Raw genomic sequence first — 57,671 nt, forward strand, 5'->3', positions numbered from 1 at the left:
TAAAGCTCCACAAACCCACAATCCGCCACTATCCTGCCCCACACCGCCCCATATACTGGCCAACGGTGGTCCGCCCCGGGGGGGGGGGGGGGCCCCGGGGGGGGGGGGGCGGGCCCCCCCCGCGACGGAGTGGTCACCTCACCCCGCCGGGAAGTAGGTGCCGTAGTCGGCGTACGCCATGGCGACGTCGGCCTGGGCCCAGAACCGGTGGTAGTTGAAGACCGGCTCGGCGCCACCGTTGAGGTACGCCTGCACCTTCGGCCAGTCCGGGTCGTTCTTGTAGAACGAGCGGATGTCCAGGAAGCTCTTGCCGGCGGCGATGGCGTCGCCGTTGGGCATCTTCCCGGTCCAGCCGGCCGGCACGTAGAGGCCCTGGCCGTCGGCCGCGTTGTAGACGTCGTCGAAACGCTTGTAGTCGCCGCGCTTCTCCGGCATCGAGACGCCCTTGCTGTCGGCGGCGGCCGACAGCGCGTCCAGCAGCCCCTTGGCGGTGGTCTTGGCCGCGGCGTTGCCGGACTTGGCGGCGTACGCGATGAGGGTCCGGGCGTAGGCGGCGGCGACGCCGACGTCCTGGCCCTTCACCGTGACCTCGACGTGCAGGTTGGTGTTCGGCTGTGGGCTCGCCGGGTTCCAGTTGGCGGGCTGGCCGGTCCACTTCATGTCCGACGGGATCGACCAGTTGGTGCCCAGCGTGGTGTTGGCGATGGCCCACGGCACCCACTTGTCGAGCAGCGCCTTGGCCTTGGCGTTGCCGGTCTGCAGGTACAGCTCGGCGATCCGCTGCATCGACCAGGCCTGCATGCCGAACCACTGGTTGGACGGCGGGTCGTTGTAGACCGGGTCGACGTCGTAGTACATGCCGTAGAAGGTGGCGGTGCCGGCCGGCGGCTGGGCGTAGCTGCCGTCCCAGCAGTTGGTGGCGCCGCCGGCGATACCGCCCTCGGCGGACTGCAGCCAGGTGTAGAACTCCAGCTGCCGGTCGAAGCTCTTCTGCCAGTCCGCGGTCGCGGTCGACGACTTGGGCTTGAGCTCCGGCACGTTGGTCAGCGCCCAGGCCGCGAGCGGGTTCTGGTAGCCGAAGTGGTTGTGGCTGGAGCCGATCCGCCACGACCAGTTCTGCGACGTGTCGTACGCGCCGCCCCAGGCGTAGTACCAGGAGAGCAGGTAGTGCGCCGAGTCGCGGCCGCTGCCGGCTGGGCAGGTGGACGCGCCGACGCAGTTGCCGATCTTCTTGAAGTACTTGTCGAACAGCGCGTAGCGCAGGTAGTCACCCATCTTGGCGGCCTTCGCCACGGTGGCCGCGACGTCGGCTTCCCGACCCTGCGCCTTGGCCCAGGTCAGCGCCCAGTACGCGGCCTGCACGGCGCGGGCGTCGGCGTCCGGGGCGTTGGTGTACTTCCACTGTTTGGCCGGGGCGGCCGACTCCTTGACGAACAAGTCGAGGTAGCCGTACTGGCCGCCGTGCTTGAAGGTGTCGCAGGACGGCTGCGGCACGGTCTCCCAGACCGACTCCTGCGTGCCGCGCTGGAAGGTGTTGATGTAGGCCGGGCGGCTGGTGCCGTCGCCGCAGTGGCCGTAGCCGTAGGTGTTGTCGACGTCCAGCAGCCAGTGCATGCCGTAGATGTCGCCGGTGCCGTAGGTGGACTGGAGTTCGGAGCGGAGCGGGTCCTGGCCGACCGGGACGTTCGGCTCGAGCGCCGACGGGTACTGGCTGGGCAGGTTGTGCTCGGCGGCGTACTGGGGGGTGCCCGGGGCGCCGGCGGTGGGCTGGTCGGCGTGTGCCGGGATGATGTACTTCTCCATCACCGTCCAGGCGTTGTTGAACGGGGCCCAGTTCTGGGTGACCCGGCCGTACTGGGCCTCCAGCCAGAGCCAGAAGCTGAACGCCTCCGAGGTGGTTTCGTGGCCGTGGTCGGGCGCCTCGACGATGAGCGTCTCGACGGAGTGGTACGGCACACCCTCGGGGCTGAAGTAGCCCGAGTTCTTGATCTTGCCGTACTGGTCGAGGAACTTCTTGAGGTACGCGTTGTCCCCGCCGGGGGTGTCGTTGTCGACCTCGGTGGCGGTCACCGCGACGGGCGCGAAGCCGATGGCCGAGGCGGTGATCGTGGCGGTGCCGCCGGCGGTGTCGGTGTCCTCCGCGGCCGCGACCGTGGCGGTGACCCCGGTGTTCCAGTTGCTCGGGGTCAGGGTCAGCGTCGAGGGGGACACGGTCACCTCGCTGTCACCGGTGACGGCGAGGGTCACCGGGACGTTGGCGGTCGGTGCGGCGCTGAGGGTGAACTTCACCGGGGAGGTGCCGCCCTCGGTGACGCTCACGGCCGACGGGGTGGCCACCAGCACCGGGCCGGTGGCGGGGTTGACCGTGAAGGACTTCTCGGCGACGGCGGTCGCGTTCGCGTTGTCGTACGCCTTGGCCTGCACGGTGTAGCTGCCGGCGGGCAGGTCCTCCAGCGTGTACCCGTACGGCCCGGTGGTGTCGGTGTTGACGAGCAGGCCGTTGCGGTAGAACTCGACCTTGGCGATCGTGCCGTCCGGGTCGGCGGCGGTGGCGGTGAGCGGCACGTCGGCTGGCGCCTCGAACGGGCCGGTCGGCAGGCCGAGCGAGACCGTCGGCGACTGGTTGGTGGGCGCGCCGTTGCAGGCGACCCCGTTGAGGGTGAAGGCGCTGGGCTTCGGGTTGCTGCCGGTGTGCGCGCCGTTGAAGCCGATGGTGGTGGAGGCGCCGGTGGGCAGGCTGCCGTTCCACGACTCGTTGGTCGCGGTCACCTCGCTGCCGGACTGGCTCCATCTGGCCGACCAGCCCTGCGTGAGCTTCTGGCCGCTGGTGGGGAAGGCGAACTTCAGGGACCAGCCGTTGAGGGCGTCGCCCAGGTTCTTGATGGTGACGTTGGCGGTGAAGCCGTTGTTCCAGTCACTGGTCACATAGGTCACGTCGCAGGCCGGGGCGGCCTGCGCGGCGCCCGCCGGCAGGGCCACCCCGCCGATGGCGAGGGCGGTGGCGGCGACCATCGCCGTCCGGCGACGTCTGGCCATGAGTCTCATGTGCGCGGTGTCTCCTCGGACCGGGCCGGGACGCGGGGCCCCGGCGGGGCGCCTCCACGCGTCGACGTGGCGTACGCGGGGGGACGGAGGCGCCGGAAAGGTGGTCGACCCGGCCGTGCCGGGGGATTTCGGGGCGCCGCACCGGTGTTACCGGGTGCCCTCGGCGGCCCGCACTCGCGCGAGCTGGCTCCGCGTGGTGGTGGAGAGTGTGCCATGGAAGCGCTCCCACCACAACGGCCAGGGCAGACACCCGCATCGATGTTTCGATCTCGTTTTGGGGCTTTCACAAAGCCGTGACGGGCGTTACAGTCGCAAGCATCGTCGATGGGAGCGCTTCCATCGACGGAGATGCAAGTAAAAGATTGCCGGGGACTCTGAGTGCCCGGCGCGCCAGCCCCAGCGGCTGACGGCGGGCCAGCCCGGACGCCGCCGTCAGCCATCACCCACCGACATGGAGGGAGGTGGAACCAGAGCCACTCGCGTGGCCCGGCTCCCGCGCGACACGCACGACCGGACGCCAATTCCACTCGTGCGTGTGTGCATCACAGGTGGGGACGGGGGTTGCCCTCCCCCGTCCCCACACTAAACCCCCGTTGTCGACGGGAAAAGAGGCCGACGGGACAGGCGCGACGCGCCGCCCGGACGGCCTTCTTCGCGATCCGCCCCGCCGTTCGCCGTTCGCCGCTCGCCGGCGCCGCCCGAGCGACACCCCGCCCACCCATGCCTCCGGCCGCCCGGCGGCCGGGCCGCGCCCCTGCCGCGGTCCGCCCTCGGGACGCGGCCGGCCGCGCCTGGCCTATGCTGGGAGCGCTCCCGGCCCCCGAGGGCGGCCAGTCACTCCGAGGAGAACGCCCATGTCGCTACTCACCAGACGGCGCCTGCTCCGCCGTGCCGCCCTCTCCGCGACCGCCGTCGGCGCGGCCCGGACCGGGCTGGCCGGCGCCGCGGCCGCGGGCACCGTCGCCTCCGCGACCGCCGTCGCCGGCTGCGACGGCACGCCCGATCCCGACGGCGACGCGGACCCCGACGGGGCGCTGCGCTTCCCGCCCGGCTTCGGCTGGGGCGCGGCCACCTCGGCGTACCAGATCGAGGGGGCGGCCAAGGAGGACGGGCGGGGCGAGTCCGTCTGGGACACCTTCAGCCACACCCCGGGCCGCACCCGCAACGGCGACACCGGCGACGTCGCGGCCGACCACTACCACCGCTACGCCCAGGACCTCGACCTGATGCGCGACCTCGGGCTGCGCAGCTACCGGTTCTCCATCTCCTGGCCCCGGATCCAGGCCGACGGGTCCGGGCGGCCCAACCAGCGCGGCCTCGACTTCTACCGGCGGCTGGTGGACGGGCTGCACGAGCGGGGCATCGCCCCGATGGCCACCCTGTTCCACTGGGACCTCCCCCAGGCCCTCCAGGACCGCGGCGGCTGGGAGAACCGGGACACCGCCGAGCGCTTCGCCGACTACGCCGACGCGGTGTTCCGCGCCCTCGGCGACCGGGTGCCGGCCTGGCTGACCGTCAACGAGCCGAAGACCGTGGTGCAGAACGGTTACCTCTGGGGGCACCACGCGCCCGGCCGGCAGGACCCTGCAGCGGCGTACCTGGTCGCCCACCACCTCCAGCTCGCCCACGGCCTCGCCGTCCGCGCGCTGCGCGCCGCCGGCGTCGGAGGGCGCATCGGCCCGGCGCTCAACCTGCACCCCTGCTACCCCGCCGACGAGACCGCCGAGGCGGCCGCCGCGACCCGGCTGTACGACGGCTACGAGAACCGGCTCTACCTGGACTCGATATTCAAGGGCGCGTACCCGGAGGACGTGCTGGCCGACCTCGGCGCGGAGAGCCGGATGGTCCGCGGCGTGCGCGACGGCGACCTGACGATCATTTCCAGCCCGGTCGACCTGCTGGCGGTCCAGTACTACACGCCGATCTACGTCACCGGGCAGGGCGACACCGTCCGCCGGTGGCCGACGTCGGAGGCGGAGTGGCAGCAGATCTACCCCGAGGGGATGTACGACATCCTGACCCGGGTCACCCGCGACTACGGCCGGGTGCCGCTCACCATCACCGAGAACGGCCTGCCCTGCCCGGACACCCTCGCCGCGGACGGCACCGTCGACGACAGCGCCCGGATCGACTTCCTCCGCGACCACTTCGCGGCCGCCCACCGGGCGATCCGGGACGGGGTGCCGCTGGAGAGCTACCACGTCTGGTCGCTGCTGGACAACTTCGAGTGGGCCGAGGGGTACGAGCAGCGCTGGGGCCTGGTCTACGTCGACTACCCGACCCAGCGCCGGGTGCTCAAGCGCAGCGCCCACTGGTACCGCGATGTGATCCGCCGCAACGGGGTCTAAGAGTTGAGCCGCAACGGCTGTTGCGGCTCACGGCCCGGCCCAGCTGCACCCGAGGGCAGGTGCGGCTGCTTGGGTTGGGTGGTCCTGCGTGGCCGTGGCACCCGGCGTACCAGACGCTCGTTCTCATCAGGGGTGTCCCGTGGTCGGGTCTTTCGTCCGGCAGAGGCCACCAGGGTGGTGGCTGCCGCACCTGCCGTGCCACGGCCGTGGGGTCGGGGCAGGGTGGTCACGGTTGACCGGGCCAGGGCCTCTTGCTGCCCTTGTACCCGTGCCGCCAGCGCGGCCCGGAAGTCTTCATCGATGTAGGCGGTTGCCGGCTGGTCGGGGTGGGTCAGGCGGACGCAGGCGGCCATCGCCGCGGCGACCAAGTCCCTGTCCCCGGCCAGCCGGCAGGCCGGGCAGGTATGGGTGCGCTGGCCGAGGGACTTCTTCTCCCGGCGGCCACACGGGCACTGCTGCGACAGCGCCGTCTGCCGGGTTCCGGCCCGTAGCAGCCGGCCACCGGCCACCGCGCACTCGGCTTTAAGCGCGGTGGTAAGCATGCCCGGGGAGAACAGGGCGATGCCGCGGCCCCACAGCCGCGCCCAGGCGCGAATGTCAGTGTGCTCGACGACTAGGTGCGGGCCGTGCACGGCGACGATGCTGCGAGCGGTGTCGCGGGCCCGGGCGTGTTTCGCCTGCGACGCGGAGCGGCTGTCGGCGGCGTGCTGGCCGCGAGTGCGCCGGTAGGTGGTGGAAAGGGTGTCGCGGCGGTACGCCTGCTTCGGCCTACCGGCCGCGTCCGCTATACGCGCGCCGCCGGGAAGGTCGACGCTCCTCGCCGGCAGGCCGGCGCCTGCGCGCCGGGCGGCGCGCCTCTGCTGCCGTACGGACGGCAGGTACTGATGGGGGTTGCTGTTGCGGCGGGACCGGTCCAAGGCCCGCTGTCGACGGCGGGCGGTGACTGTAGCCTTTTCCGCCGCGGCGCGCTGGTTCGGGGTGACGGTCACGTGGCCAGCGGCGAGGCCGCCAGGGACTCCGGGGTCGGCAGGCATGGAGACGACCGACAGGTTGGACACGTTACCGTCCACCCCACCGACCCGGTCCCGCGGTGCGGCCGCCCGCCGGGTGGCGACCGCCGGACTGATCCAGCCCTGGTCGAGGATCATCAAGTGGGCGTAGACGCGCCACCCGCCGGGCGCTTTCGGGTCCTCGATTCGCACCAGATCGATCTTGTGCCACTGGTCGCGTCGGCCGAGAAAGTGGTCCAGACGGCTCTGCTGTCCGGCACCCTGCGGCAGCCGGACCGGCAGTACCAGGTTTTGACCGCACCCGGTGAGTATCACCGCCAGTGGCCCGTCGTACGCCCACCAGCCGGCGGAGCCGGCGGGTCGTTCCGGTGCTGGCAGGACGGTCGGCTGCGACAGCGCAGATTCCGGGTCATGGGGCGGGAACGCCGTACGGTGCCCATCGAGGGAGCCGACCAGCCGGAACGTCTCCCACGTGCGCGGCTTCGTGTGCGAACGCGCCCGGCCGGGGATCCGGGTCGAATCCCACCAGGTGCCGGCCCTCGGCCGGCCGTGCCGGTGGCCGGTGGTGTCGGCGAACAGGTGCCGGTCGACCGTCTCCCAGACCTCGTCGGCCAGGTGCATCGCCAGGGCTTTGGTCAAATGGTGGCGCAGCCACACCGACTCTTCGAGGTGCTGGTACGCGGCCTGCTCGAACGCGGTCCGGGACAGCCGGAACCGGCGGCGCGCTTCGGCCGGGCCGCACTCGGCGCGCACCCGGTGCGCGGCCCAGTACGCGTCCACCCGTGCCCGGGCCTGCCGCTGCAACGCCCGCCGCAATTGGAACTCAGCGGCGAAAATGCCGAACACCCGGCGCCGGGGCGGCCGGTCTCGGTCAGGTCCACCTCGAGCCGGATCACCGCGGTCGGGGCGTCCTTGTCCCGGCGCCAGTTCGTCGCTTTCGACTTGCCGCGCGTGCGCCGGGCGCCGGGCGTCTCTGCCGTCAACGTTCCCGTCACCTCCACCCGCGTACGCAGCACCGTGCCGGTAGACGGCAGCATACGACCATGATTCACATGTGCATCAATCGCCGCACCGACCAGATCGACCATGTGATCAGCGCCGTGGCGATCTACAACCACCGCGTCGACCAGTTGCGACTCGACTCTCCGGCGGGCTGGCCCGGCCGGCGCGACGCCGGCCGGGCCTGGCTTGCCCGCCCTCAGCGGGGCAGGGCCTGCTGGAGTTCCGCCCGCAGCGCGGGGGTGAGCATCTCGCCGGCCTGCTTGGCCAGCCGCGCCATCTCGTAGCCGACCACGCCGATGTCGGCGTCGGCCCCGGCCAGCGTGGCCAGGATCGAGCCGTCCCGGATCTGCATGACCAGGAAGTAGCCCCGGCCCATCTCGACCACGGTCTGCTTCACGACGTCGCCGTCGAACATCTGGGCCGCGCCGGCGGTGATGCTCATCAGGCCCGAGGTCACCGCCGCGAGCTTGTCCGCGTGGTCGCGGGGCAGGTGCGCGGAGATCGCCACGAGCAGCCCGTCGGTGGAGACCACCACCGCGTGCGCCACCCCCGGCACCCGCTCCGCGAACGCGTTCACCAGCCAGCTCAGGTCCCGTGCCTCCTGGCTCAACGTCGTCACTGTCGTACTCCCCCTTCATCGCGCGGCAGGTACATCTCGGTGGTCTCCTCGGCCTCCGCCCGCCGCACCCCGCTGTAGTAGCGCGAGAGCATGCCGCCGACCGCCTCCGGGTCCGGCTCGTCACGCGCGGACCGGTTCGGGGCCGTGGGCTGGGTGACCGCGGTGAGCTGGGCCATCGGTACGCGTACCGGCAGGCCTCGCTCGTTGGTGCCTCCGGTGACCGGCGTCGCGGCGGGCGGTGGTGTCACACCGAGCACGGCGGCCGTCGGGCCCTGGCGGCTGAACCAGCCACCGCCCGCCGAACCGGCCGCCGGGGCGAGCACGTCCTCGGCACGTCCCGGCACCGGGCGCGGTCTCGGCACGGCCGACCCGGGCGCGCCGGGCGCCGCGGCCGGACGGCGCGGCAGCGCCGCCTCCGTGCCGGGCGACGCCGCGCCGAGCGGAAGCCCCGTCAACGGCGACACCGGAAGCTCCGCCGGTGGCGCCGGCGGGCGGCGACCGGCCACCGGCAGCTCGGCGGTCGCCGTGCCGAGCCCGGCGGGGCCGGGTGCCAGGCGGGACGCGGCGGCCACCTGGCTGGTCAGCATCCGTGGCGCGGCCGGCTGGTCCAACCCGGGCGCGGGCGCCGCGGCCAGCAGCTCGGCCGGGATCCGGACCCGGGCGACCAGGCCGTCCTGGCCGCCCCGCAGCCGCACCTGCACGCCGTGCCGGGCGCCCAGGTGGCTCACCACGAACAGGCCCATCCGCTCGGAGGCGGCCACGTCGGCCGCCGGCGGCTCGGCCAGCACCGCGTTCGCCTCGGCCAGCGCGGCGGGGCTCATCCCGAGCCCCTGGTCGACGATCTCCACGAACGCACCCCTGCCGTCCGCCCCGGCGACGACCCGCACCACGGTGTCCGGCCGGGAGAATGCGGTGGCGTTCTCCAGCAGCTCGGCGAAGAGGTGCACCAGGTCGCCCACCGCGTGCCCGACGACGTGCAGGTCGGACCGGGAGTCGTGACGCACCCGCTGGTACTGCTCGATCTCGGCGCTGGCCGCGAGCAGCACCGCGCCGAGGCCGACCGGCCGGTTCCACCGCCGGCTGGACTCGGTGCCGGCGAGCACCAGCAGGCTCTCGTCGTTACGCCGCATCCGGGCGGCTAGGTGGTCGAGCTTGAACAGGTTCTCCAGCTGGTCCGGGTCGCTCTCCTCGCGTTCCAGCTCGTCGAGGAGTTCGAGCTGCCGCTCGACCAGCACCTGGCTGCGCCGGGCCAGGTTCACGAACATGGCGTTGACGTTGCGCCGCATCATCGCCTGCTCGACCGCGACGTCGACGGCGCTGCGGTGCACCGCCACGAACGCCTCGGCCAGCTCGCCGATCTCGTCCTGCGAGTCGACCACGGCCGGCGGCACGTCGATCGCGGCCACCGGCCGGTCCACCGCCCGCAGCCGGTCCAGGGTGTGCGGCAGGTCCACCTGCGCGATCCGCAGCGCCTGACCGCGCAGCTGCCGCATGGAGCGGGCCACCGACCGGCCGACCAGCAGCGAGATCAGCACGGCCACGAGGAGCACGCCGACGATGCCGCCGACCACCAGCAGGGTGTCCCGCAGCTGCCGGGCGCTGGCGTCGTCGGCCTGGCGCACGGCGTCGTCGAGGACGCCGGCCTCCAGCTGGCGGAGCAGCTCCTGCCGCTGCTCGCTGGCCGCCCACCACTGCGTCGCCGGCAGCACCGCCGGCTCGGCGGCCCCGCTGGGCAGGGTCTGCTCCTCCAGCCGGGCGGCCGAGACGAACGCCGGGTCCACCGAGGTCTCGTCGTAGCGGCGGATCTGGTCGGCGGTCGCGGCGACCCGGAACGCCCCCAGCGCGGTGAGCTGCTGGGCGCGCAGGTCGGTCAGGGAAACCTGGTCGTCCACCTCGTAGCGGCCGGCCCGGGCGGCGGCGTAGAGCTCGGCCCGGATCCGCGAGGACAGCTCCTTCACCCGGGAAAGCTGCACGTACCGCAGCACGGCGTTGGTCAGCGCCCGCTGGTCGTCGCCGGGCGACGGCTCGGCCAGCAGGTTGAGCAGGGCGGCGATGGCCCGGTGGTAGTTGCTCAGCACCGTGTCACTGGACAGCACCGCCGGCGGCACGGCGGCGCGGATGTAGACGACCTGGTCGTACGCCTCCAGCACCTCGGAGTAGGCCACCCGCCAGGCGGCGTCGGCGTCGGCGAGGGGCTCGGCCGCGGCGCGCAGGTCGGTCATCGCCCGGTCGGAGGCGTCCTGGAGCGGCTTGAGCGCGGCGACCGCGGCGTCCCGGTCGGCGCCGCCGCCGGCCTTGCGCAGCGCGGCCAGCTCCCCGGCGGAGCGGTCCCGCTCCTGCTGGAGCCGGTCCACCGCGGTGCTGATCTGCCGGCCGATGCCGACCTGCTGGGCGAAGTCGCTCAGCGCGGTGGTCTGCCCGACCAGCCCCCGGGTCTGCACCCCGGCGAGCACCAGGAACGCCACCGAGGGCAGCACCAGCACGGTGGCGAGCTTCGTGCCCATCCGCCAGTCCCGCAACCGGAAGCGCGAGCGCCGCCGCCGGTGCGGCGCCACCCGGTCGTCGGACGGGCTCCGGCGCGGCTGCGACGCCGCGCCGCGAGCCGGGTCGGGACCTGCGCCCACACTCTCCTCCTCGGTCCCACTCGGCTCCACCGGGACGGGGAGCGGAAGTCCATCCAACCAGGCCGGCGGGCGGTGTCAAACGCTGCGCCGGCCGCACGAGCAGGAAGGTCAGCGCGGTGGGCCGGCGGCTACGGTGTTCGGCGCGTCCCGGTCGTCCGTCCGGCCGATGCCGCCCACGTGCGCCGCCTCCGCGATCCGGCCGAGCGCCACCAGCGCGGCCCCGGTCGCCCCGATCTCCGGGTTGTGCTGGTGGCGCACCGTACGCGGGGCCAGCGCGGCGACGAACGCCGCCCGCCACCAGGCCGAGGCGGCCATCGCGCCGCCGCCGAGCACCACCTCGGCCGGTTCGCCCACCCCGGCCTCCACGAGGGCCAGGTCGTCGGCGATCAGCCGGCACAGCTCGGTCATCAGGACGGCGAGGATGTCGACCGCGGTGGTGCCGAAGCTCAGGCCAAGCAGCTCCCCGGAGCCAGCCGGGGCGACGCCGGGCGGCCGGTCCCCGCCCAACCGCGGGTTGGCCCGCAGGCTCAGGTTCCCGCCGGTCCGGGCCAGTGCGGCCTCCAGCTCGGCGCCGGACGGCAGCCGCAGCTCGCGGGCCGCCCAGGCGAACAGGTTCCCCCCGCTGGAGTACGCCGCCCCGGTCACCACGTGCTCGTGGTCGACCCGGTAGCGCCAGAGCTGCTCCGGCAGGGGCGGCAGCTGCGCCCCGGCCGGCACGGCCTGGACGAGGCGTACGGCGGCGGAGGTGCCGACGGTGACCGCGGCCCGCGACGAGTCGACGCAGCCGGAGCCCACGTTGGACGCCGCGCCGTCGCCGACCGGGGCGGCCCAGCGGGCGTCGGCGAGCTGCGGCCAGCGCTGGGCGTGCTCGACGCGGAGCCGGCCGCGCCACCGCTGCGGGGCCAGCGCGGGAAGCTCCTCGGGGCGTACGCCGGCCAGCTCGCAGGCCTCGGCGTCCCACTCCAGCCGGTGCAGGTCGAGCAACCCGGTGCCGGAGGCCATCGACACGGACATCGGGGCCTCGTCGAGCAGCACGCCGAGGACGTACTCGACCAGCCCGCCGAAGCGGGCGACCGGGGAGCCGCAGTGCTCCCGCACCCAGGGCAGCCGCACGGTCCAGTAGCAGCGGTGCCACCAGGCGCCGGTGCGCTGGTGGAAGGCGTCCGGATCGGCCGGGCCGGTGGCGCCGGCGAGGGGCTCCGGCCGGGTGTCCATCCAGGTGAGCACCGGGCCGAGCGGCGCGCCGTCGGCGCCCAGCGGCAGCACCGAGTGCCACTGCGCCGAGGTGGCGACCAGCTCCACGTCGCGCAGGTGCCCGCCGGCGGCCAACTCGTCCAGGCACTCCGCGAGGCAGGCCAGATAGCGGGGGCCGTCCAGGGTGCCGCTGCCGTCGTCCCCGGTCGCCAAGCGCACCTTCCGGCGGGCCAGCGCGCCGGGGCGCGGCACGGCGTCCGCGTCCAGCACGAGGCCGCGCACCGAGGAGGTGCCCAGGTCCAGAGCGAGAATGTCCATCGCGGGTCAACCTACCCGCCGGGAGCGGCGGCGAAGCCAAGATCGGCCGGGCCGGCGCGACGATCGGGTTCCCGGGCAGTCCCCGGTCGCGTACAGTGATCGCCATGCCCGCGCACCTGACCTGCTGGTGGCCCGCCGACCCGGCGGCCCACCCCCGCGCGTAGCTTTCCCACGCGGCCGCCCGACGAGGCGGCCGCCGGTTTCTCCCCGGCACCCCGGGTCGCCCCGCCGGCGGCCTCCGGCCACCGAGGAGACCCGATGACCCGCCCGCACGACCCGCTCGCCGCCGTCGCGGCCGGCCGTGACCCCGGCCCGTTCGCGCTCGTCCGCCGCGAGGGCGCCGACCACGTCGACCTGTTCGCCGGTCCGGTACGCACGGCCGACCGGCTCGCCGACCTTCCGCTGCCCGAGGGCGCGGCCGGGCCGCGCACGCTGGCCCTGGTCCCCTACCGGCAGATCGCCGAGCGCGGCTTCGCCTGCGTGGACGACGGCCTGCCGCTGGAGTGCCTGCTGGTCTCCGAGCACCGGCGGCTCCCGCTCGACGAGGTGCTGGCGGCCCTGCCCGACGCGCCGGTGGTGACCCGGGACGCCGCCTTCGACATCTCCGACGCCGAGTACGCGGACACGGTGGGCCGGGTGCTGAGCGACGAGATCGGCCGGGGCGAGGGCGCCAACTTCGTCATCCACCGCACCCTGCGGGCCACCGTCGAGGGCGCGCCGCTGGTGGCCGCCCTGGCGGCGCTGCGCCGGCTGCTGCTGCGCGAGCGGGGCGCGTACTGGACGTTCGTGGTGCACACCGGCACCCGGACCCTGGTCGGGGCGAGCCCGGAACGGCACGTCAGCGTGGACGACGGCCTGGTCATGATGAACCCGATCAGCGGCACCTTCCGGCACACCGGCGCGGCGGCGGACCGGGCGGCGCTGCTGCGCTTCCTCGACGACCCCAAGGAGGTCGAGGAGCTGTACATGGTGCTCGACGAGGAGCTGAAGATGATGGCCACCGTCGCCGAGCACGGCGGCCAGGTCGTCGGGCCGTACCTGAAGGAGATGGCGCACCTCGCGCACACCGAGTACCTGCTGGCCGGGCGGGGTTCACTGGACGTCCGGGAGGTGCTGCGGGAGACCATGTTCGCGCCCACGGTCACCGGCAGCCCGATGGAGAACGCCTGCCGGGTGATCGCCCGGCACGAGCGGACCGGCCGGCGTTACTACGCCGGGGTGCTCGCCCTGCTCGGCCGGGACGAGCAGGGCCGGCAGACCCTCGACGCGCCGATCCTGATCCGCACCGCCGAGCTCTCCCCCGACGGCGAGCTGCGGGTGCCGGTCGGGGCGACCCTGGTCCGGCACTCCACGGCTGAGGGCGAGGTGGCCGAGACCCACGCCAAGGCAGCCGGGGTGCTGGCCGCGCTCGGCCTCGGCCCGGACGCCCCGGCCCGCGGCGCCGAGCCCGCGCTGCGGTACGCCGGCGACCCGGAGGTGCGCGCCGCGCTGGCCGCCCGGAACACCCCGCTGGCCCGGTTCTGGCTCGACCAGCGCGTCCCGGGGGCGACCGCGTTGCCGGGCCTGGCCGGCCGCCGCGCGTTGATCGTGGACGGTGAGGACACCTTCACCGGGATGCTCGCCCACCAGCTCGGCGCGCTCGGCCTGGCGGTGACCCGGCGGGACTGGCACGACGCCGGCCCGGTCGACGGGTACGACCTCGTGGTGGTGGGTCCCGGCCCGGGCGACCCGAACGACCTCGCCGCGCCGAAGATGGCGAGCATGCGGGCGCTGCTGGCCGAGCTGCTGGCGGCGGGCCGGCCGACCCTGGCGGTCTGCCTCGGTCACCAGTTGCTCGCCGGGCTGCTGGGGCTGCCGCTGCACCGCCGGGACGCCCCCTACCAGGGGCTGCCGCGGGACGTGCCGGTGTTCGGGGCGACCCGCCGCGTCGGCTTCTATTCCAGCTTCACGGCCCGGGCCGGCGCCGACCGGGTCGCCACCGCGTACGGGCCGGTGGAGCTGTCCCGGGACCGGGCGGACGGGGCGGTGCACGCGCTGCGCGGGCCGGGCTTCGCCGGGGTGCAGTTCCACCCGGAGTCGGTGCTCAGCCGGGACGGCATGGCGGTCCTGGCGGACCTGCTCGGGCACCTGCTGGCGCATCCGGCGCTGACCGGGCATGGACCGGCCGATCGCGGGTAGGGCGGTAGGTGACCGGTGGTGGGAGGAGTCGAGAGCCCTCGTCCCACCACCGGTCGCGTCACGTCGGGCCGAGGGGTCAGCCGGCCATGCCCTTCTTGACGGCGGCACCCATCTGCACGGCCCGCCTGGCGGTCAGCGCGGTGGCGGCGAGGGCCACGTGATCCGGCGGGATCTCGCCGTTGTTGCTGGTGTGCGAGGCGCCGTACGGGTTGCCGGCGACGAACTGGCTCGGATCGGTGTAGCCGGGGGTGACCACGATGCCGCCCCAGTGGTAGAAGACCGTGAACAGCGAGAGCAGGGTGGACTCCTGGCCGCCGTGTGAGGTGGCGGTCGAGGTGAAGCCGCTGTAGACCTTGTTGGCCAGTGCGCCCTGCGCCCAGAGCGGGCCGGTGGTGTCGATGAACTGCTTGAGCTGGGCGGCGATCATGCCGTAGCGGGTGGGCGCACCCATGATCACGACGTCGGCCCAGGCGAGGTCGTCCGGCTGCGCCTCCATCACGTTTTGGGTCTCCAGGCGGTGCGCCTGCCAGCCCGAGTTGGAGCGGATCGCCTCGTCCGGCGCCAGCTCACGTACCTTGCGCAGGCGTACCTCGGCTCCGGCCTCCCCGGCGGCCTCGACCGCCGCCTGCGCCATCTGGTAGGTGATGCCGGTCGCGCTGTAGTAGATCACCGCGACCTTGACCTGGCCATCCATCAGACGATTCCTCCTCGGTGTCGGGTCAGCTCCGGCGACTACCCGTTGCTTGCGACGTCAAACGGCGGGCGCGGGCGGCCGTGGCATGCTCGGCGGGTGGAGATCCGCGAGGCGACCGCCGCCGACTGGCCCCAGATCTGGCCGTTCCTGCGCGAGATCGTGGCGGCCGGCGAGACGTACACCTGGCCGCGCGACGTCACGGAGGCGCGGGCCCGCGAGCTGTGGCTGGTGGGCCCGCCGGGGCGGACGCTGGTCGCGGTGGACGGGGACGGCACGGTGCTCGGCTCGGCCAAGCTGATGCCCAACCAGGCCGGCCCCGGGGACCACGTGGCGAACGCGAGCTTCATGGTCGCCCCGGCCGCCGCCGGTCGCGGCGTGGGCCGGGCGCTGGCCGGGCACGTGCTGGCGCTGGCCCGCGCCGAGGGCTACCGGGCCATGCAGTTCAACGCCGTGGTGGCCAGCAACACGCGGGCCGTGGAGCTGTGGCGCTCGCTGGGCTTCGCGGTCGTCGGCCGGGTGCCGGAGGGCTTCCGGCACCCCCGCCAGGGATTCGTGGACCTGCTCGTGATGTACCGCCGACTGAGCTGAGTCGATATCTTGCCGTGGCTCAAGATTTGCGCAAGTTCCGATGGAAACCGCTTCCCCGGGTCGCGGCGCGCGGGGATCCTGTTCCCACCGGTGCCGGCGTACCGCCGCCGCCCCGCACCGGGAACCTGAACGGGGGATCGCGCTCCGCCGGCGACGTGGCTGGCGTAGCGCGATCAGGGGTGCTCCCGGGCTCAGTCGTTGAGCTTGTCCCGCAGGTCGGTCACCCGCTTCTCCAGCCGGTCCACCGCCTGCTCGTTGTTGATGAACGTGCTGATGCCGGCGGCGAGCGCCAGCCCGATCAGCACCGCCAGGGCGCTGAGCACCAGACCACCGATCGCCACCCCGCGCCCGGTCACGCCGGGACGCCGGCTCATCCGCAGCCCGAAGATGCCCAGGATGAGCCCGATGATCCCCAGCAGCAGCCCGACCGAGGCCAGGATCGCGGTGAGCACGCTGAGCAGGGCCGCCACGCCGAAGACCAGCGAGAAGGTGGCCGCGGCGCTGGTCTTCGCCCCGCCGGACGGGCCCGCCGGCCGGGCGGTGGCGGCCCGCCCGGCACCCCGGGCCGGTTCACTGGACGCTGTCATCACCCACACCTCGCATTCCTCGCATTGTTTTCCTGGCGCCGCATCCCCGCTCCGGCGGCGCTCATTCCTCGCGCGCCGGGTCGTTACGGGCACCGCCGCTACCCCTCCTCCTATTCGTCCCGGTTTCGGGGAATGCCGAGCGCGCCGCCGGGGACCCGGGTGGTGACCCACGAGAGGAAGGACGAACCATGCGACTCACGGAGCAGCAGGTCCGCTCGCTGTACGGGCAGGACGTCCAGGACCGCTCGGGCGCGAAGATCGGTAGCGTGGGCCAGGTCTGGGCCGATCCCGCCGGCGAGGCGACCTGGGTCAGCGTGAAGACCGGGGTGATGGCCCATCACGAGTCGATGACGCCGCTCCAGGCGGCCCGGATGCAGCCGGACGGCCGCCTCCAGGTGCCGTACGACAAGGCGACCGTGCGCAGTGCTCCCAGCGTGGAGACCGGCACCGAACAGCCGCTCGGCACCGACCAGCTCGCCCAGCTCTACCGGCACTACCAGTTCGGGGAGCAGGCCGGGCCGCCGCCGCAGCGGATGCCGGGCGCGCCGGAGGTGGTCCGGTCCGAGGAGCGGCTGCGGGTCGGCACCGAGAGTGAGCCGGCGGGCGCCGCGCGGCTGAGCAAGCGCGTGGTCACCGAGAACGTCCAGACGAACGTGCCGGTCGAGCACGACGAGGTGACCGTCGTCCACGAGCCGATCAGCGAGGCCGACCGGGACGCCGCCCGGGCCGGCATCGGCGAGGAGCAGCGCGAGATGGAGCTGCGCGCCGAGCACCCGGTGGTCGCCAAGGACCAGGTCCCGGTCGAGCGGGTCCGGCTGGCCAAGGACGAGGTCGTCGAGGAGCAGCCGGTCAACGCGCAGGTCCGCCGGGAGCTGGTGGACGCCGACGTGCCGGAGCGGGCACGCCGCAACCGCTGACGCGACGGCATCCCGTGCGGGTGGGCGACGGCCCGCCCGTCCGGTCGTCCGTCCGCCGGGAACGTCACACCGCCGACCTATGCTGACCGTCCACGTCGACGGGAGGCCACCTCGTGACCGTACGCCTCACCGGCGCCGAGGCGCTGGCGCTGCGGATGACCAGCCTGTTGCTGCGCCCGCACCCGACCGCGCGTCCGGACAGCGTGGCCGACGTGGTCGAGTGGTTCGGCGCCATGCAGGCCCAGGACGCGGCGAGCGGTCTCTGGTCCCTCGGCGTGCGCCTGCCCGGCCGGACCCAGGTCGACGTGCGCGCGGCGCTGGAGCGGCGCGAGGCGCTGCGCACCTGGCCGATGCGGGGCACGGTGCACCTGGTGCCGCCCCGGGACGCGCGGTGGATGCTGGCGGTGGCCGGCGTCCGGGCGCTGTCCGGCGTGGCCGCCCGCTGGGCGCAGCTCGGCCTGGCCGAGACCGACGCGGACCGCGCCGCCGAGGTGCTGGGTGCGGCCCTGGTGGGCGGGGGCCGGCTCAGCCGGGCCGAGTGCCTGACCACGCTGCGCGCCGCCGGGCTGGACACCACCGGCCAGCGCGGCTACCACATGCTCTGGTACGCCAGCCAGCGCGGCGTCACCTGCATCGCCCCGCACGTCGGCACCGAGCAGACGTTCGCACTGCTGGACGAGTGGGCGCCGGACCCGCACCGCCCCGAGCGGGACGAGGCACTGGGTCTGCTGGCCCACCGCTACGTCCGCGGCCACGGCCCGGTGACCCGGCACGAGCTGGCCCGGTGGACCGGCCTCACGGTCACCGACGCCACCCGGGGCATCGCGGCGGCCGGCGACGCGCTCGCCCCGGTCGAGGTGGACGGTGTGCCGGCCGTGGTCGACGCCGCCCTGCTCGACGCGCCTCGGGCGCCGGTCGACGACGTACACACCCTGCCCGGCTTCGACGAGTACCTGCTGGGCTACAAGGACCGCTCGCTGATGCTCGATCCGGCGCACGCGAACGCCGTCGTCCCCGGCAACAACGGCATCTTCCAGGCCACGGTGGTGCGCGGCGGCCGGACGGTCGGCATCTGGAAGCGGACCGCGGGCAAGCGGGCCGTCACGGTGACCGTGCGGCAGTTGACGCCGTTCGACGCCGCGCTGCGGGCCCGCGTCGAGTCGGCCCTCGCCGGCTACGCCACCTTCCTCGGGCTGCCGCTGCGGCACTCCTGGTGACGCCACCCCGGCACCGCCACGGGGGTCGCCTCAGGCCCCGATGTACTCGCTGATCTCGAAGGGGTCCGGAAAGGGGTCATGGTTCACGGTGAGCCGCCCACCCGACCGGGTCTTGAGCGCCTCCACCATGTCCTCCGTGACACCGGGAACGCCGCCCTCCATGCTGAGATATTCCAGTTCGGGCAGGTCCGCCAGGGCGCTCACGTCGGTGAGCCGCTGGCACCCGTTGAGGTAGACGCGACGAAGGCTGGCGCAGCCGGCCAGGAAATCCACGTCCGTGATCATCGAACCGCTGAGGTCCAGGACCTCCAGCGCCCCGAAGCCGTCGAGCGCCGCCCCGGACCACACCAGGTTCCGGCAGTGCGGCAGCAGCAGGTGCGTGAGGTGGCCGAACACGGGAACCGCTCGCAGGTCGAACAGGTCCCGCACCGCGTCGGCCCGGAGCCGGCGCAGCTCGGCGGCGGGCGCCAGAGCGGCCAGGTCCGCGACCGACACCGAGCCGGTGAGTTCCACGTCCCGCAGGCTCGGGCTCATGGTGGGCAGGGCCGGCCTCCGCCCCGCGGAGAGCCCGACCATCATGCGGCGCAGCTTCCCGCACGCCGCGAGTTGACGCGCGTCGTCCAGGCCCGACTCGGAGCGGATCCGGATCGTCCGCAGCTCCTTCAACGAGGAGCAGAAGTCGAGGTCGGAGACGTAGCACCCGTCGAGGGCAAGCGTGCGCAGACCGGTCAACGACGACAGCCACCCGAAGTCGTAGAGCTGCCGGCAATCGTCGAGAGTCAGGATTCGGAGCGAGGCCACGTCGCGGAGACCGGCGATCTCCTCCGGCGCCAGCGCGACGGCACCACGCAGGTGAAGCTCCTCGAGCTGCGGCAATCGGGTCAGGTCGCCGATGTCCAGGAGATGCGCCTTGTCGTTGAGGTTGATCCGGCGCAGGTGACGCAGGTCGCCGAGGCCCCGGGTGCTCCGCAGCCGAGGCAGCCCGCTGCAGTCGAGCTCGGTCAGGTCCGGCAGCGCGCTGATGCTCGTCAGGTCGGCCACGTCGTCGGTCACCCGGATGCACAGGGCCTGCACCCCGGGGACGTGGTGGACCGCGGCCAACTGCGCGGCCGTCCGCGCCGTCACCAGGTGGTCAACCAGCCCCAGGCCGGCCAGGACCTGCCGCGCGTAGGCCTCGGCGTCCTCGAACTCGTTCCACGCGCGGAGCAGCGCGTCGACCACCACCGGGTGGGCGTCCGGGTGACTGTACTGCGAGATCGTGTTGACCGCCGCCGGGCCACCTATCCGGGCGGCCGCGGCGATGCAGGCGCTCACGACCTCCGGTGACCGCTGGGAATGGCCGTCGAGCCAGGTCAGCAGCTCCTCACCGATTCCCGACAGTGAGCGGGCCTCCTCCGGCGTCCGGGGCGGAAGAACCTCCCCGATCAGCCTCTCGGCCCGTGCGGCGACCTCCGGTTCGACGTGTCCCGCCGCAGTGATGCACTCCGCGGCCAGCAGGAGGACGTCGCGCCGCTCGGGTCCGGCGGACTCCGCCTTGTCGAGTATCCCGGAAACCAGCAGCGAAGCGGCGCTCTCCTGCACCGGGGCGCCGGCGGCGAAGACGATGATGCGGCGCCAGTCCGGCTGCGTCACCCGTTCCAGGAGGGATTCGATCTCGTCGTACGCGTACGCCCAGCCGGCGAGGAACTCCTGGATGGATCGGTGGGTGAACTGCGCCTGGTTGTGGGCGACCTTGTAGAAGACGACGCTGCGGTCGAGGAGATGGACCAGCGCGTCCCGGGGCTCGATGTGGGTGTTGACCATCCCGCGAAGTTGGGCCGCCACGATCTCCTGCGCGGTGGGGGCCAGCACGTCCCGCCGGGCGTTGCTTCCCGGCCGGGACAGGTGGTGCTTCCGCAGTTCTCGCAACGGCTCGATCCGGATGGTCGTGGTCGAGCCGGCCGTCATCTTTTTCGCGATGGCCTGGAGCAGGAGAAGCTTCTGCTTGTAGGTGAGGCCCACCGTCGAGGTCTCGGCCACCTCCTTTCCGTGATCACGGAAATAGATGAGAGCGGCCACCACCCGTTCGTACAGCTCCGCCCTGCTCTCGGGCGCGGCATCCGACAGTTTGTGCGCGTAGAAGGCGCACAGCATCGCGCACAGCAGCGGTGTCTCGCTGAGGTCGCGGACGTTCGGACGGTTCTGGAAGTCGTACACGAGCTTCGCGTGCTGCCGGCGGAACTCGACTATCTTCTCGGCGTCGGACGTGCCGCTGATCAACGCGTCGAACCAGCGGTCGATGCACTCCTCCGCCTCCTCGTCGTTCATCGGAAGGAGCTGGAGGGTGACGAAGTCACGGCGCTGGAACCAACGGTTGTCCAGGACGTCCGGCCGGGACGTGACGAAGACGTGCGCCTTCGGATGCTCGGTCATCAGTTTGTCGATCCACGCCAGCGCACGATTCCTGTCGTGTTCGGACAGCTCGTCGAATCCGTCGAAGATCGCCACGGCGTCGCCCCGGTCCAGGCAGTCCACCACCCACGAGCCCGGCACCGTCGATCCGCGGTACATCGCGGCACGGATCATGTCCTGGTACTCGGGCTCGACATTCGCCTTGAAGGCATATCTGAGCTGGGTGACCAGAGGCACGCAGTCGGTCCAGGCGGCCATGGCCTCGGGGAGTTTGCGCTGGGCCATGGCGATGGCGAGCCATTGGCTGATGGTCGTCTTGCCCGACCCGGCCGAACCCGTGAGCAGGATCCGGGTGCTCTTCCGCTGGCCCTTACGGATGTTCGCCACCTCACCGATGGCCGAGTCGACCTTCGGGTTGACCTCCAGCGGGCCGGAGGTCGCGGTGCCCGCGAGACCGGCGGCCGGGTCGTCGGGGAGGGCCCGGAGCCGAATGTATGTCACGTCGACCGGGTGGCGCCGGAGTTCGACGGGCAGATTGAGCCCGAACAGGTCGGTGTATTTGTAGGTGTTGGTGATGTCGGAACGGTATCCGGCCTCGAAGCGGCTGACCTCCCGAGGCAGCCCCGGCCGGAACTTGGGCAGGACGACACCCGTGATGCCGCGTTCGAGTATCGCTTCCAGTTTCTTGGTGTTCACATACGTTTCCCACGCCACCCGGCTCTCGAAGCCCGGGAGGTCGTGCACGAGCGCCGAGATGTATGCGGCCGCTTCGGTGAGATAGACCCGACCGTAGGCCTGGGCATCCTCTCCCAATTGATCGGATCGCCAGCGGCGCACGGCCACGGGTTCGAGCGCGGCCCTCAACTGCTCCGTGGTGATGGCGTCCTTGATGACGTCTTCGGGGGAGAGTTCCATCTCCACCAACGCCTGCTCGACGCCCGTTATCGCCAGCGACCGTTCCGCATCGGCGAGCCCGACGAATTCTATCTCCTCGATGCGGCTCAGCCGCGCCGATATCCGGTCCGAGGCATCTTCGAGACGACGCGGCAGGGCGCGCCCTTCGAGGCTGTCGGCGTCCATGCCCTGGATTTCGGCGACGATGTCGTCGAAGGCCTGAATGCGCTCGGCCGCCGACGGAAAGAGGATCTTGAAGGTCGAAATGATGATGCGCCGCGCGACGCCGTCCCTCTGCCCTGCCGATGCCATCGCAGTTTCCCATCGATCGGCCCAGGTTCCGCTTTCCACAGTGTATGGACCCCGGCGCAATCCGCATGCCGGCGAAAGGTGCGGCGAACGCGGCCGATCCGCCGATGCGCGGGGCCGGAGGCGACTTCCGCCTCCGGCCCCGCAGCACCTACGAAGCTCAGTCGGCCAGCGCGCCCGACGCCCGCCCCTCGTGCAGGGTGAGGTTCCGTCCGGTGGACGGATCGAAGAGGTGGATCTTCTCCAGGTTGAACCAGACCTGCCGCGGCTCGCCCTCGCGGACCGGGGACTCGGCCGACAGCCGGGTGACCAGGCTCGACCCGGTCCCGGTGAAGTCCGCGGCGCCCGCGTCGGCGGCCAGTTCCTCCAGCTCCGCGGCGCTGGCCCGCTCCCCCTCGACCGTGAAGTAGACGTACTTGTCCGAGCCCATCGACTCGACGATGTCGACCGGCGCCTCGAACTCCAGGCCCCGACGGCGGGTCTCGTCGTCGATCAGCGCGGCGTCCTCGAAGTGCTCGGGACGGATGCCGAGGATCAGCTCGCGCGGGGCGTCGGCGCCGTCGAGCTGCCGGCGTACCCGGTCCCCGATCGGCACGTCGCCCAGCGCCGTGCGCAGGTGACCGTCCTCGACGGCGGCGTGCAGGAAGTTCATCGACGGCGAGCCGATGAACCCGGCCACGAAGAGGTTGCGGGGGTGGTCGTAGAGCTCCTGCGGCGGGCCGACCTGCTGCACCGCGCCACCTCGCATGATGACCACGCGGTCGCCGAGGGTCATCGCCTCGGTCTGGTCGTGGGTCACGTAGACGGTGGTGGTGCCGAGCTGCTTCTGCAGCCGGGACACCACGGTGCGCATCTGCACCCGCAGCTTCGCGTCCAGGTTGGACAGCGGCTCGTCCATGAGGAACGCCTTGGGCTGGCGGACGATCGCCCGCCCCATGGCCACCCGCTGCCGCTGCCCGCCGGAGAGGTTGGCCGGCTTGCGGTCCAGCAGCGGGGTCAGCTCCAGGACCTTCGCCGCCTCGTCCACCTTCTGGTGGATGGTCTCCTTGTCCAGCTTCGCCAGCCGGAGCGGGAAGGCCATGTTCTCCCGGACGGTCATGTTCGGGTAGAGGGCGTAGGACTGGAAGACCATGGCGATGTCCCGGTCCCGGGGGGCCTTGTCGTTGACCCGCTCCCCCGCGATACGCAGTTCCCCGGAGCTGATGTCCTCCAGCCCGGCGATCATGTTCAGGGTCGTGGACTTCCCGCAGCCGGAGGGGCCGACCAGGATCACGAACTCGCCGTCGGCGATCTCCAGGTCGACGTCCTGCACCGCGGGGGTCCCGTCCGGGAACCGCTTGCTCACCTTGTCCAGCACGATGTCGGCCATGACAACACCACCTATCCCTTGACTGCGCCGGAGGTCAGACCGGAGACGATGCGGCGCTGGAAGAAGAGCACGAACAGGATGATCGGAATGGTGATCACCACGGCGGCGGCGCAGATCGCCCCGGTGGGATCCTCGAACTGCGACTCGCCGGTGAAGAACGACAGCGCCACCGGGACCGTACGGGCCCGCTCGGTCGAGGTGAGCGTGATGGCGAACAGGAAGTCGTTCCAGCAGAAGATGAAGACCAGGATGGCCGTGGTGAACAGCCCCGGCGCGGCCAGCGGGGCGATCACCCGCCGGAACGCCTGGCCCTGGGTGGCGCCGTCCATCTTCGCCGCCTTCTCCAGGTCCCACGGGATCTGCTTGAAGAACGCCGAGAGCGTGTAGATCGCCAGCGGCAGGGCGAAGGTGATGTACGGCAGGACCAGCCCCGGCCAGGTGTCGAAGATGCCGAGCTGCCGCTCGATGTCGAACAGCGGCGACACCAGCGACACCTGCGGGAACATGGCGATCAGCAGGGACACCCCGACCAGCACCTTCTTGCCGGGGAAGTCCAGCCGGGAGATCGCGTACGCGGCCATCGCCCCCAGCACCACCGCGATCAGGGTGGCGATCAGCGCGATGCCGATCGAGTTGACCAGGGCCCGGACGAACTGGTCGGTGTCGAAGATCGTCCGGTAGTTGTCCAGGGTCCACTCCCGGGGCCAGAACTTCCCGTCGGTGAGGGTGGCCGGGGTCTTGAACGACAGCGAGGCGATCCAGAGCACCGGGACCAGCGCGAAGACGACGACGATGACGTCCAGCAGGCCCCAGCGCAGCTTCGCCCGGGAGGTGGTTTCGGTGGCCATCTCAGCGCCTCTCCCCGTCGTCGCTGCCGGGGGCAGCGGTGCCGAACAGCTTCACGAACACGAACGCGATGACCGCCACGGCGAGGAAGATCAGCACCGACATGGTGGAGCCGATGCCCAGGTTCAACCCCCGGATCAGGTTGTTGTAGGCGAGCATCGACACCGACGAGGTCTCGTTGCCGCCGGCGGTGAGCACGAAGATGTTGTCGAACACCCGGAACGCGTCCAGGGTGCGGAACAGCAGCGCGACCAGGATGGCCGGCTTCATCACCGGCAGCATCACCTTCGTGAACCGCTGCCAGGCCGTCGCGCCGTCGGTGGAGGCGGCCTTGAGCAGGTCCTCCGGCACCAGCGCCAGCCCGGCCATCAGCAGCAGCGCCATGAACGGCGTGGTCTTCCAGATCTCGGCCAGCATGATGATCGCCAGCGAGCTGGCCCGCTCGGTCAGCGGGGCGCTGCCGTCGAACAGGTTGGCCAGGTAGCCGGTGCCGGGCGTCCAGGCGTACCGCCAGGAGAAGGCGGCGACCACCGTGACGATCCCGTACGGGATCAGCGCCGCGGTGCGGACGATGCCCCGGCCGACCAGCGTCCGGTGCATGATCAGCGCCAGGCCCATGCCGAGCACCAGCTCGACCGCCACGGTGACCACGGTGATCAGCGCGGTCACGCCGAACGCCGTCCACCAGAACTGGTTGGTCAGCACGGTCACGTAGTTCTCCAGCCCGATGAACTCGCGCTGGTCGGGGAAGCGCAGGTCGAAGCGCTGCAGCGACAACCAGACCGAGTAGAGGATCGGGTACGCGGTGACCAGCACCATGACCAGCGCGGCCGGCGCGCAGAGCAGCCAGCCGAGGCGCCGCTCGGCGCGCTTGTTCTCGCTCAGCGGCGGCTTCGACCGGCGGCGGGCGCGTTGGGCGGGCACGGCGGCGTGCCGGCCGGCGGAACGCTCGGCGTCCGCCGCGACGTCCGCGCCGGCGGGCGTGGCGTTGACGCTCATGGCAGGACCCCCTTCGACTCGAGCGCGTCGGCGATGGCGTCGCGCAGCTCGTTCGCGGTCTGCTCGGGCCGGATCGCCGACGGCGGCGACAGGATCGCCGACATGACCGTGGAGATGCTCTGGTACGCCGGGGTCAGCGGCCGGACCGCCGGCTCCTTCAGCTCCTCCAGGATGGTCTCCTTCATCGGGTACGCCTTGTCCATCTCCGGGTCGGCGTAGACCGCCTCGATGGTGGGCGGCACCCCGTCGTTGACCGCGGAGAACTTCTGGTGCTGGGCGTCGCGGATGCACCGGGCGGCCGCGAAGGACTCCTCCGGGTGCCTGGAGTAGGAGCTGACCGCCATGTTCACCCCGCCGATGGTGACCTTGCTCGGGGTGTTCGCGTCGATGCCCGGCACCCGCGCCCACTTCACCTTCTGGGCAAGCTCCGGGTTGGCCTCCTGCATAGCCGGGTAGACGAACGGCCAGTTGACCTGGAAGGCGCCGGAGCCGGACTGGAACTCCAGCCGCACCGGGTCCTCGGTGGCGTTGGTGAACGACGGCGAGGTCACGCCCGAGGTGGCGAACTTCTTCAGCTGGTCGAGCGCCCGCACCGTGCCCGCGTCCATCACGGCCTGCTTGCCGTCGTCGCTGAGGACCTTCCCGCCCGCGCTCTCGGCCAGGGTGTTGTAGAGGACGACCAGGCCCTCGTACTGCGCCCCCATGGTGAGCACCTGGTAGGGCTTGCCCTGCTGCTTGAGCTGCTGGGCGGCGGAGATCATCTCGTCCCAGCTCTTCGGCGGCTCCGGCACCAGGTCGGTGCGGTACCAGAGCAGCTGCACGTTGGTGTTCTTCGGCGCGGCGTAGAGCTTGCCCTCGTACCGGGCGGTGTCCAGCGGCCCGGCGAGGGTGCCCTGCTCGACCTCGGCCTTGTCCTGGCCGGTCCACTCCCGGATCCACTTGGCGCTGGCGAACTCCTGGGTCCAGGTGACGTCGAGGCCGAGCACGTCCATCCCGCGGTCCTGCGCCGCGAGCCGCCGCACCATCTGCACCCGCTGTTCGTCGGCCTGCCGCGGCAGCACCCGGTAGGCGATCCGGTAGCGCCCCTGGGCCTGCGCGTTGCAGTCGTCGACGACCTTCTGGATGTTCTGCTCGGGCGGGTAGTACAGGTTGATGGTGGGTGTGCCGCCCTCGCCGCCCGATCCGCAGGCGGCCAGCGGGGCCACCAACGCGAGTGCGGCGGCTGCCGCCGCCGCACGCCGGGCCGGCCGCCGCCGCGCGGCCGTGTCGGGGTCTGTCGTCATCGCCCTCCCCCTTTCTTCGGCGAAGACCGGGGAGTCACCCGTGCCCCGGCGCACGGCGAGACGGTCCAGGCGCCGGTGTCGGGCGGGCGCCGCGGGACGTTTCGTGGGCCAGACAGTGCCCTGGCTGCGACGCTGCGAAACCTGACGGTCACGACACGGATACGACAGCGGGCGCTGTGGTGCGGATCACGGGCCTCGGCCCGGGCCACTCCCGACCGGCCGGGGCCGGTGGCTGTCCGACCCGGCCGGCATGATGGCCGGATGATCGCGCGCTTCAAGGACCTTTGCATGGACGCGGCGGATGCCCGGCGGCTCGGCGGCTTCTGGGCCGGCATCCTCGACGGGGAGCTGGTCGACACCGGCGACGGCGACGCCCGGATCGATGCCCGCGCCGCCGCCTCGGCGGCCGAGTCGATCTGGGTCAACACCGTGCCCGAGCCGCGGACCGGGAAGACCCGCGTTCACCTTGACCTGCGACTCGCCGACCCGGAGCCGGCCGCGCTGCTCGCCGCCGGCGCGCGCCTGGTCCGCGAGCCGGACTCCGAGATCAGCTGGTGGGTGCTGGCCGACCCCGAGGGCAACCAGTTCTGCGCGTTCGCGCCGCGCGAGGGTGCCCGGCCCGGCGTGTTCGAGCTGGTGGTGGACAGCGCCGACCCGGCCGCCCAGGCCGCCTGGTGGGCGCGGGTGACCGGCGGCCGGGTGGAGACCGCCGCCGAGGGTGCCGCCTCGGTGATCGGCGCGGCGGGCTTCCCCTGGGACCACTGGGTCTTCGACCCGGTGCCGGAGCGCGAGCGGGTGAAGAACCGGGTGCACTGGGACGTCGAGCTGACCGGCTCGGAGGTGACCGCGCTGATCACGGCCGGGGCCACCCTGCTGCGCGAGCCCACCCCGGCGACGTCCTGGTGGGTGCTGGCCGACCCGGAGGGGAACGAGTTCTGCGCCTTCCCGGCCCGTCCCACGCAGTGAACGGCGAGCTACCCAGCGTGCGCCCGGTGGACTAGCGTTTCCGTAGCTCCGTAGCTCCGCAGCCAGCGCGTCGCCGTCGAAGTCGATACGCCTCCGGCCGACCCCAGCCCGTCCGATCGGTTGGTTCTCGCGCGAACTCCCTTCTGCGGTCCCATCGGTTGGGCAGGATCCCCACGAGGAGGTGCCGTCGTGCAGGACACCCGCGCTCTCGCCCTGACGTTCGAGGTGAGCGGCCTGCCCCCGGTCAAAACCGAGGCCCTGTCCATCTTCGCCGCCGGGCACCGGCAGGCGACGAGGGTCCGCGCCCTGCTCCAGGCCGCCTGCACGGCGGCCCAGCGCACGGGGTGGACCCCGCTCACCGGTCCGGTCGAGGTGGACGTGACTCTGCGCTGCCCGCCCGGGCACCGCACCTCCGACGCCAGCACGCTGGTGGGCGGGGTCTGTGCGGTGCTCCAGGACAAGAAACGGGTGGCGAACATCGGCCTGGCCCACCTCGGGGTGCTGGTCGACGTCGCCCTCTGGTCCGACGACCGGCAGATCCGCCGGTTGTCCTACGTCGAGGAGCCCGCGGAGGACTTCTCGTACCAGGTCCGCGTGGCGGCCGTACCGAGGATGGTTTGACCGACGACGGCGGTGGGGTACCGCGGTCGCCGAAGAAGGGAGCGCCGATGTCGGAGCCACATGTCACGCTCGATCCGAGCGGGCTCGACCCTGTGCAGCAGAAGCTGCGCGGCCCGCTGGAGGATCAGCTGACCTCGGCCCTGCAGGCGGCCGCCGACCGGGTCCGCGCAGGCTACGCGGGTGAGCCCGTGGAGGAGGTCTGCCGTCGGCTGCTCGACGAGACCCGCGCCGGGCTGCACCCGGACATCGCCGCGGGGTTCAACCCGGACATGGACGAGTTCTGCCGGGTGGCGGTGGCCATCGTCCGCGGCGAGGTCGGCTGACCCACGTGCCCGACCGCGCCGGCCACCGGGCCGGCGCGGCCGGTCCGCGCGCGCGTCAGCCGCGTCGCACGTCGACCGCGACGACGTGGGTGCCGTCGGGGCGGGTGGACTCGCCGAGCCGCACCGGCAGCGTCCCGCCGGCCGGGGGCCGGAGCCCGATCCCGAAGCTGAGGTGGCCCTCGAAGTCGCCGGCCGCGGCCCAGCCAAGCAGGGTCGGATAGCCGATCCGGGCCGGCGGCAGGTCGGCCGTGCCGGCGCCGCGGGCGTCGTGCGCCTGCGCCGGGTCGAACCGCACCGACAGGTAGGCCGTGCCGGGCAGTTCGACGGGCGCTCCGCGACCCTCGGTCCACACCTGCGGCACGTAGCCGACCTGGTAGGACGGTGTCGGGCCGCGGAAGGCGAAGGTGATCCGGCTGAACCCCTCGGCCGGGTGGTCCCCGACCCGCACCTCGACCAGGACCGGCAGCGGCTCCCCCGGTGCCGGGGTGACCGGCACCCGGACCTGGTGTGGCACCCGGGCGGGTGTCGCGGGGACGGCCCAGCCGTAGGTCACCCGCCAGGCGCCCTCGACGGGCGCCCGGCTGGAGGGCGCGGCCGGGGTGGCGGCGGGCGTGGTCGCGGCGGCGGTGGTGCCGGCCACCGGCGCCGGCGCGGTCGTCGGGGCCGCGCCGTCGTGGTCGGTCGTCGTGCAGGCCGCCGCGAGCAGCACGACCAGGCTGGCGAGCAGTGGTACGCGCTGAGGTGCCATGGCTCAGTGTCGCGCCGGGCGGCCCCGTCCACCAGAGCCGTTCGTCCGCCCCGCCGGCGGGCGCTCGGCGACGGTCAGCCGGTGAGGGCGAGCGACTTCGCCACGACCAGCGCGACGAGCAGCACGGCGACCGCCGCGGTGACCGCCACCTGCACGGCGGTCCGCCGCCGGGCCGGGGCGTACGCGAACCCGAGGCCGACCAGGCCGCCGACCAGCAGGCCGCCGAGGTGCCCCTCCCAGGAGGTCCAGCCGGCGGAGAGCACCATCCAGATCACGAACGGGATGAGCACCCGCTGCGGGTCGATCGGGTGGTGGTGCAGCCGCCGGGCGAGCACCACGTAGCAGCCGGCCAGGCCGTAGACCGCGCCGGAGGCGCCGACCGCCGCCTCGTGCGGGGAGACCAGGAAGCCCAGGACGCCGCCGCCCAGCGCGGAGAGCAGATAGACGGCCAGGTACCGCGCGTGCCCCAGCCGGTCCTCGATCACCCGGCCGAGCTCCCACAGCCACCACAGGTTGAACGCGATGTGCAGGAAGCCGAGGGCACCCTGGGTGGGCAGCAGGTGCAGGAAGGACGAGGTGATGAGGCGGTACCACTCGCCGTGCGCAACCCCGACGAGCTCGTACCCGGGGCGGGCGACGCCGTCGTCGACGTAGCGCTCGCCGGCGTCGTCGACCAGCCCGGTGCCCAGGCTGTCGAACTGGCCGAGCACGGCCGGGTGGACCAGCTCGACCAGGTACGCCAGCAGAATGAGGGCGACCAGCGCGTACGTCACCAGCGGGCGGGCGACGAGCCGGCCGCCGAAGACCGTGCGGGCCTGGCGGACCGTCCGGTTGTCCGCCCGGACGCACTCGGGGCAGCGGTGGCCGACCGGCGCCTCGCGCATGCAGTCGGGGCAGATGGGGCGGTCGCAGCGGGTGCAGCGCAGCAGCGTCTCCCGCTTCGGGTGCCGGTAACAGGTGCTGGCGGCGTTCTCGGCGGGCGGCTGGCCGGTGCTGATCGTGTCCATCGGAATGCGGTCCTGGCGGGCTCGTGGGGGCGGCTGGCGGGTCAGTAGCGGTCGAGCCGCTCGGCGGGGCTGAGCACGACGTGCGGCGCCGCCTCGGGGTCGAGCCAGGTGAGCACCGCGACCAGGTGCTCGCGGGACAGGCTCACGCAGCCGGCCGTGGGACTGCCCTCGGCACGGCCGAACTGGTGCAGGAAGATGCCGCTGCCGGCGTGCGGCACCGGGGCCGGCACGGTCGGCGGCATGTTGTAGGTGATCACCGCGAAGTGGGTGTACGCCGGGTCCTCCCGCCACAGCGCCTCGCTCTGGCCGCCCAACTGCTCGGCGGAGCGCTGGAAGCTGTTGTAGTGCGGGGAGTCCGGCTCGGCGTTCCACCAGTCGTCGACGGCCACCCGGTGGTAGGGGTAGCGCACGCCCGGGTCGGCGGCGATGCCGTACATGGTGGGGCCGATGGCGTAGACGCCGGTCGGGGTGGTGGGCACGCCCTCGACGTGCCGGTCGCTGAACCCGTCGGCGCCGATCCGGGCGGGCAGCGGGGGCAGGGCCGGCCGCCAGTCGTCGCCGGCGCGGTCGTACGTCTCCAGGGTGGCGTGGGTGGTGCGCCAGCCCTCGCCGGTGACGATGACGACCTGCCGCGCGTGCGGTGGCAGGGAGGTCAGCCGGGCGGCCCTCGTCGGCTTCACGCGGAGGATCCTCGCACGGCGCCGGTCCGCGCACCGCCCCGGTCCGGTCGATCGTCGCGGGGTGGCGGAGGTGGCCGGACGGGTCAGGACCGGGTCCGCAACTCCCCGGTCCTGACCCCAGCCGTCCGGCGTGGTAGCGGTCTTCGCCGTTCGCGAGCACGACGTTGCGTGGCACGCCGCCAACGCCGGGCTCAACACGGCGAGCCGGCCCGCATGCACTCAGCTCCACGGTGCCCAACTACCGGACTTCGGCGCGCCCCCGACTCACCCCGAAGAGTCGTGGGCGCGGGCTCAGGTTAGGCAGGTTCTCGCAGGTCGGACAAGCTTCCGCGGGCCCGGGGGAATGTGATTGATACCAACGTTGAAATACGGCATGTCGGCGTAACAGGGTCAGCCGGACCAACGCTGTTGGTGTTCGAGGCGAGGGCTGCGCCCGGCGCCGCGCGGGGGCCCGGTCAGGGCCCCGGCCGCGGCCGCCCCGGCGATCAGCGCGACCGCCGCGAGGTGCAGCAGGCGCACCCCGGCCGGCGCCGCGACGGTGGCCGCCGGCAGACCCGGCAGCAGCAGCGTCCCGAGTCCGGTGACCGCCAGGGCGACCCCCCAGAACATCCCCGGCCGAGCCGGCGGCGCCGGCGGCCGGGCGCCGTCGAAGATCTCACGCCGATGGGCGGCGCGCACCGCCAGGACGGCGACCAGCAGCCCGCCGCCGAGGCTGCCCACCACGTCCGCCACCTGCCACCAGTAGAGCCCGGTCAGGGCGTGGAAGTCGGCGATGCCGAGCAGGCGCGGCCACCGGTCGCTGTGGGTGACCCGGTCCCAGGCTACGTGGCTGAACGCGCCGATCAGCGCCGAGCAGACGGTGACCTGCCAGGGATGCCGGACGCCGGCCAGCGCGGCGTGGTCGGGCCAGCCGAACAGCCGCTGGCCGGGCAGGTGCACGGCGATCCCGGCGATCACCCGGCGGACGATCCAGGCGTAGCCGAGGGCGACGGGCAGGCACCACCAGAGCAGCCCGCCGAGGGTGTGCGTGCGCAGCCCGAGATCGAGCCCGGTGCCGGTGAACAGGTAGGCCGCATCCGGCGCGACCGCGCCGGTGGCCAGCGCCACCCCGTCGAACCAGTGCGGCCGCCAGAGCTTCAGCGGCAGCACCGGCGCCAGGTGCGACGGGAAGGTCAGCGGCACGCCAGGGACGTTACCCGCCGGATCAGAAGTGCCGGACCAGGTCGGGGAAGGCGGCCAGCCGGATCACCCCGCGGTCGGAGGGGTCCAGCTCGTCGTGCTCCAGCACCCAGGTGTTCTCGTTGGGGATGAAGACCGCGTTCAGGCCGGCGGCCCGGGCGGGCAGGATGTCCGAGCGCGGGGAGTTGCCGACCATCCAGGCGCTGGCCGGGTCGAAGGCGTGTTCCCGGGCCAGCCAGCGGTAGGTGTCGACGTCCTTCTCCGGCACGATGTGCGCGGCACGGAAGTGGTGCAGCAGGCCGCAGGCGTCGAGCTTGCGCTGCTGCTCCTCGCGCTCCCCCTTGGTGAGCAGCAGCAGCTCGTGCCGGGTGGCCAGATCGTCCAGGGTCTCCGCCACGCCGGGCATCAGCTCGACCTGGTGGCCGACCAGCGCCGCCGCCAGGTCGTCGATCTCGGCGCGCTCCCGGTCGGTCGCCGGCCGCGCGCGCAGCTTCTCCAGGCACTCCCCCAGGCTGCGCAGGAAGACCTTGCTGCCGTAGCCGTGCGCGACGGCGTTGGCCCGCTCGATGTCGTCGAGCACCGTCCGGATCTCCGTCCGGTCCAGCGTCGGATGGTCCAGCCAGGTGAGGAAGTCGTCGATCACCCGCTCGAAGAGGACGTTGTTCTCCCAGAGCGTGTCGTCGGCGTCGAAGACCAGCACCGCGGCCTCCCGGCGCTGTGGCATCGCGAACTCCTCCCGTGTGCCGGACCGGGACACGGTACTGCCTCCGGGTCGCCCCGGCAGCCGGGTTTCCGGCCCGCCGGGCGCGCCCGCATCGGCCGACAAGATCATCCCGCACCGGACGGACGGACCGTCCGGATTGGCCGAACGCCGTGCGACCAGCGGCGGGAACCCGACTGCGCCGACCCGGGTCCGGGCGGCATGCTTCGGCGATGACGACCTCACGCGATCAGCCCCGCGCGACCCCGGCCCGGCGCCGGCGTCGCCGGAGGGCGGCCACCGCCGTCGTGGCCGCGCTCGCCGCCGCGGGCGGCGCGCTCCCCCCGTCCCCGGCCCTCGCGGTCAACGCCACACACTCCACGGTGGTCGGCGCCAATCCGGTGGACTGGACACCGCACGCGCTCGACGGGACCGTGTACCGGATCCTCCAGATCGGCAACCGGGTGTACCTGGCCGGCTCGTTCACCAAGGTCCGCAACGCCGGGCAGACCGCCCAGCTGGCGATGCCGCGGCTCGTGGCCATCGACGCCACCACCGGCCGGATCGACACCACGTTCCGGCCCGTGGTCAACGGCACGGTGAAGGCGCTCGCCGCCGCGCCGGACGGCCGCTCGCTCTACCTCGGTGGCGCGTTCACGACGGTCAACGGCGTGGCCGCGCCACGGGTGGCCCGGGTCGACGCGGCCACCGGCGCCCGGGTCGCCGGGTTCGCCCCCGCCGCGCTCAACAACCAGGTCAACGACATGCGGCTGGTCGGCAACCGGCTGATCGTCGGCGGCGCGTTCCAGACCGTGGGCGGGGTGACGCGACGGGCCCTGGCCGCGTTGAACCCGACCACCGGGGCCGCCGACGCGTCGGTCAACCTGCGGGTCGAGGGCCCCCGAAAGACCACCTCCGGGGCCACCGCACCGGTCAAGATCGAGGCGCTGGACGTCTCCGCGGACGGCCGGCGGCTCGTCTTCGTGGGCAACTTCAGCTCGGTCGCCGGCGCGACGCGGCACCAGCTCGCGGTCGCGAACCTGACCGCCACCGGCGCCACCCTCTCGGCCTGGTCGACCGACCGCTACCAGCCGCAGTGCGCCAAGACCATGCCCACCTACCTGCGCGGGGTCGACATCTCCCCGGACGGCACCTGGTTCGTGGCGGTCACCACCGGCGCCGCGTTCCCGGGCACGCTCTGCGACACGGCGTCCCGCTTCGAGTTCGGCGCCGAGACCGGCGGCAAGCAGCCGACCTGGGCGAACTACACCGGCGGCGACACGCTGCTCTCGGTGGCGATCACCGGCGCGGCGATCTACGTGGGCGGCCACCAGCGCTGGCTGGACAACCCGCTCGGGCGCGACTCGGCCGGCCCGGGCGCGGTGTCCCGGCCGGGGATCGGGGCGATCCACCCGACCACCGGCAAGGCCCTGCCCTGGAACCCGACCAAGGACCGGGGCGTCGGCACCCAGGAGCTGTACGCCACCGATCGAGGTCTCTGGGTCGGCAGCGACACCGTCACGGTGGCCGGCGAGTACCACGCCCGGGTGGCGTTCCTCCCGCTGCCCTGAGCGCGAGGAGCGAGCCGGGTTCGCGAGCCTCGCAGTCGCGAACACGGACGGCACTCTGAGGTGGTGGGGCGCGGCGCTCGGCGTCGCGCCCCACCCTCAGCGGCGCAGGGTGAGGACCAGGTCGGCGACCAGGGCGGTCCACCCGGTCTGGTGCCACGCGCCGAGGCCGGCGCCGTTGTCGCCGTGGAAGTACTCGGGGAAGCAGATCAGGTCCCGCCAGTCCGGGTGGGTCTGGAAGAGCTGGGCCGCGCCGTAGATCGGCCGCCGGCCCCAGCCGTCGCGGGTGAACAGCGAGATCAGCCGCGCCGACAGGTCGTCGGCGATCTCGTCGAGGGTCCGCTTCACCCCGGACCGGGTCGGATATTCCACCTGCAGGTCGTCGCCGAAGAAGGCGGCGTAGTCGCGCAGCGCGCTGATCAGCAGGAAGTTGGTCGGCATCCAGATCGGGCCGCGCCAGTTGGAGTTGCCGCCGAACAGGCCGCTCGTCGACTCGGCCGGCTCGTAGCCGACACTGAACTCCTGACCGCCGAGGGTGACCGTGAACGGCTTGTCCAGGTGGGCGCGGGACAGCGTACGCAGCCCGTACTCGGAGAGGAACTCGTCGGTGTCGAGCATCCGGGCGAGCAGGCGTACCACCTGGTCGGGGCCGACCATGGAGAGCAGCCGCTGCTGCCGGCCGTCCGGGCCGAGCCGACGGGCGCCGATCACCTCGGCGTACTCGGGGCGGTTGGTGAGGAACCAGCGCAGGCGGGCGCCCAGCTCGGGCAGCCGGTGCAGGGTGCGCGCGGTGAGCCGGGTGACCGCGGCCAGCGGCAGCAGCCCGACGACCGAGCGGACCTTCAGCGGCACCTTCGTGCCGTCGGCCTGCCGCAGCACGTCGTAGAAGAACGCGTCCTCGTCGTCCCAGAGCCCCTGGTCGTACGCGGCCGCGGCGATGTACGCGAAGTGCTCGAAGAACTTCGTCGCGGTGTCCACGTACGCCCGGTCGTGCTCGGCCAGCACGACGGCCATGTCGAGCAGGTTGAGCGCGTACATGGCCATCCAGGCGGTGCCGTCGGACTGCTCCAGCACCCCGGCCACCGGCAGCGCCGCGGAGCGGTCGAACGGGCCGACGTTGTCCAGCCCGAGGAAGCCGCCCTCGAAGACGTTGTTGCCGCCGGTGTCCTTCCGGTTGACCCACCAGGTGAAGTTGAGCAGCAGCTTGTGCATCACCCGGGCGAGGAACTCGTGGTCCCGGCAGCCGTCGATCTCGAACACCTTGAGCGCCGCCCAGGCGTGCACCGGCGGGTTCACGTCGCCGAACGCCCACTCGTACGCCGGGATCTGCCCGTTGGGGTGCAGGTACCACTCGCGGAGCAGGAGCAGCAGCTGCTCCTTGGCGAAGCCGGGGTCGACCCGGGCGATCGTGACGCAGTGGAAGGCCAGGTCCCAGGCGGCGTACCAGGGATATTCCCAGGGGTCCGGCATGGAGATCACGTCGAAGCTGTTCATGTGCCACCAAGCGCTGTTGCGCCCGTGCCGGCGGCCGGCCGGCGGCGTCGAGCCCGCGTCGCCGTCCAGCCAGCGCTTGACGTCGAAGTGGTAGAACTGCTTGCCCCACATCAGCCCGGCGATGGCCTGGCGGGCGACCAGCGCCTCGTCGGCGCTCGCGGCGGCCGGGATGACGCTGTCGAAGAACCGGTTCGCCTCGGCGCGCCGCGCCCAGAGCACCGTGTCGAAGCCGTCGCCGAGGTCGGCCGGGGGCGGCGGGTCGCTCGCCGGGGGCGGGGCGGTGCGGGTCAGCCGCAGCCGGATCTGCCGCTGCCCGCCGGCCGGCACGTCCAGCACGTAGTGCAGGGCGCCCCTGGTCCCCTCCCGCTCCGGGTTGACGGTGTCCGCGCCGGCCACCACGTGGTCGTTGATCCCGTCCTTCGGGTACGCCGACCGCCCGGGCAGCCCCCACAGCCGCTCGGCGTTGGTGTCGTTGTCACAGAGCAGCGGCGTGGGCGCGCCGTCACCCTCCAGCAGGAGCTGGCCGAGCACCCAGTGCTCACCGACCAGCCGGGACCCCGCCCCGGTCAGCCTCGGCACCCGGTCGCCGCCGGGCAGTCCCCACGCCCAGGTGTTGCGGAACCAGAGGGTGGGCAGCACGTGCAGGGTCTCGTCGGTGTCCCCCCGGTTGGCCACCGTGATCAGCACGCACAGGTCGGTCGGGGACGCCTTGGCGTAGTCGACGGTGACCGCCCAGTACCGGTCGTCGTCGAAGATCCCCGTGTCGACCAGCTCGTACTCGGTGTCGTCCCGGCCGCGCAGCGCGTTCACGGCGACCAGCTCGTCGTAGGGGAAGGCGGCCTGCGGGTAGTGGTAGCGCCAGCGCATCCAGGAGTGGGTGGGCGTGGAATCCTCGTACCACCAGTATTCCTTCACGTCCTCCCCGTGGTTGCCGCCGTCGCCGCCGAGGCCGAACATCCGCTCCTTGAGGATCGGGTCCCGCCCGTTCCACAGGGCGAGCGCGAAGCAGAAGGTCTGCCGGTCGTCGCAGACGCCCGCCATGCCGTCCTCGTTCCACCGGTAGGCTCGGGACCGCGCATGGTCGTGGGGGAAGTAGTCCCACGCCGTGCCGTGTTCGCTGTAGTCCTCCCGTACCGTCCCCCACGCCCGCTCGGACAGATAGGGACCCCATGCGCGCCAGTCCTGCTCCCCGGCGTCGGCCTGGGCGAGCCGGTGCCGCTCGGGGTCGGGGGTCGCGGAGTTCGGGCGGTCGGTGATCACCTGCACATCTTCGACGCCGCCGGGGTACTTGACCACAGGGGCCATTGTCGTCGTGGCGGGTGACACCCCGCCGGTGGTGGAGGAAAGTTGATCGAGATTCGCTTCGGTCCGCAGGTCTGCGGGGAGCTGTCCGCCTCGTCGACGCGGGAGTGGCTGGTCACCGACGGGCGGGGCGGCTACGCCATGGGCACGGTCGCCGGGCTGCGCACCCGGCGCTACCACGGGCTGCTGGTCGTGGCCGGGGAGACGCCGGCCGCCCGCAAGGTGGGCCTGGTCAGCCTCGACCCGGCGGTGACCCTGCCGTCCGGGCAGCAGGTGCGGCTCGGCGCGCACGAGTGGTCCTCCGGGGTGGTCGACCCGCGCGGGTTCGAGCTGCTGGAGCGCTTCGACCTCACCGAGGGGGTGCCCCGCTGGCGCTGGCGGGTCGGCGACGTGGTGATCGAGCGGGAGATCGCCATGGCGTACGGCCGCTCCTGCGTGGCGGTGGTGCACCGGCTGGTCTCCGGCGGCCCGGTCCGGCTGGACCTGGCGGCAGCCTGCACCTGGCGCGACGCGCACGGCGAGCGGCGGGCGGACGGCCCCACCCCGCGGCTGGAGGAGGTGGCCGGCGGCGCGGTGGTGGAGGGCGCCTTCCGGCTGGCCGGGCCGGGCTGGACCCCCGAGGGCCAGTGGTGGCTGGGCGTGCGCCACCGCGAGGAGGCGGCGCGCGGGCTGCACCCCGACGAGGACCTCTGGTACGCGGGCCGGTTCTCCGCCGCCCTCGACGAGCCGGGCGCCGAGGTGTCCGTGCTGGCCTGGGCGGACGACCTGGCCGAGGAGCCCCCGCCGGCCACCGCGCTGGTCGAGGCGGCCCGGCGGCGTCACCGGGCGGTGGTGGCCGCGGCGAAGCCGGACGACGACGTCGACGCGACCCTCGCCCTGGCCGCCGACGCGTTCGTGGTGCACACCGCCACCGGGCCGGACGTGGTGGCCGGCTATCCCTGGTTCGGGGCCTGGTCGCGGGACACCATGACCTCCTACGAGGGGCTCTTCCTCCGCACCAACCGGGGCGACGAGGGCCGGGAGCTGCTGCGGGCGTACGCGGCCACGCTGTCGGAGGGGATGCTCGCCAACACCGCCGACACCGGGCGGGTGGAGCACAACACCGTCGACGCGACGCTGTGGTTCCTGCACGCGGTGAACCGGCACGTCACCGTCACCGGGGACACCGACCTCGGCGCGGAGCTGCTGCCCGCGCTGGAGGCCGTGGTGGCCGCGCACGTGGCGGGCACGCGCTACGGCATCGGCGTCGACCCGGCAGACGGGCTGCTCACCCAGGGCGGGCCGCCGGACGTCGCGCTCACCTGGATGGACGCCCGCGTTTACGGGGTGCCGGTCACCCCGCGCACCGGCAAGCCGGTCGAGGTCAACGCGCTCTGGGTGAACGGGCTGGCCGGGCTCGCCGAGCTGACCGAGCTGGCCGGCCGGGACGCCGGCGCGCTCCGGGCACGGCACGCACGGGCCGCCGCCGCGTTCCGGGAGCGCTTCCCCACGCCGGCCGGCTGGCTGCACGACGTGGTGGACGCGCCGGCGCCCGCGTACCCGCTGGGCGGGGCGCCGCACCACGACGACGACCTGCTCCGCCCCAACCAGCTGCTCGCCTGGTCCCTGCCGTACGCGCCCCTCGAACCGGACGAGGCCACCCTGCGCCGGGTCACCGAGGCGCTGTTCACCCCGCTCGGGCCGCGCAGCCTCGCCCCCGACTCCCCCGGCTTCGTCGGCCGGCACCGGGGCGGCCCGGCCGAGCGGGACTCCGGCTACCACCAGGGCACCGTCTGGCCCTGGCTGATCGGGCCGTTCGTCGACGCGTACCGCCGGGCCGGCCTGCCCACCGACGACCTGCTGGTGGGGCTGGAGGGGCACCTGACCGAGTACGGCCTGGGCTCGGTGAGCGAGACCGCCGACGGGCTCGCCCCGCACGCCGCCACCGGCTGCCCGTTCCAGGCGTGGTCGGTGGCCGAGCTGCTGCGCGTCCGGCGGCTCCGCGGGTAACGCGTTACAGACCGGCAACCGGCGCGTCTCCGCTGGTTATCGACCGCTGGGCAGGATGGGCTGCGACCCCACGACGCGCCCGACGCGGTGCGCTCGGGCGGTGCGGGAACCACAACTCCAAGGGGGCCGCATGTCCACAGACGCCGACGTGATCGACATCCAGCCCGCCCGGCGCCAGCGGGTGCTGATCCTCTCCTGGGAGTACCCACCCGTGCTCGTCGGTGGCCTCGGCCGCCACGTGCACGCGCTGTCCGTGGCGCTGGCCGCCGCCGGTCACGAGGTCACCGTCGTCACCCGACACGCCGAGGGCGTCCCCTTGGAGGAGTACGCCGAGGGCGTGCGCGTCCTGCGTGCCGCCGAGGACCCGGTCCGGTTCCCGCTCGCCACCGACTCGCTGCTGGCCTGGACCATGGCGTTCAACCACACCCTCACCCGGGTGGCGCTGCGCGCCGCCGAGTCCGGCGGGTACGACGTCATCCACGCCCACGACTGGCTGGTCGCGCACACCGCGGTCACCCTGGCCGAGCACCTGGACCTGCCGCTGGTCACCACCATCCACGCCACCGAGGCGGGCCGGCACCAGGGCTGGCTGCCCGAGGAGATGAACCGCACCATCCACGGCGTCGAGCATTGGCTGAGCACCGCCTCGACCCGGGTGATCGCGTGCTCCGGCTACATGCGCGACCAGGTGGGGCGCCTGTTCGACGTGCCGGCCGGGCGGATCGACGTGGTCCCCAACGGGGTGGACGACCGGGCCTGGCGGGCCCGCCCCCGCGCGGTCTCCGCCGCCCGGGCCCGGTTCGCCGCCGACGGCCCGCTGGTCGGGTACGCCGGCCGGCTGGTGTACGAGAAGGGCGTGCAGCACCTGGTGCACGCCGTGCCGTACCTGCGGGACCGGCACCCCGGCCTGCGGGTGGTGATCGCCGGCGACGGCCCGTACCGCGACGAGCTGGTCGACCAGGCGCACCGGCTGCACCTCACCGACACCGTCCGGTTCGCCGGCTTCCTGGACGCCACCCAGCTCCCGGCCGTCCTCGGCGCCACCGACGCGACGGTGGTCCCCAGCCTCTACGAGCCGTTCGGCATGATCGCCCTGGAGGCGGCCGCCGCGGGCGCGCCCCTCGCGGTGGCGGACACCGGCGGCCTGGCCGAGATCGTCGAACCGGGCGTGACCGGGGTGACCTTCCCGCACAGCGACCCCGACGCGCTGGCCGGTGCGGTCGACCGGCTGCTCGGCGACGAGGTCTTCGCCCGCCGGGTGGCCCGCCGGGCGCGCACCGTGGTCGCCGAGCGCTACGCCTGGTCCGCCATCGCCGCCCGGACCGCCGGCAGCTACGCCACCGCCCGCCGGGAGCACGGCCCCTTCCAGGCCCGTCGGGCGACGGCGCTGCTGGCCGGTGGCCGCTCCGCCATCGCCATCCCGGAGGGAAATCTGCTGGCCGGGGCCGCGAGCTGAGCGCGCCGCCCGACGGGCGATAGGTGTTGTCCGATCCGTTGGCTATTGTGGACATCCACCAGCGGTGAGGAGTGCGGTGCAGCAGGTAACGATCGCCGGCCGGTACCGCCTGCTCGACCTGGTCGGACGCGGCGGGATGGGCCGGGTCTGGCGCGCCCGGGACGAGATGCTGCACCGCGAGGTGGCGGTGAAGCAGGTGGTGCCACCGGGCTGGCTCGCCGCGGACGAACGCGACGAGTTGCGCGGCCGGACCCTCCGCGAGGCGCGCGCGGCCGCCCGCCTCAGCCACCCCAACGTGGTCCGGGTCTACGACGTGGTCCGGGTCGACGGCGACCCGTGGCTGGTGATGGAGTACGTCCCGTCGCGGTCGTTGCAGGAGATCATCGAGACGGACGGGCCGGTGGACCCGCGCCGGGCGGCCGGGATCGGGCTGGCGGTGTTGGCCGCGCTGCGCGCGGCGCACGAGGCGGGCGTGCTGCACCGGGACGTGAAGCCGGCCAACGTGCTGCTGGCCCGGGACGGTCGGGTGCTGCTCACCGACTTCGGGCTGGCCGTCTTCGACGGCGGCGACGGGATGATGACCCGCCCCGGCCTGGTCCTCGGCTCCCCGCAGTACGTGGCCCCGGAGCGGGCCGCGGAGGGAGTGTCCAGCGTCGAGGCCGACCTCTGGTCGCTGGGCGCCACCCTGCACGCGGCCGTGGAGGGCCGCTCCCCGTACGCCCGCAGCACCGCGATGGCCACGCTGGCCGCGCTGGCCAGCCGGCCGCCGGACCCGGCGCCGCACGCCGGCCCGCTGGCGCCGGTGCTGGTCGGGCTGCTGCGCCGCGACCCGCGGCACCGGCTCGGCCACGACGACGCGGCCCGGCTGCTGGCCGCCGCCACCGCGCCGACGGTCGACGTGCCCGGCTGGCCGGTGACCGGCGCCGCACCCGCGCCACCCGCCGGCGGGCCGGGCCGGGACAGCGGCGGCACGGGACGCGCAGCCGGCGGGCCGGGCCGGGACAGCGGCGGCACGGCACGCGCAACCGGCGAACCGGGCTGGGACAGCACCGGCGCCACCGCCGTGCCGCCAGCGGAGCGCGCCTACCCGGACGTGATGCCCCCGGCCGCCGCCGCCCGCGAGTGGAGCCGGGCCGCGCGCCGGAGCGAGTGGGCGGCGCCGCCGGCCGGATCGGACGGCGACGCCACCCTGCCGCTGGCCGCGGGCCACCCCGGAGCCGCGGACAGCCGGCCCGGCGGGGGCGGGCCCGACGAGCCCGCGCGCACCGTCGGGGCCGGCGCCTCCGCTGCCACCAGCGGGCCGGCCGGCACCCCCATCGCCGACGGCGACGCGGTGGACGGCCCACCAGCCCTGGGCGGGCCCGCGGGCGGGAGCGGCGAGCGGCGCCGGGCCGCGATGCGGCGCTGGGCGCTCGCGGCGGCCGCCGCCGTGCTCGCCGTGGCGGCGGGGATCGGCACCGCCCTGGCGGTCACCGACGACCACGACGGGCGGCCGGACGGCGACCCGCACGGCGAGGGGCTGGGCGAACCCTGGGAACACCCTCCCGGCCCGCCCGGCGGCCCGCCGCCCGGCGCCCCGCCGCCCCCGTTCCCGTGCGTGCGGCCCGACGCGGCGGGCAACCCGGTGCGGGCCGGCTCGCCGCCCGCCGACGCGGCGCTCACCCTCCCGGCAGGCTGGATCTGGTACGCCGACTCCGCGGGCTTCCGGGTCGCGGTGCCGGCCGGCTGGCTGCACCTGCGGTCCGGCAGCACCACCTGCTTCCAGGACCCCACCACGCGGCGGATCCTCGGAGTCGAGCCCTACCCGGCCGGCGGCGGCCCGGTGGACCAGTTGCGGGCGGCCGAACGGGAGCTGACCACCGATGGCCGGCTGCCCGGCTACCAGCAGGTGCGGCTGACCGCCGTCGGCGGCGGCGCGGAGTGGGAGTGCCGCTGGACCGCCCCGTACGGGGAGCGGATGCACGCGCTGCGGGTGCTGCCCGGCGACGCCGGCGGCTGGACCCTCGGGTGGACCACCTCCGACGCCGACTGGCCCGCCGCGGCCACGCAGCTGGCGCTGATCCGGGACAGCTTCCGGCCGGGCCGCTCCACCCACGCGGCCGGCTGACAACCCCGTCGTCTCATCACCGACAGATGCCCCGGCACCGGGCGGCCGGAACGACATACTTCCTGGTGATCCGGCGGCGCCCGCCGGCCCGTCCACGGACCCCTTCCCCAGTGGACCGTCCGGGTGATGCCCCGCGACCCGATGCCTAACTACAGTGGCGTAGTTTTGTCGATCAAGATCTCTGGGGAGGGCGAGCCGAGATGATGGGACCATCCCACGCGCTGTCCGGCGCGGCGGTGTGGCTGACCGGCTCCTGGGCGCTGGACCAGTTCGCCGACTACCACCAGACGCCGCTCGCGCTGGCGGTCGGCACCGCGGTCTGCGCGGGCGGGGCGCTCTTCCCCGACCTCGACCTGTCCGGCAAGGTGACCCGCAACCAGGGCGGCGCCACCGTGGCCCGGACCTTCGGTGTGTTCAGCCTCTTCATCGCCGAGGTGATGGAGAAGATCTCGCTGGGCGTCTACTACGCGACCAAGCTGAGCAAGGACCCGCGCCGCAACAACGGGCACCGGACGCTGACCCACACCATCCCGTTCACCCTGCTGGTCGGCTGGGGCACCACCGCGCTCTGCGCCGCGTACGGCAAGTGGGCGGTGGTCAGCATCCTCTTCTTCATGATCGGCCTGGCGCTGCGCGGGCTCTTCGACGAGTGGGCCGAGCGGGCCGGCTGGGTGGTCGTCACCCTGGTCTCGGCGGCCGCGGCCTGGTTCACCTTCGCCAACCTGCCCGGTGACCGTGGCTATCCCCTCATCGGCACCGCCGTCGGGGTGGGCTGCTTCGTGCACATCCTCGGGGACATGATCACCCGGGCCGGGGTGCCGATCCTCTGGCCCATCCCGATCAAGCGGCGGATGTGGACGATGATCGGGCTGCCCAACGGCATCGCGCTGCGCACCGGGAGCAAGGCCGAGACGATCGTGCTGCGCGCGGCGCTGACCGTGCTCGCCGTGCTGGCCGCGGTGGGGCTGGTAGCGCCCTCGGTGCTGCAGCGGTTCGACATTCAGGTATGACGGACCCGGGCGACGGCGGCGAGGAACCGGCGGACCACACCCGGCCACCGGCCGAGGACGCGGCCGTGCCGGAGTTCTGGCGACGGCTCGGGTTGCCCGGGCTCGCCGACGTGCACACCCACTTCCTGCCGCCCCGGATGCTGCGCAAGGTGTGGGCGTACTTTGACGCGGCCGGGCCGCTGGTCGGCACCGAGTGGCCGATCCGGTACCGGTGGGACGACGAGGCGCGGGTGGCGCACCTGCGCCGGCTCGGCGTGCGGGCGTTCAGCGCGCTGGCGTACCCGCACCGGCCCGGCATGGCGGAGGCGCTGAACGGGTGGACGCTGGACTTCGCGGCGCGTACCCCGGGTTGCCTGCCCTCGGCGACCTTCTTCCCGGAGCCGGCGGCCGCGCGCTACGTGGCGGACGCCCTCGCGGCCGGCGCCCGGGTGTTCAAGGTGCACGTCCAGGTGGGCGGCTTCGCGCCGACCGACCCGGAGTTGGACGCCGTGTGGGGGCTGCTGGCCGAGGCGGGCGTGCCGGTGGTGGTGCACGCCGGGCACGCGCCGGTCGGCACGGTGCACACCGGACCGGCGTCGTTCGCCGCGCTGCTCACCCGGCACCCCGGGCTGACCGCGATCGTGGCGCACCTGGGCGCGCCCGACTACGCGGCCTTCCTGGACCTGGCGGAGCGGTACCGGCACGTGCGGCTGGACACGACGATGGCGTTCACCTCGTTCTTCGACCGGTTCATGCCGTTCCCGGCGGCGGAGCTGCCGCGGCTGCGCGAGCTGGGGCTGGCCGGCAAGGTGCTGCTCGGCAGCGACTTCCCGAACATCCCCTACCCGTATGCCGAGCAGCTCGACGGGCTGGCCCGGCTCGACCTGGGTGACGACTGGCTGCGGGCGGTCTGCTGGGGCAACGCGGCCGCGCTGTTCGACCTGGCGTGAGCGGGCGGGTCAGCCGACCGAGGTGGCCGCCCACCGGGCGAGGAGTTCCAGGACCGGGCGCCGGCCGGCGAACATGGCCGCCTCGTCCCGCCGGTCGTAGGTCTGGCCGGTGGCGCCGCCGGCCCGGTTGAGCATCACGGGTGCCAGCCAGAAGTACTTGGCCGCGCCGCTGAGCCGCACCGCACGGGCGACCAGCGCCGGATCGACAGCGCCGCGCAGCCCATCGACGTAGCCGTCCAGCACCGCGTCCGCCACGTCGGCCAGCAGCGCCACGTCCACCAGGCCGTCGAAGAAGGTGTCCAGGACCAGGTTGGCCGCATCCTCGCCGATGGGCCCCGGGCCGACGAAGGACCAGTCCAGCAGGACCGGGCCGCCGTCGGCGAACACCAGGTTCGTCGGCCAGACGTCGTGGTGGCAGAGGGTACGGGGCAGCCGGTCGGTGGCCGCCAGCACGGCCTGCCGCTGCTCCCACAGTCGGCGAAGGTCGTCCCGCAGCGACACCGGCCAGGTGGCGACGGCGACCGGATGGCCCCAGGGCACCGGCTCGGTGACCGGCCGGCTCAGCGTGTAGTCGCGCAACCAGTCCCGGGCCAGCCAGTCGTACCGCGGCACGTTTCCGCCGCGGCGGGTGACCGGGGCGGAGCCGGGGCCGGCGAGCCAGGAGGCCTGGGCGGCGCCGAGCCGACGAGCCAGGTCGGCGAGGTCCCGTACGGTGCAGGCGGTGCCCGGGCGGCCCACCGCCTCGGTCAGCCAGAGCGCGACCGTCCCGTCCGGACGATCGTCGATCGCCAGCGGGTCCGGAGCGACGAGACCGGCGTCCGCGTAGCAGGTCACGGCCAACCCGCTCCGGTACGCCTCCACCTCGCGCCGCCAGTAGTTCCAGTGCCCGGCGTCGTCACTCGCCGCCCAGTGCGCCGGGCCGACGCCGGCTCCCGGCGGCGCGATCAGTTTGAGCACCGCCAGCCGCCCGGCGCGACGCGTCCGCCAGATTCCGCCGGTGACCCCGTTGAGCGGGTTGTGCGCCAGCGGATGTGCCGGGACCTCAGCGGGAACGAGGTCGGCCGGAGGGCGGGTCACCGGGCGAGCCTAACGCCGTGGGACGGGACGCACTGTCCCGTACGACTGCCGCGAGGCGCGGCCGGTCAGGCTGCCACCCGGTCCCGGACCGGCCGATCGGGCGGCGGGGCCGCCGCCCGGATCCCCTTCGGCGGCGGGAGCAGCCAGGGCCCGGCGAGGAGCCCGACGGCGACCTGGGCGGCGCCCGCGACGACCAGCGTCGGACCGGCGCCGGCCAGGCCGATCACCGCCCCACCGCCGAGCAGGCCGATCGAGACGGCACCCTCGTGCACCAGGCTCTCCACGGCGAAGGCGGCCCGCCGTTCCGCGCCCTCGGTTCGGGTGGTGATCAGGCGGTTGACCGCGCCGATGCCCAGCGGCATGGCGAGGCCGCCCACCGCGGCCACGACCGCGATCAGCGGGAGCGACCCGGTGACCGCGGGCAGCGCCGCGAAGGTCGCGCCCAGCAGGATCCAGCCGGCCGCCATGGTGCCCAGCGGCGGCAGCCGGGGTACGAGCGCGGGCGCGACCAGCGCGCCGGCGAGCGAGCCGGCGCCGTAGCCGGTCATGCCGGCCGAGACGAGCAGCCCGGGTCGGCCCGTCTCGGCGCCGAGGATGGCGAGCCCGAGGGTGAAGGCGAACCAGGTGAGGCCGCCGACGCCGGCCATGGTCACGGCGCGGCGTACCTCGGGGTGCCGGGCGAGCACGTGCCGGAGCGCGGGAGCGCCGGTGGCGCCCTCGGCGGCGGCGGGCGCGGCGGCGCCCCGGACGGCCAGCAGCAGGGCCGCGCCGAGGGCGACGCCGGCCGCCTCCGCCCAGAGCAGCCGCAGCGGCCCGCTGACGGTGACCGCCCAGCCGGCCAGCGGCGGCGCGAGAATCATGGTGCTGCGGTGCGCGAAGTCCTGCCAGGCCAGCATCCGGGCGGCGACGCCGGCGCCTGCGCCGTCGCAGAGGTCGGCGAGCAGCGCCCGCTGGCCCGGCCCGCTGAGCGTGGTGGCGGCCCCGGTGACCAGCCCGGCGGCGGCCAGGTGCAGCGGGCCGACGGTGCCGACCGCCGCGCCGACCGGGATGACGAGCAGGCCCAGCACCTGGATCGCGAGCACCCCGGCCAGGGACCGTCCGGTGGTCAGCCGCTGCCGGAGGCCGCGCGCCCACCAGGCCGAGGTGAGCATGGGCAGCCCGACCGCGCCGCCGACCAGGCCGGTGGTCCAGGCCGAGCCGGTCTCGGCGAGCGCGACCAGGGGCAGCGCCACGGCGGTGGTGCGCTGCCCCAGCCAGGTGACGAAGGTGGTGGTGAGCATGGCGGCGATGTCGCGGCGGGTGTCCACGGTTCGATGATGTGGTCCCGCCGGAGCAGCCGGTAGCTGGTGGATCGGCCGGCTGACTCATAACCTGGACCTATGAGCTCCCTACCCACGGTCGAGGACCTGCGGCTCGTGGCGGCGCTGGCCCGGCACGGCTCGCTCGGCGCGGCGGGCCGCGAGATGCGGATCAGCCAGCCGGCCGCGAGCAACCGGCTGGCCGCGCTGGAGCGGCGGATCGGCGAGCGGCTCTTCGACCGGGACACCACGGGGGCGCGACCGACCCCGGCCGGCCGGGCGCTGGCCGCGGAGGCGGTCCACATCCTCGGCCACCTGGAGGCGATCTTCGACCGGACCCGCGCGGCGGCGCGCGGGGAGGTGTGGAGCGTCGGCACCTTTCCGAGCCTGGCCGCGTGGCTGTTCCCCGCCCTGGTGGACCTGCTCCGGGACGCGACGGTGCACCAGGTCACCGACCACGGTGACCGCCTCGTCGAGTGGGTCGGCGAGGGCTCGCTCGACGCCGCCTTCGTCACGGTCGCCAACCAGATGCGGCTGCCCGCCACGGCCACCGCGTCACCCGTGGCCGGCGACCGGCTGGCCCTGCTCACCCCGCCCGGGGTACGGCTCGGGCCCGGGCGCCGGCCGTTCGCCGGGCTCGACGTGGTGGCGCACAGCTACGACCCGTCCGCGGACGCACTGCACCGGCGGCTCTCCGCGCTGGGCGCCCGGCCGAAGCCGGCGGCCACGGGCGAGACGGCGGTCCGGATGGGCCGGCTGCTCGGCTGCCCGGTCGTCCTGCCGCGCGGGCTCGCGCTCGCGTACGCGGCCCCGGACGAGCAGGTGGCGCCGGCACCGGTGCCGGGCCGCTTCACCCTCTTCCTTGTCACCCGGCGACCGACGCCCGTCGCGCTGGCGGCGGCGGTGGAGGGGCTGGCCGATCGGCTCGGCCTGGAGCGGCCCTAGGCGGGGACCCCGATCAGGGCTTGGGCAGGTCGGCGCAGAGCTTCCTCGGGAAGGCCGGCTCGGTGGTGAGGACACGTCCGCAGCCGGCCTCCGTCGAGCTGGCGATCGGGGCCCAGCCCCGCTGGCCGGCCCAGCGGAGAAAGTGGCGGCGCACGTTGACCGACGCGTCGCAACCCGGCCTCGCCTCGGCACCGCACGGCACCGGATCGAACGGCACCGTCATGACCAGCCATCTGCCGTCGCAGCCCTCGGTCGACCCGGTGGAGTGCCGGGACACGTCCATGCCCCGGACCGCGACGCTGATCCAGGCGGGGTCACAGTGGTCCGTCGGCATCGGATCGCAGCCGAACGCCGCATCGCAGCGGCGGTACTCCGCACCGTCGCGTTTCCACGGCTCCTGGTTCAGCACGACGATCCGGCCGGCAATCGGCCCCGGCGCTGTCAACGTCACCTCGCCAGGCGTGTGGGTGGAGCAGGCCCCGACCGTCCCCGACAGGCGCGAATCCTGCACCACGTTGGCGTAGATCCGGTTGTTCTCCTCGGTGAAGTAGGTGATCCGCGGATGTCGGGAGCAACCGTCGGCGTCACCGAGCAGGGCCACGGTCAGCGAGAGTGAGCGCGGGTCGGCGCTGACCCGAACGGCGGTGACATCAGCCTGGTAGGTGGCCCAGCTGGTGCCCGTGGCGGAGCCGGCCGACGAGGGCACGTCGCCCGGCTCGGCGCAGCTGACGAGCGCGGCCAGGCACAGCAGGGCGGCGGCGAGTCGGCGCATGGCACGAGTGTGGCCGCTGTGCGCCCCGGCACATCCGTACGGATACTCAGCCCACCTCGGACGCGACCCGCTGTTCGGGGATGTTCAGGCCGTAGAGGGCCATCAGTTCCGGGCTGTCGATCCGGCTGCCGTCGGCCACCGAGTCGCAGGCGATGTCGACGATCTGGTCCTTGTGCGCCAGCAGGTACGGCCGGGCGCCCACGTCGGCGCTGGCCAGGGTGGCGATGCCGGACCAGTGCCGGCGGCCGAAGAGCATCGGGTAGCCGCGCAGCCCGTCGTAGGTGGCGCAGACCAGCACGTCCGGGTACGGCAGGGCGGCGACCCGGCGGACCGCCGCGGCGGTGAGCCCGGGCATGTCCACCGGCACCACGACCACGGCCTCGATGGTCTCGTCGGTCAGCGCGGCGAGCCCGGCGCGGATCGAGGAGCCGACCCCGGTCCCCCAGGCCCGGTTGACCACCACGGTGGCCGCGGTCAGGTCGGTGGTCTGCCGCACCTGGTCCGCCGCGGCGCCCAGCACGACGACGACCTCCACGCAGCCCGCCTCGGCCATCGTGTCGATCATCCGGCTGACCAGAGGCTTCTCCCCCTGGTGCAGCAGCGCCTCGGGTCCGCCGATCCGGCGGCCTCCACCAGCGGCGATGATCATTCCTGCGATCCGGTTCAGCGGTGCCCCCTCGACCTGGGGGACGGACCGGACGCAGCCGCGCCCGGTCCGTCCCGTCGTACGCACACCGGGCCCAACGAGCGCGCCGGGGAGCGGGTAGCGGGGCAAAACGGAAAATTGCGTGGCTATGCCGCGTCGGCGTAGCAGTCCACCACGGAGAGGTCGAGCGGGAAGCGGACCGGGGTGTCCCCGAAAAGCAGCCGGGTGGCCCGCTCGCCGGCCTCGGTGACCGCCGCGACGACCGCCTCGGCCGTCTCGGCCGGGCAGTGCACGATCACCTCGTCGTGCTGGAAGAAGACCAGCTCGGACCGGGTGCCGGCCAGCTCGGTGCGGAGCGTGGCCAGCAGCGTGGACGCCCACTCGGCGGCGGTCGCCTGGATGACGAAGTTGCGGGTGAACCGCCCGCGCGAGCGGGCCGCCCGAGCGCGCGGGCTCTGCGGATCCACCCCGCCGTCCACCACCGCCTCATCGCCGTCACCGAAACCGACCGACCCCGGCGGGCAGGTACGCCCCAGCCACGACCGGACCAGCCCGCCCGCCTCGCCGGTGCGGGCCGCCGCCTCGACGTGGCCGAACGCCGTCGGGTAGCTCTTCCTCAGCACCGCCAGGGCGGGCACCGCGGCGCCGCCGGTCTGCCCGTACATGGCGCCGAGCAGAGCCACCTTGGCGCGGGCCCGGTCACCGGCGAAGGCGTCCCGGGCCAGCGCCGCGTAGAGGTCACCGGCGCCGCCGGCGGCCGCCAGCCGCTCGTCGCCGGAGACCGCGGCGAGCACCCGCGGTTCGAGCTGGCCCGCGTCGGCCACCACGAACGTCCAGCCCGGGTCGGCCACCACGGCGCGGCGGATCACCTTCGGGATCTGCAACGCCCCGCCGCCCCGGGTGGCCCAGCGGCCGGAGACCACGCCGGCGGGCACGTACTCCGGGTGGAAGCGGCCGCCGGAGACCCAGGCGTCGCGCCAGGCCCAGCCGTGCGCCGTCCAGATGCGGTAGAGCTCCTTGTATTCCAGGACCAGCGGCACCGCCGGGTGCTCCACCCCGCGCAGCACCCAGGCCCGGGTGTTCGGCAGCTCCACGCCGGCCCGCGCGAACGCCTTCAGCAGCTCGGCCGGGGAATCGGCGTGCAGCTGGCGGACGCCGAACGCCTCGGCGATCCGCGCGGCCAACTCGGCCAGCCGGCGGGGCGGCCCGCCGACCGGGGACGCCTCGCCGAGCAGGTCGGCCAGGATCGCGTCGTGCACGTCGGCACGCCAGGGCAAGCCGGCCGCGCCCATCTCGGCGGCGATCAGCGCGCCCGCCGACTCGGCGGCCACCAGCAGCCGGAACCGGCCGGGGTGTTCGGTCCGGGCGATCCGGGCGAGCTGGTCCGCGTACACCCGGGTCGACGCCGCGATGCCCGGACCGGGCGGGCCGGACGGCGCGTCGAAGAGCGCACCCTGGCCGTGGCCGGGCGGCTCCGGCTGGCGTGGGGCCGGGTCCGGCGGGACCGGCGCCCCGGTGAGCCGGGCCCAGGCGGCGGCGAGCGCGCGCGGCTCGCCCCAGCGGCCGGCGTGGCCGAGCAGCAGCGCCTCGGTCAGCTCGACGTCGTGGCACCGGTCGAGCCGGACGCCGGCGCGCAGCAACGCCGGGTAGAGGGTGGCGCCGGTGGCCCACACCCAGCGGGGCCGGTCGGCGGCCTCCCGGGCGGCCACCGCGGCGGCCAGGTCGGCCACCGGCTCCGCCGGGCCGGCCGGGCCCCCACCGTCGTCGAGCGGTTGCAGCACACCGCCGCCCCGCTCGTCCGCCACCACCGCCACCAGCACGGACGCGATTCTGCCCGGCCCCTCCGACAGACGGCGGAGGGACCGGGCAGGGGGTCGCGGGAGCTACTTGCTGACGCCGGCCGTGAGGCCGGACTGCACCTGACGCTGGAACACGATGTACACGATCAGCACCGGCAGCATCGCCATGGTGACTCCGGCGAAGAGGCCGGACCAGTCGGACTTGTAGCCCTGGTTGACCGACAGCTCGATCAGCCCCTGGGCGATCACCTGGTGCTTCGGCTCACCGGAGACCGACTGCATGAGCAGGGTCGGCAGGTACCACTGGTTCCACTGGCCGAGCACGTTGAAGATGCCGATGCTGATCAGGCCGGGCTTGGCCATCGGCAGCATGACGCTGAAGAAGGTCCGGGTGTGCGAGGCGCCGTCGACCTGGGCCGCCTCGGCGATCGTGTCGGGCAGCGTCCGGAAGAACGAGTGCATGAAGAAGACGGTGAACGACAGCGACCAGGCCACATAGACCAGAATCAGCGTGAGGTGCTTGTTCGGGCCGAGCAGCGGAAACACCACGTTCATGTTGTAGACGCCCTTGAACAGTGGCACCGCGGCGAGGTAGACCGGCAGGGTCAGCCCCGACAGGAACATCCAGTAGATCAGCCGGTTGCCCCGGAACTCGTAGCGGGCCAGCGCGTACGCCGCCATCGAGCCCAGCAGCATCGTCAGGGTCACGCTGAAGACGAGCACGAGCAGCGTGTTCAGGAAGAAGCTGTCGATCCCGGCCGTCCAGGCCCGGGCGAAGTTGTCCCACTGCAGCGACTTGGGGAGCAGCGACAGGGGCTCGCGGATCACCTCCGAGTCGGTCTTGAGTGCGGACATCACCACCCACAGCAGCGGGTAGATCACCATCACGGCCCACACCACCAGGAACAGGTGCGAGAAGCCGTTGAATATCCGACCGCCGATGCTGGCGGCGGCTCCCGCCCGTCGGCCCGCTGCCGGACCGGCCGGCGGCACCGCGTCGGGTCGCCTCTGGTCGGAGGTGTGGGTCACCGTGCTCATCGTCCAGGCCTCCTCAGAACTCGATCCGGTCACGACGGGTAATCCTCAGCTGGACGGCGGCCAGCAGGATGGTGAAGATGGCCAGCGCCACGGCGATCGCACAGGCGTAGCCGAACTGGCCCTTCTGGAACGCGTTGAACTGGATCACCGAGGCGAAGATCTCGCTGGCGTGGTTCGGGCCGCCCTGGCTCGGCGTCATGACGAAGACCAGGGCGTACATGTCCAGGGCGATGAAGCCCAGATAGACCCAGGCGACCGAGATGGTGTCCCGGAGCAGCGGCAGGGTGACCCGGAAGAACGTGTCGAACCGGCCGGCCCCGTCGAGGATCGCCGCCTCGTAGATGTCCTTCGGGATCGACTGCATGGCCGCGGAGAAGAGGACCATGTAGAAGCCGGCGCCGCTCCAGACCGCGATGAGCAGCAGCCACCAGAGCACCGCGGGGATGCCGAGGAACGGCTCCGGGTCGGCGGTGAAGGCGATCGGGTTCTCCGCGTCGACCAGCCCGATCTTGATGAGCAGGCCGTTGATCAGGCCCTGGTTGTCGGTCCGATAGATCTGCTGCCACATGACGGCGATGACCACCAGCGACAGCACCTGCGGGAAGAAGAAGATGACCTTGTAGAGGGCGGAGCCGAACACCCCGCGGATGCCGGCCCTGTCCTCGCGTCCGCCCACGTTGAGCAGGAACGCGAGGAACAGGGCCAGCGCGATGGTGAACAGCGGCACGGTGACCAGGAAGAAAACGTTGTGCCAGAACGCCTTCCGGATCAGCTCGTCGGAGAGCAGCCGGACGTAGTTGTCCAGCCCGACGAAGCGCTGGGAGTCCGAGTACCCACCCCAGTCGGTCAGCGAATATCCCGCCGCCTGCACGAACGGCCACACCACGTAGAACAGGTACAGCGCGACGGGCAGGGCCAGGAAGCCCGTGACGAAACGCGCGACTCCGTGCCGCATAGGACTCACTCTCTCCGTCGGATCAGGCGGTGCGGGTCTGCTTCTTGATCGACGAGTCCTTGGCGACCTTGTCGGCGGCCGCCTGCATCTTGTCGACGAACTGCTGCGCGGTGAGGCGACCGGCCATCAGCTCCTCGGAGAGGTTCTGGCTCTCCTTGTCCAGGTCGGCGTAGAAGTCCTGGAACTTGACCGAGATGAGCTCGGTGCCGCCGTTCTTCATCAGGCTGTTGGCGCTGGAGAGCGCCGTGTCCTGCACGTTGTCGCCGGAGCCCTTGGTGGAGGCCAGCGACTTGGTCAGCTCGGCGAACTTGGCCGAACCCGCCTTCGACAGGATCGCCCGCAGGAACTCCTTCGCGGCCTCCTTGTTCGGGGCCTTGCTCGGCACGACGAAGCCCTCACCGGACGCGGCGAACACGTCCTTCGGCGCCTTGTCGTCCGCGTTGTGCCAGTAGTCGGACAGGGTCAGCTCGAAGCCCGGCGGGATGGTCGCCGCCATCTCGTTCTTCAGCCAGGTGCCGACCTGGATGAACGCCGCCTTGCCGTCGAGCCAGGCCTGCTGGGACTGGGTGTGGTCGAGCTTGCCGGGGAGGAGCAGCTTGTCCTTGACCAGCTTCTCCCACGGCTCCAGCGCCTTGAGCACGCCGTCGGCCTTCCAGGCGTTCTCCTTCAGGTTGTCGATGTCGACGACGACCTGCTTGCCGGCGGTCTTCCAGATGCTGGCCATGAGCCCCCAGCGCGGGTAGTAGCCGTGGACGGCGTCGTGGACGAAGGGCGCCATGCCCTTGGCCTTGATCTTCGGGGCCAGGGCGAAGAACTCGTCCCAGGTGGTCGGCGGCTGCCAACCCTCCTTCTTGAACAGCGCCGCGTTGTACCAGTTGCCCCACACCGTGTACGCCACGTTCACGACGTAGAACTTGCCGTTCTGGGTGCCGTCGCCCACCGTGCCCGGCAGCAGCGAGTCCGCGACGGTGCCCTCGCCGTCCCAGGCGGGCGCGGTGAGCAGGTCGTCGAGCGGCTCGATGGCGCCCTCGTTGATCAGGGTGCTGCGGTCCATCATGTCGGCGCCCGAGTTCATGACCAGGTCACTCGGCTGCGTCGACATCTTCGGCTGCTCTTCGGTCTTGATCTTCTGGGTCGAAGACATGTTGACCGTGACGTTCGGGTGCTTGGCGCTGAAGATGACCTTGTCTTCCTTGGCCCACTGGTCGCCCAGGCCGCCGTTGAAGATGACCACCTTGACGGCGCTGCCGTCCTTAACACCGAACGGGTTGTCCTTGCTCTTGGCCGCGCCGCCGGTGTCGGACTTCTCCGGCTCGCTGCCGGCGCAGGCGCTGAGCAGGCCCATCGCCGGGGCGGCGAGGAGGCCCGCCGCGGCGGCCCGCTGGAGCAGGGTCCGGCGACTGAGGTCACCGAGGTTCTCGGGGCTAACCGACATCTTTGTCTCTCCTTGTGGTGTCGGGTCAGGCGGTCCGCCGGAGGCGCCCGGCGTACCGCGACTCGAGGGCGAGGTTGTGCTCGTCCCCACCGGGGACGTTGGCGGAGAGGTAGATAGGGGGTACCTCCCCGGCCTGGTGGAACCGTCGTACGACCTCGGCGGTCAGCAGCTGCGCCAGCAGCGCCGCGGTGACCGACGAGACCGCACAGACCGCGCCGCCGCCCTCGAGCGGCAGCAGTGCGTCACCGTACGGCGCGCCGTTGTCCAGCACGACGTCGGCGAGGTCGGCGAGCCGGTGGCCGGACGGGTGCCGTGGGGCGACCCGTGCGGTGTGCTCGACCGAGGTGACCGCGATCAGCGGGTGGCCGTGCTCCCGGACCAGCGTCGCCAGCTCGACCACCGAGCCGTTGATGCCGGACTGGGAGGCGACCACGAACACGTCCTCCGGCTGCGGCGCCGCCAGGGCGTAGAGCTGGTGCGCCACGGCCGGGTCGCGTTCCAGCTTGGGGTCGGCGAGCACGTCGCGGGGCGCGTCGCCGTGCAGCACGAGGTCGTGCAGGGAGAGTCGGTTGGTCGGGACCAGGCCGCCGGCCCGGGCCACCAGCTCGGCGGCGAACGCCTCGGAGTGGCCGGCGCCGAACGCCTGGAGCACCCCGCCGGCACGCAGGCCGCCGGCGATCACGTCGGCCGCCCGGTCGACCGCCTCCGCCTGGCTGTCGACCAGCCGGTCGAGCACCGGGCGGACCGCGTCCGCGTACCGCTGGGCACTGATCATGAGGTGGCCCCCTTCTCGGCCTTGTGCCCGTCGACGGCCTGGGCGGTACGCCGGAAGGCCGCGTGGGCGCGGTCGTGGGTGCGCTGCGCCACCGCGATGTAGAGCAGATCGAGCACGACGAGCTGGGGGTGCCGCGCGGAGAGCGCGTCGGGCCGGAAGGTGGTGGCCTGGCTGGCGGTGACCAGCACGATGTCGGCCAGCTCGGCCAGCGGCGAGCGGGGGAAGCCGGTCAGCGCGACCGTGGTCGCCCCCCGGCTGCCCGCCTCCGCGAGCATCTCGATGGTCTCCCGGGTCTGCCCGGTGTGCGAGATGCCGAGCGCGACGTCGCCGACGCCGAGCAGCGCGGCGCTCGCCAGCCCCTCGTGCACGTCGCTCCAGGCCCAGGCGGCCACCCCGATGCGGTGCAGGCTGAACTGCATCTCCTCGCCCACCAGGGCGCTGCCGCTGGCGCCGAAGATGTTCACCCGGCTGGCCCCGGCGATGGCCACGGCCGCCCGCTCCACCTCGCCGAGGTCGAGCAGCGCGGCGGTGTCGTGCATGGCCCGGGTGTCGGCGGCCATGATCTGGTCGAGCACCCGGGACAGCGGGTCGCTGGGCTGGATCTCCCGGCCGATGTCGACCGTCCAGCCCGCCGAGCGGGCCCGGCCGGTCTCCGCCGCGATGCCGAGGCGCAGGTCGGCGTAGCCCTCGAAGCCCATGGCCCGGCAGAACCGGGTGATGGTGGCCGGTGAGGTGCCGCTACGCTCGGCCAACTCGACGATGGTGGCCCGGGCCGCTGCCTCCGGGTCGCTGAGCACGTGCTCGGCGACCCGGCGCAACGCCCCCGTCAGCTCCCCCGCCCCGGCGCGGACCCTGGCCAGCACGCCGTCGGAGGAGACCGTCATCGCACCCCGCCGGTCGAACGCGTAGGCGTCGACCACCGCGGTCCCCGCGGGGGTGTCCACCTCGTGATCAACCATGGGATGCCTTTCGGAAAAGAGTGTTAACTGTTAGTGGTAAAAGTTCTTACTGAAGGCCCCTCCGTGTCAAGGCCGTGGGCGAAGTTTTCAAACTGTTACCTGGCGCACAGCCCGGATCTTGCGTCCCGGAGCCCGGCCGACCAGCATGAAGGGATGTCGGACAGCGCCGTGGTCGGCCTCGACGTCGGGGGTACGTCCACCCGTGCGACCGCCCTCAGCCTCGACGGGGTGCGCCTCGGCGTCGGCCGTGCCGGCGGCGGCAACCCGACCAGCCACGGAGCCGATCGGGCCGCCGCCGAACTCCTCGCCGCGCTGCGCGCCGCGCTCGCCGACGTCGACCCGACCCGGGTCCGTGCCGGCGTCATCGGGCTGGCCGGGGCCGGCCGGCTCCTCGCCGACCCGCAGGGCCGGGCCGCCTTCGACCGGGCCTGGGCCGACGCCGGCCTGCGCTGCCCCTACGCCGTCCACGGCGACGCCCTAGTCGCCTACGCCTCCGGCACGGCGGCCCCGGACGGCACCGTGCTGATCGCCGGCACCGGCGCGATCGCCGCCCAGGTACGCGACCTGCGCCTCGACCGCACCGCCGACGGGCACGGCTGGCTGCTCGGCGACGCCGGCTCCGGCTTCTGGCTGGGCCGGGAGGCGGTCCGCCGGCTGCTCACCGACCTGGACCGGGCCCACCCACCCGGCGACCTGGCCCGCCAGGTGCTCGCCGAGCTGACCGGCACCTCCGAGGTCGCCGCCCGCCCCCGCGCGACCGCGGACACGGTGGTGCAGGCGGTGACCCGGCGACCGCCGGTCGAGCTGGCCCGGCTCGCGCCGCTGGTCGTCACGGCGGCCCGGGACGGCGAGCCGACCGGCCTGGCCCTGGTCGCGGAGGCGGCCGCGCTGCTGGCCGAAAGCGCCTCCCGCATCCGGCCGCCCGACGCGGCCGGCCCGGTGGTGCTCGGCGGCGGCCTGCTCACCGGGGACACCCCGCTGGCCGCCGCGGTCCGCGCCGAACTGGCCCGCCGCTGGCCGGACGCCCCACTGCACAGCGCCGGCGACGGGGCGGCGGCAGCCGCCTGGCTCGCCGCCCGCGACCTGCCCGAGGTCGCCGACCCGGCGGCACTGCACGCCCTGCTCGTCCCGCCCGCCTGACCCCATCAGCCGGTGACATCACGAACGACTCAGCTCGACAGGGCGCGGCGCAGAGACCACCGGCCGGCGGGGAGGCGCGGCGCGCATGCCCGAACCGAGGAAACACCGATGCCGGCGACCGCGACGCGGACTCCCGAATCGGTGGTCACAATCGGTCAGTCCCGCGAGCCGACCCCGCCGGCTCGCCGGCGTGACGCCTGGGCGGGGGCCGGAACGAAAGCAGCGGGCCGGTCGACAGCGCGTCGACCGGCCCGCGTGCGCGGTGCGGGGGTTCAGGCGTTCGGGTGGCCCGGCTGCGCCTGCGGCTGGCCGTACTGCCCC

The 57,671-nt window shown here is 73.4% G+C and carries 45 protein-coding genes (1 of these 45 running past the window's edge); 16 read left to right on the forward strand and 29 right to left on the reverse strand.

Features of this window, described 5'->3' with window-relative positions; genetic code table 11:
- Positions 1–138 precede the first annotated feature (138 nt).
- Complete coding sequence (locus ACFYPD_RS25850) at positions 139–3,036, reverse strand: glycoside hydrolase family 48 protein (protein ID WP_387118768.1); 2,898 nt, start codon at positions 3,034–3,036, stop codon at positions 139–141.
- An 863-nt stretch (positions 3,037–3,899) separates the two neighbouring features.
- On the opposite strand from ACFYPD_RS25850, the gene ACFYPD_RS25855 reads away from it, so the two are divergent.
- Positions 3,900–5,393, forward strand: coding sequence for a GH1 family beta-glucosidase (locus ACFYPD_RS25855; protein WP_387118504.1), 1,494 nt, complete (start codon positions 3,900–3,902; stop codon positions 5,391–5,393).
- On the opposite strand, the gene ACFYPD_RS25860 is transcribed toward ACFYPD_RS25855, so the two are convergent.
- The 4 genes from ACFYPD_RS25860 to ACFYPD_RS25875 all read right to left on the reverse strand — a co-directional run bounded on the left by ACFYPD_RS25860 (position 5,390) and on the right by ACFYPD_RS25875 (position 12,160).
- Positions 5,390–7,249 carry a zinc ribbon domain-containing protein gene (locus ACFYPD_RS25860; protein ID WP_387118507.1) on the reverse strand — a complete coding sequence of 620 codons (1,860 nt, stop codon included), beginning with the start codon at positions 7,247–7,249 and terminating at the stop codon, positions 5,390–5,392. The two genes, ACFYPD_RS25855 and ACFYPD_RS25860, sit on opposite strands and share 4 nt — an antisense overlap.
- A 352-nt stretch (positions 7,250–7,601) precedes the next feature.
- On the reverse strand, positions 7,602–8,015 hold the full coding sequence (locus ACFYPD_RS25865) for a roadblock/LC7 domain-containing protein (protein ID WP_204342026.1): 414 nt from the start codon (positions 8,013–8,015) through the stop codon (positions 7,602–7,604).
- Between the two features lie 5 nt (positions 8,016–8,020).
- Positions 8,021–10,648, reverse strand: coding sequence for a nitrate- and nitrite sensing domain-containing protein (locus tag ACFYPD_RS25870; protein ID WP_387118510.1), 2,628 nt, complete (start codon positions 10,646–10,648; stop codon positions 8,021–8,023).
- 108 nt (positions 10,649–10,756) lie between these two features.
- Positions 10,757–12,160 (reverse strand): FGGY family carbohydrate kinase, encoded by a 1,404-nt coding sequence (locus ACFYPD_RS25875; protein ID WP_387118513.1) that lies wholly within the window; start codon positions 12,158–12,160, stop codon positions 10,757–10,759.
- A 258-nt stretch (positions 12,161–12,418) separates the two neighbouring features.
- Between ACFYPD_RS25875 and ACFYPD_RS25880 the strand changes: the two genes are divergently transcribed.
- Positions 12,419–14,338, forward strand: coding sequence for a chorismate-binding protein (locus tag ACFYPD_RS25880; protein WP_387118516.1), 1,920 nt, complete (start codon positions 12,419–12,421; stop codon positions 14,336–14,338).
- Positions 14,339–14,414: 76 nt separating this feature from the next.
- On the opposite strand, the gene wrbA is transcribed toward ACFYPD_RS25880, so the two are convergent.
- The gene (wrbA, locus tag ACFYPD_RS25885; protein WP_387118519.1) at positions 14,415–15,032 is read right to left on the reverse strand and encodes an NAD(P)H:quinone oxidoreductase; all 618 of its coding nucleotides are present in this window, start codon (positions 15,030–15,032) and stop codon (positions 14,415–14,417) included.
- A 96-nt stretch (positions 15,033–15,128) separates the two neighbouring features.
- On the opposite strand from wrbA, the gene ACFYPD_RS25890 reads away from it, so the two are divergent.
- Complete coding sequence (locus ACFYPD_RS25890) at positions 15,129–15,620, forward strand: GNAT family N-acetyltransferase (RefSeq protein ID WP_387118522.1); 492 nt, start codon at positions 15,129–15,131, stop codon at positions 15,618–15,620.
- 191 nt (positions 15,621–15,811) lie between these two features.
- On the opposite strand, the gene ACFYPD_RS25895 is transcribed toward ACFYPD_RS25890, so the two are convergent.
- Positions 15,812–16,207, reverse strand: coding sequence for a hypothetical protein (locus ACFYPD_RS25895; protein WP_387118525.1), 396 nt, complete (start codon positions 16,205–16,207; stop codon positions 15,812–15,814).
- A gap of 188 nt (positions 16,208–16,395) precedes the next feature.
- Between ACFYPD_RS25895 and ACFYPD_RS25900 the strand changes: the two genes are divergently transcribed.
- A complete protein-coding gene (locus tag ACFYPD_RS25900) occupies positions 16,396–17,124 on the forward strand; it encodes a YsnF/AvaK domain-containing protein (protein ID WP_387118527.1) in 729 nt (242 codons plus the stop codon).
- Positions 17,125–17,237: 113 nt separating this feature from the next.
- The gene (locus ACFYPD_RS25905; RefSeq protein ID WP_387118530.1) at positions 17,238–18,341 is read left to right on the forward strand and encodes a winged helix DNA-binding domain-containing protein; all 1,104 of its coding nucleotides are present in this window, start codon (positions 17,238–17,240) and stop codon (positions 18,339–18,341) included.
- Positions 18,342–18,371: 30 nt separating this feature from the next.
- Here ACFYPD_RS25905 and ACFYPD_RS25910 read toward each other — a convergent pair whose 3' ends face one another.
- From ACFYPD_RS25910 to ACFYPD_RS25930, 5 genes are all read right to left on the reverse strand, one after another.
- Positions 18,372–21,977, reverse strand: coding sequence for a leucine-rich repeat domain-containing protein (locus tag ACFYPD_RS25910; protein WP_387118533.1), 3,606 nt, complete (start codon positions 21,975–21,977; stop codon positions 18,372–18,374).
- 118 nt (positions 21,978–22,095) lie between these two features.
- Positions 22,096–23,304: an ABC transporter ATP-binding protein gene (locus tag ACFYPD_RS25915; protein ID WP_387118536.1), complete on the reverse strand. Its 1,209-nt coding sequence runs from the start codon at positions 23,302–23,304 to the stop codon at positions 22,096–22,098.
- An 11-nt stretch (positions 23,305–23,315) separates the two neighbouring features.
- Positions 23,316–24,152, reverse strand: a complete 837-nt coding sequence (locus ACFYPD_RS25920) for a carbohydrate ABC transporter permease (RefSeq protein ID WP_387118538.1) — start codon at positions 24,150–24,152, stop codon at positions 23,316–23,318.
- Position 24,153: 1 nt separating this feature from the next.
- The gene (locus tag ACFYPD_RS25925; RefSeq protein ID WP_387118541.1) at positions 24,154–25,149 is read right to left on the reverse strand and encodes a carbohydrate ABC transporter permease; all 996 of its coding nucleotides are present in this window, start codon (positions 25,147–25,149) and stop codon (positions 24,154–24,156) included.
- A complete protein-coding gene (locus tag ACFYPD_RS25930; RefSeq protein ID WP_387118544.1) occupies positions 25,146–26,432 on the reverse strand; it encodes an ABC transporter substrate-binding protein in 1,287 nt (428 codons plus the stop codon). The genes ACFYPD_RS25925 and ACFYPD_RS25930 overlap by 4 nt, the downstream gene beginning before the upstream one ends.
- A 261-nt stretch (positions 26,433–26,693) precedes the next feature.
- Between ACFYPD_RS25930 and ACFYPD_RS25935 the strand changes: the two genes are divergently transcribed.
- From ACFYPD_RS25935 to ACFYPD_RS25945, 3 genes are all read left to right on the forward strand, one after another.
- Complete coding sequence (locus ACFYPD_RS25935; protein ID WP_387118547.1) at positions 26,694–27,398, forward strand: VOC family protein; 705 nt, start codon at positions 26,694–26,696, stop codon at positions 27,396–27,398.
- Between the two features lie 189 nt (positions 27,399–27,587).
- Positions 27,588–28,019 carry a hypothetical protein gene (locus ACFYPD_RS25940; RefSeq protein ID WP_357948201.1) on the forward strand — a complete coding sequence of 144 codons (432 nt, stop codon included), beginning with the start codon at positions 27,588–27,590 and terminating at the stop codon, positions 28,017–28,019.
- Between the two features lie 47 nt (positions 28,020–28,066).
- Positions 28,067–28,342 (forward strand): hypothetical protein, encoded by a 276-nt coding sequence (locus ACFYPD_RS25945; RefSeq protein WP_357948198.1) that lies wholly within the window; start codon positions 28,067–28,069, stop codon positions 28,340–28,342.
- A gap of 55 nt (positions 28,343–28,397) precedes the next feature.
- Here the strand turns inward: ACFYPD_RS25945 and ACFYPD_RS25950 are convergent, their stop codons facing one another.
- The 5 genes from ACFYPD_RS25950 to ACFYPD_RS25970 all read right to left on the reverse strand — a co-directional run bounded on the left by ACFYPD_RS25950 (position 28,398) and on the right by ACFYPD_RS25970 (position 32,680).
- The gene (locus tag ACFYPD_RS25950) at positions 28,398–29,090 is read right to left on the reverse strand and encodes a hypothetical protein (RefSeq protein WP_387118550.1); all 693 of its coding nucleotides are present in this window, start codon (positions 29,088–29,090) and stop codon (positions 28,398–28,400) included.
- Positions 29,091–29,164: 74 nt separating this feature from the next.
- Entirely contained in the window at positions 29,165–30,097 is a 933-nt protein-coding gene (locus tag ACFYPD_RS25955) for a rhomboid family intramembrane serine protease (RefSeq protein WP_387118553.1), read from the reverse strand.
- Positions 30,098–30,138: 41 nt separating this feature from the next.
- Complete coding sequence (locus ACFYPD_RS25960; RefSeq protein WP_387118556.1) at positions 30,139–30,777, reverse strand: L,D-transpeptidase; 639 nt, start codon at positions 30,775–30,777, stop codon at positions 30,139–30,141.
- A gap of 390 nt (positions 30,778–31,167) precedes the next feature.
- Entirely contained in the window at positions 31,168–31,959 is a 792-nt protein-coding gene (locus ACFYPD_RS25965) for a DUF4184 family protein (protein ID WP_387118559.1), read from the reverse strand.
- A gap of 22 nt (positions 31,960–31,981) precedes the next feature.
- Complete coding sequence (locus ACFYPD_RS25970) at positions 31,982–32,680, reverse strand: HAD family hydrolase (protein ID WP_387118562.1); 699 nt, start codon at positions 32,678–32,680, stop codon at positions 31,982–31,984.
- Positions 32,681–32,889: 209 nt separating this feature from the next.
- Between ACFYPD_RS25970 and ACFYPD_RS25975 the strand changes: the two genes are divergently transcribed.
- Positions 32,890–34,227 (forward strand): hypothetical protein, encoded by a 1,338-nt coding sequence (locus ACFYPD_RS25975; protein ID WP_387118565.1) that lies wholly within the window; start codon positions 32,890–32,892, stop codon positions 34,225–34,227.
- A 96-nt stretch (positions 34,228–34,323) separates the two neighbouring features.
- Here ACFYPD_RS25975 and ACFYPD_RS25980 read toward each other — a convergent pair whose 3' ends face one another.
- Entirely contained in the window at positions 34,324–37,023 is a 2,700-nt protein-coding gene (locus ACFYPD_RS25980; RefSeq protein WP_387118568.1) for a glucosidase, read from the reverse strand.
- Positions 37,024–37,065: 42 nt separating this feature from the next.
- On the opposite strand from ACFYPD_RS25980, the gene ACFYPD_RS25985 reads away from it, so the two are divergent.
- The 5 genes from ACFYPD_RS25985 to ACFYPD_RS26005 all read left to right on the forward strand — a co-directional run bounded on the left by ACFYPD_RS25985 (position 37,066) and on the right by ACFYPD_RS26005 (position 44,511).
- Positions 37,066–39,009, forward strand: a complete 1,944-nt coding sequence (locus ACFYPD_RS25985; RefSeq protein WP_387118571.1) for an amylo-alpha-1,6-glucosidase — start codon at positions 37,066–37,068, stop codon at positions 39,007–39,009.
- A gap of 130 nt (positions 39,010–39,139) precedes the next feature.
- On the forward strand, positions 39,140–40,465 hold the full coding sequence (locus ACFYPD_RS25990; protein ID WP_387118574.1) for a glycosyltransferase family 4 protein: 1,326 nt from the start codon (positions 39,140–39,142) through the stop codon (positions 40,463–40,465).
- Between the two features lie 76 nt (positions 40,466–40,541).
- A complete protein-coding gene (locus ACFYPD_RS25995) occupies positions 40,542–42,572 on the forward strand; it encodes a protein kinase (protein ID WP_387118577.1) in 2,031 nt (676 codons plus the stop codon).
- Between the two features lie 200 nt (positions 42,573–42,772).
- On the forward strand, positions 42,773–43,582 hold the full coding sequence (locus ACFYPD_RS26000) for a metal-dependent hydrolase (protein ID WP_387118579.1): 810 nt from the start codon (positions 42,773–42,775) through the stop codon (positions 43,580–43,582).
- The gene (locus ACFYPD_RS26005; protein ID WP_387118582.1) at positions 43,579–44,511 is read left to right on the forward strand and encodes an amidohydrolase family protein; all 933 of its coding nucleotides are present in this window, start codon (positions 43,579–43,581) and stop codon (positions 44,509–44,511) included. The genes ACFYPD_RS26000 and ACFYPD_RS26005 overlap by 4 nt, the downstream gene beginning before the upstream one ends.
- A 9-nt stretch (positions 44,512–44,520) precedes the next feature.
- Here ACFYPD_RS26005 and ACFYPD_RS26010 read toward each other — a convergent pair whose 3' ends face one another.
- On the reverse strand, positions 44,521–45,588 hold the full coding sequence (locus ACFYPD_RS26010) for a phosphotransferase family protein (protein WP_387118585.1): 1,068 nt from the start codon (positions 45,586–45,588) through the stop codon (positions 44,521–44,523).
- Between the two features lie 65 nt (positions 45,589–45,653).
- Positions 45,654–46,895 (reverse strand): MFS transporter, encoded by a 1,242-nt coding sequence (locus ACFYPD_RS26015; RefSeq protein WP_387118588.1) that lies wholly within the window; start codon positions 46,893–46,895, stop codon positions 45,654–45,656.
- A gap of 72 nt (positions 46,896–46,967) precedes the next feature.
- On the opposite strand from ACFYPD_RS26015, the gene ACFYPD_RS26020 reads away from it, so the two are divergent.
- Positions 46,968–47,831 carry a LysR family transcriptional regulator gene (locus ACFYPD_RS26020; protein WP_387118591.1) on the forward strand — a complete coding sequence of 288 codons (864 nt, stop codon included), beginning with the start codon at positions 46,968–46,970 and terminating at the stop codon, positions 47,829–47,831.
- A 13-nt stretch (positions 47,832–47,844) separates the two neighbouring features.
- On the opposite strand, the gene ACFYPD_RS26025 is transcribed toward ACFYPD_RS26020, so the two are convergent.
- The 8 genes from ACFYPD_RS26025 to ACFYPD_RS26060 form a co-directional block, all read right to left on the reverse strand.
- Entirely contained in the window at positions 47,845–48,603 is a 759-nt protein-coding gene (locus ACFYPD_RS26025) for a hypothetical protein (RefSeq protein WP_387118594.1), read from the reverse strand.
- 46 nt (positions 48,604–48,649) lie between these two features.
- Positions 48,650–49,252, reverse strand: a complete 603-nt coding sequence (locus tag ACFYPD_RS26030; RefSeq protein WP_387118597.1) for an NTP transferase domain-containing protein — start codon at positions 49,250–49,252, stop codon at positions 48,650–48,652.
- Between the two features lie 143 nt (positions 49,253–49,395).
- Positions 49,396–51,099 (reverse strand): bifunctional 3'-5' exonuclease/DNA polymerase, encoded by a 1,704-nt coding sequence (locus tag ACFYPD_RS26035; protein ID WP_387118771.1) that lies wholly within the window; start codon positions 51,097–51,099, stop codon positions 49,396–49,398.
- Positions 51,100–51,132: 33 nt separating this feature from the next.
- Complete coding sequence (locus ACFYPD_RS26040) at positions 51,133–52,086, reverse strand: carbohydrate ABC transporter permease (RefSeq protein WP_387118600.1); 954 nt, start codon at positions 52,084–52,086, stop codon at positions 51,133–51,135.
- 13 nt (positions 52,087–52,099) lie between these two features.
- On the reverse strand, positions 52,100–53,041 hold the full coding sequence (locus ACFYPD_RS26045) for a carbohydrate ABC transporter permease (protein ID WP_387118603.1): 942 nt from the start codon (positions 53,039–53,041) through the stop codon (positions 52,100–52,102).
- Positions 53,042–53,063: 22 nt separating this feature from the next.
- Positions 53,064–54,476 (reverse strand): N-acetylglucosamine/diacetylchitobiose ABC transporter substrate-binding protein, encoded by a 1,413-nt coding sequence (gene ngcE / locus ACFYPD_RS26050; protein ID WP_387118606.1) that lies wholly within the window; start codon positions 54,474–54,476, stop codon positions 53,064–53,066.
- A 25-nt stretch (positions 54,477–54,501) separates the two neighbouring features.
- Positions 54,502–55,251, reverse strand: coding sequence for a sugar isomerase domain-containing protein (locus tag ACFYPD_RS26055; RefSeq protein ID WP_387118609.1), 750 nt, complete (start codon positions 55,249–55,251; stop codon positions 54,502–54,504).
- The gene (locus tag ACFYPD_RS26060) at positions 55,248–56,210 is read right to left on the reverse strand and encodes a MurR/RpiR family transcriptional regulator (RefSeq protein WP_387118612.1); all 963 of its coding nucleotides are present in this window, start codon (positions 56,208–56,210) and stop codon (positions 55,248–55,250) included. Before ACFYPD_RS26060 ends, ACFYPD_RS26055 begins: the two co-directional genes overlap by 4 nt.
- A 153-nt stretch (positions 56,211–56,363) precedes the next feature.
- Here ACFYPD_RS26060 and ACFYPD_RS26065 point away from each other — a divergent pair, with 153 nt between their 5' ends.
- Positions 56,364–57,350 carry an N-acetylglucosamine kinase gene (locus ACFYPD_RS26065; protein WP_387118615.1) on the forward strand — a complete coding sequence of 329 codons (987 nt, stop codon included), beginning with the start codon at positions 56,364–56,366 and terminating at the stop codon, positions 57,348–57,350.
- Between the two features lie 272 nt (positions 57,351–57,622).
- Here ACFYPD_RS26065 and ACFYPD_RS26070 read toward each other — a convergent pair whose 3' ends face one another.
- Positions 57,623–57,671, reverse strand: partial view of a hypothetical protein gene (locus ACFYPD_RS26070; protein WP_387118618.1) — the 3' end only. It continues 503 nt past the right edge of the window; the window shows 49 of its 552 coding nt (coding positions 504–552); its start codon lies off the right edge, out of view — the gene reads right to left on this strand; it ends in the stop codon at positions 57,623–57,625.

The organism is Micromonospora sp. NPDC005299, assembly GCF_042872345.1.
Taxonomy (GTDB): domain Bacteria; phylum Actinomycetota; class Actinomycetes; order Mycobacteriales; family Micromonosporaceae; genus Micromonospora.

Excerpts from the sequence above, each read along its gene's own strand:
- ACFYPD_RS26025 (WP_387118594.1), bottom strand. The coding sequence starts at position 48,603 with ATGCGCCGACTCGCCGCCGCCCTGCTGTGCCTGGCCGCGCTCGTCAGC.
- ACFYPD_RS26005 (WP_387118582.1), top strand. The coding sequence starts at position 43,579 with ATGACGGACCCGGGCGACGGCGGCGAGGAACCGGCGGACCACACCCGG.
- ACFYPD_RS25875 (WP_387118513.1), bottom strand. The coding sequence starts at position 12,160 with ATGGACATTCTCGCTCTGGACCTGGGCACCTCCTCGGTGCGCGGCCTC.
- ACFYPD_RS25935 (WP_387118547.1), top strand. The coding sequence starts at position 26,694 with ATGATCGCGCGCTTCAAGGACCTTTGCATGGACGCGGCGGATGCCCGG.
- ACFYPD_RS25970 (WP_387118562.1), bottom strand. The coding sequence starts at position 32,680 with ATGCCACAGCGCCGGGAGGCCGCGGTGCTGGTCTTCGACGCCGACGAC.
- ACFYPD_RS26020 (WP_387118591.1), top strand. The coding sequence starts at position 46,968 with ATGAGCTCCCTACCCACGGTCGAGGACCTGCGGCTCGTGGCGGCGCTG.
- wrbA (WP_387118519.1), bottom strand. The coding sequence starts at position 15,032 with ATGGATGGCCAGGTCAAGGTCGCGGTGATCTACTACAGCGCGACCGGC.
- ACFYPD_RS25950 (WP_387118550.1), bottom strand. The coding sequence starts at position 29,090 with ATGGCACCTCAGCGCGTACCACTGCTCGCCAGCCTGGTCGTGCTGCTC.
- ACFYPD_RS25990 (WP_387118574.1), top strand. The coding sequence starts at position 39,140 with ATGTCCACAGACGCCGACGTGATCGACATCCAGCCCGCCCGGCGCCAG.
- ACFYPD_RS26040 (WP_387118600.1), bottom strand. The coding sequence starts at position 52,086 with ATGAGCACGGTGACCCACACCTCCGACCAGAGGCGACCCGACGCGGTG.
- ACFYPD_RS26000 (WP_387118579.1), top strand. The coding sequence starts at position 42,773 with ATGATGGGACCATCCCACGCGCTGTCCGGCGCGGCGGTGTGGCTGACC.
- ACFYPD_RS25975 (WP_387118565.1), top strand. The coding sequence starts at position 32,890 with ATGACGACCTCACGCGATCAGCCCCGCGCGACCCCGGCCCGGCGCCGG.
- ACFYPD_RS25925 (WP_387118541.1), bottom strand. The coding sequence starts at position 25,149 with ATGAGCGTCAACGCCACGCCCGCCGGCGCGGACGTCGCGGCGGACGCC.
- ACFYPD_RS25850 (WP_387118768.1), bottom strand. The coding sequence starts at position 3,036 with ATGGCCAGACGTCGCCGGACGGCGATGGTCGCCGCCACCGCCCTCGCC.
- ACFYPD_RS25900 (WP_387118527.1), top strand. The coding sequence starts at position 16,396 with ATGCGACTCACGGAGCAGCAGGTCCGCTCGCTGTACGGGCAGGACGTC.
- ACFYPD_RS25855 (WP_387118504.1), top strand. The coding sequence starts at position 3,900 with ATGTCGCTACTCACCAGACGGCGCCTGCTCCGCCGTGCCGCCCTCTCC.
- ACFYPD_RS25915 (WP_387118536.1), bottom strand. The coding sequence starts at position 23,304 with ATGGCCGACATCGTGCTGGACAAGGTGAGCAAGCGGTTCCCGGACGGG.
- ngcE (WP_387118606.1), bottom strand. The coding sequence starts at position 54,476 with ATGTCGGTTAGCCCCGAGAACCTCGGTGACCTCAGTCGCCGGACCCTG.
- ACFYPD_RS26060 (WP_387118612.1), bottom strand. The coding sequence starts at position 56,210 with ATGGTTGATCACGAGGTGGACACCCCCGCGGGGACCGCGGTGGTCGAC.
- ACFYPD_RS26030 (WP_387118597.1), bottom strand. The coding sequence starts at position 49,252 with ATGATCATCGCCGCTGGTGGAGGCCGCCGGATCGGCGGACCCGAGGCG.
- ACFYPD_RS25895 (WP_387118525.1), bottom strand. The coding sequence starts at position 16,207 with ATGACAGCGTCCAGTGAACCGGCCCGGGGTGCCGGGCGGGCCGCCACC.
- ACFYPD_RS25945 (WP_357948198.1), top strand. The coding sequence starts at position 28,067 with ATGTCGGAGCCACATGTCACGCTCGATCCGAGCGGGCTCGACCCTGTG.
- ACFYPD_RS25955 (WP_387118553.1), bottom strand. The coding sequence starts at position 30,097 with ATGGACACGATCAGCACCGGCCAGCCGCCCGCCGAGAACGCCGCCAGC.
- ACFYPD_RS25920 (WP_387118538.1), bottom strand. The coding sequence starts at position 24,152 with ATGGCCACCGAAACCACCTCCCGGGCGAAGCTGCGCTGGGGCCTGCTG.
- ACFYPD_RS26045 (WP_387118603.1), bottom strand. The coding sequence starts at position 53,041 with ATGCGGCACGGAGTCGCGCGTTTCGTCACGGGCTTCCTGGCCCTGCCC.
- ACFYPD_RS25930 (WP_387118544.1), bottom strand. The coding sequence starts at position 26,432 with ATGACGACAGACCCCGACACGGCCGCGCGGCGGCGGCCGGCCCGGCGT.
- ACFYPD_RS25880 (WP_387118516.1), top strand. The coding sequence starts at position 12,419 with ATGACCCGCCCGCACGACCCGCTCGCCGCCGTCGCGGCCGGCCGTGAC.
- ACFYPD_RS25980 (WP_387118568.1), bottom strand. The coding sequence starts at position 37,023 with ATGGCCCCTGTGGTCAAGTACCCCGGCGGCGTCGAAGATGTGCAGGTG.
- ACFYPD_RS26055 (WP_387118609.1), bottom strand. The coding sequence starts at position 55,251 with ATGATCAGTGCCCAGCGGTACGCGGACGCGGTCCGCCCGGTGCTCGAC.
- ACFYPD_RS26065 (WP_387118615.1), top strand. The coding sequence starts at position 56,364 with ATGTCGGACAGCGCCGTGGTCGGCCTCGACGTCGGGGGTACGTCCACC.